Genomic DNA, 57,267 nt, shown 5'->3' with positions numbered 1-57,267 from the left:
CTAAGCCTTCCCCAACCCCATATTTTCGCAGGAGTCTAACGTGCGCGTTCTTCGCATCTCGCACAGTGCGGTGGTCAGCGAATGGCGGGCTCGGGATCGGTCGATCCGCGCACATGATGTCGACCTCCGGCTGCTGTCGGCGAAGGTGTGGAACGAGGGCGGCCGCGACGTCACACTGAGTCCCGAACCAGGCGAAGAGGTGATCGGGGTGGCCACTCGCGGCAAGCACCCCGCCCTCTTCGTCTACGACCCGCGGCCCATTTGGAGGGAGCTGCGTCGGCCGCTCGACGTGATCGACATCCACGAGGAACCGTTCGCGCTGGCGACGGCCGAGGTGCTGCTCCTACGGCGGCTGGCCCGCCAATCGGCGCCGTATGTGCTCTACTCCGCCCAGAATCTCGACAAGCGCTACGCCGTGCCGTTCCGTTGGCTCGAACGCTGGGCCTTGCGGCACGCGGCGGCCGTGCAAGTCTGCAACGCCGAGGCCGGGCGCATCGTGGAGCGCAAGGGATTCCCGGGCCGGTCGACGCTGCTCGGCCTCGGCATCGACACCGCCCAGTTCGCACCCGGCTCCGACCACCCAACGACGACGGGTGAGATTTGCGTCGGCTACGCCGGACGCTTCGAATCGCACAAGGGTGTGAGCGTGTTGCTCGATGCGCTCGCCCTCGAACCACGGCTGCATCTCCAACTCGCCGGCGCAGGTCCGTCCGAGGCACGGCTTCGAGCACAGGCTGCGGAACTGGGGCTCGAGCCGCGGGTCACGTGGCGTGGGTCGCTTTCCGGCTCGGCACTCGCCGACTTCTACCGTGAACTCGACGTGCTGGCGGTGCCGTCATTGACCACGCCCAACTGGATCGAACAGTTCGGCCGCGTCGTCGTCGAGGCGATGGCCTGCGGCACCCCCGTGGTCGCGTCCGCCAGCGGAGCCCTCCCGGAAGTGGTCGGTGAGGGCGGCCTGCTGGTGCCCGAGGCGCAGCCGCGTGCCCTGGCTGACGCACTCGTGCGAGCCGCCACCGAGCCGGAGCGAAGCCGTCTCTCGGCGGCCGCAACCGCACGGGGCGCAGACTACGACTGGCAGCAGATCGCTGCCGAGCAGGTGGACATGTACCGCCGGATGGTGCACGAGCCATTGGCGACCGGGGAGCGCCGAGTGCACGTCGTGCTCGTCGCGTATGGCGCCCCCGAACTTGTCGACCGCGCGCTCGCGCCGCTCACCGGCCTCGACATCACGGTGGTCGACAACAGTTCGCGCGCCGACATCGCCGACGTCGCGGCGCGCCACGGGGCCGCATACATCGATCCGGGCCGCAACGGCGGGTTCGGCGCGGGCGTCAACGTTGCGCTCGGGCGGCCCGAAGTGGCCGGCGCTGACGTGCTGTTGCTCAACCCCGATGCCGTGATCTCGCCGGCCGAAGTGCACATCCTGCACACCCGCCTCCTGGCCGAGCCCGACCTCGCGAGCGTCGCCCCGGCCCAACACGACGCCGATGGACGTCCCTCCCGGGTCGCGTGGCCGCTCCCCTCGCCGGGCCGGTCTGTGCTCGAAGCGGTCGGGCTGGGACGCCTCGGCCCGCAGAACACGTACGTCACCGGCGCAATCATGCTGCTGCGCGCCGAGGCGCTGGCCCAGGTGGGCGGCTTCGACCAGCGGTTCTTCCTCTACGCCGAGGAGACCGACTGGGCGGCTCGGTCCGCGCGCCTCGGGTGGCGGCACGCGCTGGTGCCGGAAGTCGAAGCCCTGCACATCGGCGCTGCGACGAGCAGCAACTCCGATGTCCGCGAGGCGCATTTCCACGCCTCGCAGGAGATCTACCACCGCAAGCACTTCGGGGCGGCCGGTTGGCAGGTTGTCCGCTGGGCACAGATCGCCGGCGCGGCCGCACGCAGTGTGGTCTTGAGCGGCGAGCGCGGCGCGCATGCTCGGGCCCGGGCCCGTCATTACCTGCAGGGGCCGTTGGCGGTGCGTGCCGCACTTGTGCGAACCTCTGACCAGTCCGAGTCGACGACCTGATCAGGGCAGGCGCACTTAGCAAGGTGAGAGCAGGAGGGGACGCGTGGCTGCACACAGCATCGTGCGACGCCTGCTGCGTTGGGGCGGCGTGGTGCTCATGGCAGCCACCGCCCTGGCCCTGCTGCTTGGCGCCGGCCAACAGATTCCGCATCGCCCCTTATTGGTGGTGATCGGGGCGGCGACCGTGCTGTTGTTCGCTCTGAGCCTCACTGAGCCGGCGCTGGTGCCGACCGCGTTTCTGCCGCTCTATCTCATCAGCACTCGGGCAGGGCTCGGTGGCATTGACCTGTCGGTGTCCGACCTCGCGCTCTTCGTCGCCTTCTGGCCGGCAGCGCTCCTCGCGCCCCGTCCGTTCTCCCCCGCGCTCCGCACACTGCTGTGGCTGTCGGCGACCTACCAGGCGTGCCTGCTCTTCACCCTCATCCAGAACCCCTACCGCGCCAACTACATCGAGTGGGCGCACGAATGGCTGCTGATCAGCGGCGCTCTGGTCGTCGGCTGGACCATCGGGAGGCGCGGCTACGCCGGGCTCGGCCTTAGCATCCTGCTCGCCTGCGCGAGCGTGCTCGCCGTGATTACCATCGTGACCGGCCTGCGCCAGTACGCCGGAGGCGACTTCGCGGCCGTCTACGTAACCTCGCCGATGCCCATGCACAAGAACTTCATCGGGGGGATCATGGGAGTCTGCGCGATCGTCGCGTGGCTCCGACCGCCCCAATTGAAGTTCGGCCGGTTCACGCCCGTCGTGCTCGTGCTGTTGCTGGCGGCGCTCGCCATGAGCCAATCGCGCCAAGCCATCGTCGGCCTAGCCGTCGCGATGGCTGTTGTCGCCGTGCGCCGGGGCGTGAAGCACCCGCGTCGCGTGCTCACGCTGGCGGCGATTCCTGCGCTCGGGTTCACAGCGCTCACCGTGCGGGACCAACTCGGCGAGACCTCCGCTTCTGCTCGGTTCAACTCGGCCAATCAGCGAGTCAGCTGGTTCGCCGACACGTTGGACATCTGGGCCCACCAGCCGTTCTTCGGTGTCGGCCTGCGTTGGTGGTACACCGACCGGTTTGCCAACCGTTTCCAACCGCCCAACGCTCTGCTCGAGGTGGGCTCGTCGGCTGGTCTGGTCGGCGTGCTGGGTTTTGTGATCTGGGCCATCGGCAGTGTGGTGGTCACCTCGCGCGACCGCTCCGTCTACGGGATGATCGCCTTCGGCGTGGTGGTCGATCGTCTGGTGCAGGGCCAACTCGACATCTTCTGGGTTGCGGTTGCCGCGTCACTGCCGTTCATCATCCTCGGTATCTGCCTCGGGGGCCGCGCAGCCGAACTCGACCGGGCTACAGAAGTCTCACACACGGGCACAGCTCCGGCCATCGACAACGGTTTTGGAGGCGGTCACCGCGTCAGCGTTAGTACGGCGGAGGCCGGCGCACGGTGAAGATCATCCACGCGATCCGGTCGGACAACTTCGCCGGTGTCGAACGCCACGTGCTCCGCTTGGCCATCGCCCAGCGGCTGCGCGGTGATGACGTAGCCGTCATCGGCGGGAATGTCGACCGGATGAACGGGCTGTTGACGGCCGCCGACATCGAGTTCATCCCGGCAACCACCACGGCCGAGGTCATGCGGGCATTGGTTCAGCTGCGCAAGTGGGGTCCCGACGTCGTCAACACACACATGGCGGCCGCAGAAGCCGCCGCGGTGATCACGGGACTCACCCCCGGCACAGCGCCGATCGTCGCCACCCGGCACTTCGCTGCGCATCGTGGCAGCCGGCCGGCGCTCCGACCGATCCTGCACCTCGGTGCACGCCGCTTGGCCGCACAGATCGCGGTGAGCGACTTCGTTGCAGCGCACATCGATGGGCCGTCCACCGTCGTCCACTCCGGCGTGCCGGTGCGACCGCACTCCGACGTGCCACGCGAACGCACCGTGCTCGTCGTGCAGCGGTTGGAGCCGGAGAAGCTCACCGACCTCACGTTGAGCGCTTTCTCGCGCTCGGGCCTTGCCGCCGAAGGCTGGCGGCTGGAGTTGGTGGGCGACGGCGCCTTGCGGAACGATCTGCAGGACAACGCTGTTCGGCTCGGTATCGCCGGAGCCACAACCTTCCTCGGGCACCGCTCCGACGTGCCCACCCGGATGGATGCGGCCTCGATCCTCGTAGCGCCCACCGCCTCCGAGGCGCTGGGCCTGACCGTCCTGGAAGCGATGGCCGGTGGCCTGCCGGTGGTCGCATCGGCCTCCGGCGGCCACCTCGAGACGGTCGGATCCGCCGACGGCGCCGCAATGTTTCCACCGGGCGACGTCGATAGCGCCGCCCGACTCCTGCGCGAGCTCGCCGCCGACGAGACCCGACGTGTTGCCTACGGCGCGGACCTCCGCGCGATCCAACGCGAGCGCTTCACCCTGGAAGCCCAGGCCGAGGCCACCGACGCCGTCTACCGGAGCGTGCTGTGACCGCACACGACCTCGTGGTGATCTCGTTGGAGGCATGGGACGAGGTCTGGCGTCGCAATCAACATCTCGTGCACCGACTGCTTCTCACCGACCCCGCGCTGCGCGTGCTCTGGGTCGAGCCGAGCGTCGACCCGCTCCACGCCGCCCGCTCGGGTCGACGTGCACGGCCTGGGCGTGGCCTGCGTCCCGGCCCGAGCCTGCCGGGCGAGAACGGCACCAGAATCCTCCTGCTCGAGCCCACCAAGCTCCTCCCCCGCAAGATCGATCGCGGACAGGATCTGCGGTGGGCCCGCCACATCGCGAAGACGGCGAGGCGCATCGGTTTCGAACGTCCTCTGCTGTGGGTGAACGACCCACGGGGCGCAGACGTGCTCGACGCGACGGGTTGGCCGGCGATCTACGACATCACCGACGACTGGCTGCAGGCGGATCGCACTACAGCGGAGTTGTCGCGATTGGAACGGGACGAGTCACTGTTGCTCGACAGGTGCGCGCAGATCGTCGTGTGCTCGCCCGCCTTGGAACGCACCAAGCAACGTGCCGGCCGCACCACACTCATCCCGAACGCCGTTGATCCGGACACCTACCGCCGACCGGCACCCCGCCCACATGATCTCCCGGTCGGCGCCAACGCCGTATACGTCGGGACCCTGCACACCGACCGCCTCGATGTGTCCCTGGCCATCAGGACAGCAGAGCGTCTCGCCGGCCGTGCGACGCTCACCCTCGTGGGACCGAACCTTCTTACGCCCGACGACCGCACCCGCCTCGAGCAGAGCGGAGTGGTGCTCCTCGGGCAAAAACCGGTGATGGATGTGCCCGCCTATCTCCAGCACGCTGACGTGCTCGTGGTGCCCCACCTGCTCAATGAATTCACCGACAGCCTTGACCCGATCAAGGTGTACGAATACGCGGCGGTCGGTCGACCGGTGGTGAGCACAAACGTCGCCGGCTTCCGGGACGCGCGTGACGATCGCGTGACGATCGCCGACGGCGAAGCATTCGCAGATGCTGTTGCCGAGGCGGTGCCCGGCCGGTGGCGGTTCCCCGATCGAGCCGACCGGCCGGTGCCGTCGTGGGACGACCGAGCACGCCAGATGGCGAGTATTATCTTCGCTGCCACGGGCTGGACGTAAGGGCGGAGACGATGGAGCCGGTCAGAAACGGTCACTGCCCTCGCGTCCAGGCTCCACCGCGACATCACCGCTCTCGCAAGATCCCCACCGCAAGCAGTTCCACGACGAATCGGTCGACCTCAGGCGCGAGTTCACTCGGTGGCATGTCGTAGTGAGCCGCCAGGTCACGGATCAGACCTTCGCGCGACGTCCCTGCCTGACATGCCCCCCAAATCGCCGCCGCGGTCTCGTTCATCGCCATCAACGGGCCGTCCGGCAGCTTCGCAACGTAAAGAGTGTCGTCGGTGCATACCCAGCCGACACGTTCACCAATCACAAGGTCAGCCACGTCGTGACCGCCCCCGCCACCATCTCCAACTCTCCTGCCCTGCTTTCGATGCGCGCCGGATGGTCTCCGCAACAATGTCCGACCGTGTCGGCTGCCGTCCCAACTTATGAGACAAATCATCGATATTGACGCGGGGCGCACGTGCGAGGATCCGAATCCGCTGCCGCCACGAGTGCGCTGCACGGTACCGTCCCAACCACTCGGCAGTGCGGCTCCCGCCCTGCGTCACCGCGCTCCAGAGGGTGTAGTCAGGCTCCCCGCTGAAATCAGCGAGATGTCCCGTGGCTGCTGCGAAGGCCACCTGAGCCTGAAGTTGCCCAACACAGCGGTCGATGACCGCCGGATCGATGCCCGGCTCTACGATCCAGCGCTGCACGGGGTCGGCGACGCCCGACCTGGCGGCATTCAGGATCAGAATCGTGGCCTGCATCGGCAAGGACGGAACAGAACCGGTCGCCCCCGCGAGTTGGCGGGGTTGCCGTTCCTTCCACAGCAGCTCGAACGCTTCGTCGGCGGGGAGGTTGATGCCGGGAAACCAGCGATGTAGATCGAAGTAACCCCACAAGTCGTGCACGTACGTCTGTGCATGCTCGAACGGCGACCCATTCGCGAAGGTGCTGTGGATCCGCCAGCCACGGGCACGTAGCGCCGTGTCGAGCCGGCTGACGTGGGCCGGGCGGACCAACGCATCGACGTCTGAGCCAGGTGCTTGTCTCGGGCTGAGGCGAGAATCGACAGCCTCGCCTTTGATGTGCAGCAAGTGAGCGCCGGCATCATCTGCGATGAGCTGCACCGCCGCTCTGCCGAGGACCACACGGACGCCGGAAGGCGCCTCCACCCGCTGTACACCGGTCCCACTCTGCATCGTCATCAGATGCAGCCTAACCCCGGTGGACAGCGACGCGTCTGGTTTCCGTTCTGCCCACTTCGTGCTGTTCCGTTGCCTAGTCCCTACCAGGGGTCTACTATCGGGCTCGGAGAGTCGAAGTCCCGGGGGGCCACCGATCCGACTCGGCACGACCAACGTCGACTCTGAAGGTGGGAATCATGAGTAGAAGCAAGACCGACGGCACCGTCACTCGGCGCAATGTAGCGACATCCGCAGCGTGGGCAGTGCCCGCCGTCGCGCTCGTGTCAGCTGCGCCCAATGCCGCCGCGTCGGTGCCGTGTGTGCCGACCTTCAGTTTCGGTGGCAACAGTTGTAAGTGCCCTGGGCAGTCGACCGACCAGTCGTGGGGGTATTACCTGCAGATCTGCGCGACCGTGAACGGGTGTACTGGTCCGGGCGGCGCGACCAAACTTTATATCTGGGACGTGACGAACAACGCTAAGAAGAAGCTGATACCGAGTGGGGCCAGTTTCCCGCTGGTTCTCGACATCGGAACCGGCAGTGCCTGCAGTACTGGATACCTCCTCTTCAACAGTGAGAGCAGCGCATCGAAGATCCGCTTTCAGTACAGCTTCGCTGCCAACGGAAGCGGCGCTCAATGGAGCAGCGACATCGATGCTCCGCCCAACTGCGGAACTAACGCCAGCGGCGGCTGCCTGCCGCCACGTTAGGTGAGTCGGCGCAGCGAGAGACGCGCCACAGCAGGTAAGCGGCCCCACCGACAGGTCGGGGCCGCTTACCTGTGTCAGCGAAATCAGGCTGCGCTCATCGCCTTCTGCAGGTTCTCGTCGATCGCCGCGAGGAACTCCTCGGTGGTGAGGAACGGCTGGTCCTTGCCGACGAGCAGCGCGAGGTCCTTGGTCATCTTGCCTTCCTCGACCGTCTCGATGCAGACGCGCTCGAGAGTCTCGGCGAACTTGGTGACCTCGGGGGTCTCGTCGAGTTCGCCGCGCTTGGCGATGCCGCGGGTCCACGCGAAGATCGAGGCGATCGGGTTGGTGGACGTCGCCTTGCCCTGCTGGTGCTGGCGGTAGTGACGGGTCACCGTGCCGTGTGCGGCCTCGGCCTCGACGGTCTTGCCGTCGGGCGTCATCAGCACGGAGGTCATCAGGCCGAGCGAGCCGAAGCCCTGGGCCACGATGTCCGACTGCACGTCGCCGTCGTAGTTCTTGCAGGCCCAGACGTAGCCGCCCTCCCACTTCAGCGCGGAGGCGACCATGTCGTCGATCAGACGGTGCTCGTAGGTGAGGCCGAGCTCGTCGAACTGCGCCTTGAACTCGGTGTCGAAGATGCGCTGGAAGATGTCCTTGAACGCACCGTCGTACGCTTTGAGGATGGTGTTCTTGGTCGACAGGTACACCGGCACCTGGCGCTGTAGGCCGTAGTTGAACGACGCGCGGGCGAAGTCCTCGATCGACTTGTTGTAGTTGTACATGCCCATCGCCACGCCGCCGTCTTCGCCGAACTCGGCGACTTCCAGCTCGGTCGGGGCGCTGCCGTCGGCCGGGGTGTAGGTGATCGTCACCTTGCCCTTACCAGGCACTTTGAAGTTCTGCGCCTTGTACTGGTCACCGTGGGCGTGGCGCCCGATGATGATCGGCTTGGTCCAGCCCGGCACCAGACGCGGGATGTTGCTGATGATGATCGGCTCGCGGAAGATCACGCCGCCGAGGATGTTGCGGATCGTGCCGTTGGGGCTCTTCCACATCTCCTTGAGGCCGAACTCCTCGACGCGGGCCTCGTCCGGGGTGATCGTCGCGCACTTGACGCCGACGCCGTACTGCTTGATCGCGTTGGCTGCGTCGACGGTGATCTGGTCGTCGGTCGCGTCGCGCGACTCCATGCCCAGGTCGTAGTACTTCAGATCGATGTCGAGGTACGGGTGGATCAGGCGGTCCTTGATGAACGCCCAGATGATGCGCGTCATCTCGTCACCGTCGAGTTCGACGATGGGGTTCTTGACCTTGATCTTCTCCATGCGGTGGCAGGCTCCTGAGTCGGCGTGGTGACGGCGTTGTTCGCTCGCAACAGGTTATCCCTGACCGGCAGCGAGCGAACAACCCGGCCGCTACCGGCCGGTCAGGTACGCAACGACAACGGCACTCCAAGCGCCTTGGAGTGCCGTTGTCGTTGTATACGTCGGTTAGGAGGCAGCGGCGCTGACGGCAGTGCCTGCCGTGCCCACACTGTCGCTGCCCGACGCACTCCGCGCCTGCGGCGCGCGGCTGCCGGTGTAAGGACCCAGCGTTCCATTGCGTCGCTCGAAGGTCAGGTCCGCAGCAGGCTGCGACCCAACGCCATCCTGGTCGATCGTGATTGACCGTTGCGTCCAATACGTGACGTTGTTACAGAGGTTGTCCGGTTGGGTGAAGGTTGCCGTCACGTTGAAACCACCCAGGCGAAGTCTGCCGTCGGCGCTGACACTCGCCGGGTTGATCGGGCACGTGTAGGTAAAAACATAGGGCGTGTACACGAGGCCGTCCGCCTTAGTCGCCGGAGTGCCGCGGACCGGGCCGGACCAACACGTCGAGTGCCCGCTGTTCGTGGCCCAGGTAGCGGTCTGGTTGCCGATAATCCAATATGTGAGGACCGCGTTCGAGATCACAGCGGACGACTGCACGTCGTACAGGTATAGGCCGAAGGGAGCACCATCTGGCCCGTTGCCGTTGACCGTTGAGTCCACCTTGAGGGTGTACTTGCAGCTACCTAGAGACGTGGGCGAATTCAGCACCCAGCCGTTGATTCCCGGATCCTTCCGGAGTGAGGCCGCTGCGGGGGGCGCGGCACTTGCGAGTGCCACAACTGGCGCAGCCCAACCCATCCCCTTGGCCACCGTCCGACGCTTCACACTGCTTTCCGAAGTCATACTTTCCCCACTAGGTCGTGCCCGCTACATCGTGCGCAGTCGCGCACTCCCGAATCTGCCAGGCGGCAGGTCCGACGCGATTATCGCACAAACATGGAAATGCGTCTCGCGGTCGATGAACTAACGGGCACTCTCCACACCCACGGATGGCGCCGCCGTCGTCGTCAGGCCCGGATCGGTCGAGGCCGACTCCTGTTCAGTGGTCGAGCTCGGCGTCCACTGGCGGCTCGAGCTCGGTGTCCATTGCCTGTTCGAGCTCGGTGTCCATTGCCTGGTCGAGCTCGGTGTCCATTGCCTGGTCGAGCTCGGTGTCCATTGCCTGGTCGAGCTCGGGGTCCATTGCTCGGTCGAGCTCGGCGCCACGTAGGGGTTGGAGGTCGAACTCGGCTCCGCTGCGGAGTTGCTCGCCGCGGCATCGGTCGAGTTCGCGGACTCCTGGGTCGAGCTCTGCGTGGTGGTCGACGAGTGTGCCGCAACGGGATTGGACATCGGAACGACCCACGCCTTGCTCTGGTCGGCCGCCCAGATGGTGCGACCCCAGATCGCGATGTCGGCCGCCTTGACGCCGGTGGTGCCCTCGACGCACCCGTCGGCGGAGCCGTTCGCCTCTTCGGCGAGCGCGGCCACCCGAATGCCGCAGTTCTGTCTGCTGGCGACGTAGACCCGGTAGCCCTGCCCCGAGCCGGCGGTCGAGATGCCGGTGGCGTTCTTCACCGTGCCGACCGTCGACCAGGTGGCGCCTGAGTCGGTGGTGCGGCGCACCACGCCGCCGTCGCACAACACATTGGCGCGTTCGGCGGTGTCGGTGGCGAGGTCCTTGATCGTGCCGGTCGCGCAGGCTTTCGCCGTCGCCTTGCCGGTGTGCAGCAGCGTCGACACGTCCGCCGGGTTGATCGCCCAGCCGGGCCGCGTCTCGGTCGCCTTCGCACCGGTGTCCTCGAGCACGAGGGTCGCCGGCTTGCAGGCCTCGTTGAGACCGGTCAGCACCGGCCGTCCGTTGTCGTCGGTGCTGACCGACGACACCATGCGCAGATCGACCTTCGGGCCGGCCTTCCAGGTGGCACCGGAGTCTTGACTGCTCGCCACGGTGACCGAGCCACCGCACGCGGAACCGGTGATCACCCGCCACGCGCTCGCCGCGCCGGTCGGCACCACGATCACCCGGTCGGGCGCGGCCGCAGCGGTCGAACTGCTCGCGGTCGTCGTCGCCGACGAGGGGGTCGATGACGTCGCCGTCACATCGGCGCCCGGCGCCGTCTGGTCACCGGGACGCAGCGCCCACGCGACGAGCGCAGCGTCGATGATGACAAGCAGCCCCAGAGCGAGCCCCCACAAGCTTCGACGCACGGCGACGTCCTTCCCAGAAGTCGAAATTCCTCGGACAGTATGCCCGTCTTGTCACATACGTCCCGCCCCTACCGCGTGTCAAGGCTGCCGCACGCGGCCTCGCGGGCCGCTGATACTTTCGACCGGTACCCACCCGTAGTCGTCCTGAGGGGATGAACGTGAGCAACACGCCTGTCAAGGTTGCCGTCACCGGCGCCGCCGGCCAGATCGGTTACAGCCTTCTTTTCCGCATCGCCAGCGGTGCGCTCCTGGGCCCGGAGACCCCGGTCGCCCTCCAGCTGCTCGAGGTCACCCCGGCGCTGAAGGCGCTCGAGGGCGTCGTCATGGAACTCGACGACTGTGCCTTCCCGCTGCTGCACTCCGTCGAGATCGGCGACGACGCCGAGAAGATGTTCGACGGCGCCAACGCGGCCCTGCTGGTCGGCGCCATGCCGCGCAAGGAGGGTATGGACCGCTCCGACCTGCTCTCCGCCAACGGCAAGATCTTCACCGGCCAGGGCGCCGCGCTGAACAAGGTCGCCGCCGACGACATCAAGATCCTCGTCACCGGCAACCCGGCCAACACCAACGCGCTCATCGCGAAGGAGAACGCTCCCGACATCCCGGCCGAGCGCTTCAACGCCCTCACCCGCCTCGACCACAACCGTGCGAAGGCGATGCTCGCCAAGAAGCTCGAGGTGTCGGTCAGCGAGATCAAGGACCTCGCGATCTGGGGTAACCACGACGACTCGATGTACCCCGACCTCTACAACACCAAGGTGGGCGACAACATCGCCGCCGACCTGGTCGACGAGGCCTGGATCAAGGACGAGTACATCCCGACCGTCGCCACCCGCGGCGGCGCGATCATCAAGGCCCGCGGCGCCTCCTCGGCCGCCTCGGCCGCGTCCGCGACCATCGACCACATGCACGACTGGCTGCTCGGCAGCGACGAGATCGTGTCGATGTCGGTGCCTTCCGACGGCTCGTACGGCGTCCCGGAGGGCATCATCTCCTCCTTCCCGTGCCGGGTGAAGGACGGCAAGTACGAGATCGTGCAGGGCCTGGAGCTGAACGAGTTCAGCAAGGAGCGCATCCTCGCCTCCGCCAAGCGCCTGCAGGACGAGCGCGCCGCAGTGGAGAAGCTCGGCCTCATCTGAGCCACCCCACGACGACGAAGGGCCCCGGGATCTCCCGGGGCCCTTCGTCGTCGATCTGTGCGGTCAGAGTTTGACCAGCGTGAACACCACGATCAGCGCGATGGTGACCAGGCCGTAGAGCACGACGTCGGTGCCCCTACGGCGCACCGCCACGGCGCCGGCGAATCGGTCCGGCGCGACCGCCCGCATCAGCGCACCCAGACCGGTGGTGGCGGCCAGCAGGTAGCCACCGGTGCGCACGTCGAGCACCATCGCGAACAGCGCGACGAGCGCTCCGGCGACCAGCACCCACCAGGCCGGCCCCAGTGGCGGACGCCTCACGAGGCCTGCTGCTCGGCGATCGCCACCAGGTTGCTCAGCAACATGGCGCGCGTCATCGGCCCCACGCCACCGGGGTTGGGGGTGATCCAGCCGGCCACCTCAACGACGTCGGCTGCGACGTCGCCGGCGATCTTGCCGTCGCGCCGGCTGACACCGACGTCCATCACCGCGGCCCCCGGCTTCACCATGTCCTTGGTCACCAGGTCGGGCACGCCGGCGGCGGCGATGACGATGTCGGCCTCACGCACCTGGTCGGCCAGGTTGCGGGTGCCGGTGTGGCACAAGGTGGTGGTGGCGTTCTCGGAGCGGCGGGTCAGCAGGAGTCCGAGGGGTCTGCCGACGGTGAGCCCACGGCCGATGACCACGACGTGGGCACCGTCGATCGGCACCTCGTAACGCCGCAGCAGTTCGATCGCGCCGAGCGGCGTGCACGGCAATGGACCGTCCTTGCCCAGCACCAGCTTGCCGAGGTTCATCGGGTGCAGACCGTCGATGTCCTTGTCCGGCGAAACCCTTGACAGCAACGCGAATTCGTCGAGTCCGGTCGGCTGCTGCACGATGAATCCGGTGCACTCGGGGTTGGCATTGAGGTTGTCGATCACCTGCTCGACCTCGGCTTGGCTCGCGGTGGCCGGCAGGTCGTGCCGGAAACCACGCACCCCGATCGAGGCGCAGTCCTTGTGCTTCGCGCCGACGTACCAGTGCGACGCCGGGTCGTCGCCGACGAGCACCGTGCCCAGGCCGGGAACGACACCCTTGTCGGCCAGTGCCGCGACGCGGGTGCGCAGTTCGTCCTTGATTGCTCGCAGGGTCGCCTTGCCGTCCATCACGATCGCCGTCACGGTGCCCCATCCTGCCAGGTCGGCCGTGCTTGCGTTCGACCCGATCGCCTACGGCGAACGGTTGCCCGCCACGCGGCCCTGGCGGCTGCGACGTGCCGTGATCATCGGCCCGACTCCTGCCGCGACGGCCGCCAGGAGGGTGATGGCGAGCCCGACGATCAACTGGGGTCCGACGAGGTCGCGGGACGACGCGAGATCGAGCACGAGGGCGGCAAGGAGTTGCCCGGCGATCGACAGCAGCCCGAACACCAGGACGCCGGTGACCCGCACACCCCACGCGGTGAGCGCGATGAAGACGATGCCCAGGAGGCCGCCCGGCAGCGCCCAGAGCGGCACGTCGTGCGGGATGCTCCAGTCGTCGGTGCCGTTGCGCGCCACCGACACGATGCTCACGACGACAAGGGTGATCGTTCCGACCAGGAAGTTCTGCCAGGTGGTCGCCATCGGGCTGCCGTTGGCGACCGAGACCCGGCCGTTGAGTGCTTGCTGGACGGCGAGCCCGATGCCGACCGCGAAGGTTGCGAGCGCCGGCAGCAGGTGCAGTTCGCCGCCGCCACGTCCGGTCGCCGACACGACCACGCCGGCCACCGCGACCAACGCCGCGACCACCCGCAACCCGGTCACCGTCTGGACACCCACCGGGCCGAGGCCGAACCGGTCGACGGCGAGCGCGCTGAGAGTCTGCCCGCCGACGACGGCAACACTGAAGATGGTCACGCCGATCAGCGGCACCGACCAGGCCTGCACGGCCACCAGCGTGCCGCCGACGACACCGCCCAGACACTGCCACCAGGCCAACCTCCGCTCGCGCAGCGCCCGACCGATGCCCGCGACGCCGCGACGCACACTCGGCACGAATAGCACGGCGAGACAGAGCACTACGAGGCCCGACGCGAAGCTCCACAGAGCAGCGATCAGGGGCTGAGAGGTGTGCTCGCTGATGGCGCCGTTCATCCGCGACTGCACCGCCAGCAGCGCCCCCGACACAACTACGGCGGCAAGGGCGAGCGGTCGCGCGGCGATGGTCGAACGGGTGGAAGTCATCGAAGCCATCATTGCGTCATCCGTCCGACCTGCGGACAACCGGTCCATGAGCTGAGCCGGACTGGGGTCTTGTCAGCGCAGTTGACTCACCAGTAGAGTCGCCGGCCGTGTGACTTCGGACACATGAAATGCGTTATCCCCCACCGTTTCTCGGACCCCCGAAGGATCCTCATGCGACGTCTCCCCCTGATCACGGCGGCAGCGCTCGCGGTCACCGCAGCCCTCGGTGCCGCGCCGTCCGCGACCGCTGCCCAGCTCGACTACGTCGCCATGGGCGACAGCTACAGCGCAGGCTCCGGCATCCTGCCCTTGGCCTCCGGATCCAACCCGTTGTGCACCCAGAGTGCGGTCAATGCCGCCCACGTGATCAGCTCGGCGAAGGGGTTCACCCTCAAGGACGTCACGTGCGGCGGCGCGCAGACGAAGGACTTCGCGGGCAACCAGTTCGGTGTCGTCGCTCCGCAGTACAACGCCCTGTCGGCCGACACCGACCTGGTGACGCTGACCATCGGCGGCAACGACGGCAACGTCTTCGTCAACAACGTGCTGACCTGCGGCACGCTCGGCACTCTCACCCTCGGCATCGGCAAGCCCTGCACGAACCACTTCGGTAGCTCGCAGTTCGATCTCATCAACAACGAGACCTACCCCGCGATCGTCCAGACGTTGCAGGGCATCAAGGCGCGGGCACCGAAGGCGCGCATCGCGATTGCCGGTTACCCGCAGATCATGCCGCAGGACGGCACGAGCTGCTTCTTCACCATGCCGATCGCGAAGGGCGACGTCCCCTACCTCAACCAGTTGGAGAAGACGCTCAACTCGGCCGTCTCCCGGGCAGCGGCGGCGATGGGCGTGACGTACGTCGACATGTGGACGGCGAGCACCGGCCGCGACGCGTGCAAGCCCGCGGGCACCCGCTGGGTCGAGCCCGCACTCTGGGGCACCAACTACGTGCCGGTTCACCCGAACGCCGCAGGCGAGCGCGCCTACGCCAATCAGTACATCGTGACGCTGGGTCTGTAAACCCAACTGGCGCGGACACGGTGAACCCCCGGCGAATGCCGGGGGTTCACCTGCTTCGTCCACGGCCTCAGCAGAACGGGAAGCCCTCAGACCTGCAAAGCAAGTGGTGGCACCCAACGGTGACCACGATGGAAGGCTCACGGCGTCGGGACGGCTCGTCCGGGTAGCGACAAAGGAGCCCCCGGACGAACGCCGAAGGAGGCGCCAAAAGGCAGCGCCGTAGGAGGCGCCAAAGGCATCGCCGAAGGAAACGCCAGAAGGAATCAGTGTGCGAAATGCCTCGTGCCAGTGAAGTACATCGTCACGCCGGCCGCCTCCGCAGCATCGACGACTTCCTGGTCACGCATCGAACCGCCCGGTGCGACAACGGCTTTCACGCCGGCGTCGATGAGCACCTGCAGTCCGTCGGCGAACGGGAAGAACGCATCCGAGGCGCCGACGGCTCCCTGCGCACGCTCCGCCCCGGCGCGGTTGACCGCGAGGTGGGAGGAGTCGACCCGGTTGACCTGACCCATGCCGACCCCGACGGACGCGCCGTCCTTGGCGAGCAGGATCGCGTTCGACTTCACGGCGCGCACGGCACGCCAGGCGAAGTGCAGGTCGGCCAGCGTGGCCGCGTCGGCGGCGGCACCGGACACCAGCTTCCAGTCGGCGACGTCGTCACCACCGGTGATGTTGCCGTCGGCGTCCTTCACCTGGGCCTTGAGGTCGTCGGCGTCCTGCAGCAGCATGCCGCCGAAGATGTGCCGCATGTCGCCGCCCTGACGGCGGGCGGGCACCTTCAGCAGCCGAATGTTCTTCTTGCCCTGGAGAATTCGCAGCGCTTCCGGTTCGAAGTCGGGGGCGATGACGACCTCGGTGAAGATGTCCTTGACGGTGTCGGCCATCTGGGCGGTGACGGTGCGGTTGGCCGCGATGACGCCGCCGAACGCGGAGACCGGGTCGCAGGCGTGCGCCTTGCGGTGGGCGTCGGCGATGTCGGTACCGACGGCGATGCCGCAGGGGTTGGCGTGCTTGATGATCGCGACGGTCGGCTGGTCACCGTGGTCGTACGCGGCGCGGTGCGCGGCGTCGGCGTCGGTGTAGTTGTTGAAACTCATCGGCTTGCCGTGCAGCAGCTCGCCTTGAGCAAGGCCGGGTCCGCCGGGCCGGAAACCGTCGTCGTACAACGCAGCCGTCTGGTGCGGGTTCTCGCCGTAGCGCAGCGTCTGCGACTTGGTCCAGGTGGCGCCGATCCACGCCGGGTAACCGTCGCCGTCCGAACTGTCGGTGAGCACATTGCCCATCCACGACGCGACGTGCACGTCGTAGGTGGCGGTGCGCACGAACGCCTGTGCCGCCAGGGCCTTGCGCTGCTCGAGGGTGAAGCCTCCGGAGCGCACCGCGTCGAGCACCTCGGCGTAGGTCGCCGGGTCGGTGACGATCGCGACACTCGGGTGGTTCTTGGCGGCGGCGCGCACCATCGACGGGCCGCCGATGTCGATCTGCTCGACGCACTCGTCGGGCGAGGCGCCCGAGGCGACGGTCTGGGTGAACGGGTAGAGGTTGCTGACGACGAGGTCGAAGGGTTCGACACCGAGTTCGCCAAGTTGCGCGAGGTGCTCGGGCTTCCGCGTGTCGGCGAGGATTCCGGCGTGCACTCGCGGGTGCAGGGTCTTCACCCGTCCGTCGAGGCATTCGGGGAAACCGGTGAGGTCTTCGACCTTGGTGACCGGCAGACCGAGCGAGGTGATGAGCGCGGCCGAGCCACCGGTGGACACCAACTCGACCCCGGCGTCAGCCAGGCCCCGGGCGAGATCCTCGAGCCCGGTCTTGTCGTAGACGGAGATGAGGGCGCGCTTGATCGGGCGCTGATCGACGGACATGACACTCCTACGGTCGCAAGGTTCCGCGTGGACCCAGGCGATCGATCCACGCACTGTCACTCCCTGGTGGTCACCCACCTGCGCCAGTCGTGTGCCACCAGCGTACCGATTCGCGCGAGTGGTGCCGACCGGTAGCCTTCCGACGTGAACTCCCCCGCCCGTGTTGTCGTGCTCCTGTCCGGTTCCGGTTCGCTGCTCCAGGCGTTGCTCGACGCGTGTGCCGACGAGGCGTACGGCGTGCAGATCGTGGCCGTCGGCGCCGACCGGCCAGGCGTGGTCGGCCTCGAACGGGCCGAGCAGGCGGGCGTGCCGACGTTCGTGCTGCGCACCAAGGACTTCCCCGACCGGCAGGCATGGGACCGGGCGCTCGGCGAGGAGGTCGCCACCCACCGGCCCGACCTGGTGGTCTCGGCCGGCTTCCTGAAGCTGGTCGGCCCCGATTTCCTGGCCCGCTTCGGCGGCCGCTACCTGAACAGCCACAACGCGCTGTTGCCCTCCTTCCCGGGCATCCACGGCCCGGCCGACGCGCTGGCGTACGGCGTGAAGGTCACGGGGGCAACGCTGTTCGTCGTCGACGAAGGCGTCGACACCGGTGTGATCGTTGCCCAGTGCGTCGTGCCGGTGGAAAATGGCGACGATGTCGACACGCTCACCGAGCGGATCAAGCAGGCGGAGCGCCCACAACTCGTCGAGTACGTCGGTCGGATGGCCCGCGAGGGTTACCGGATCGACGGGCGCCGAGTGCTTCTGGGTGACGAACCACAGGGCCGCTGACCCCGGTCGACCCCTCGAATTTCGTAGGCTCACCACGGAGTCCCGCCGGTCCCGAACGGCGGGCACGTCGCACAGCGGGGAGGGACGATGACCAACCGGCACCGATCGGCGGACAGCGACCCCGTCGAGCTGCGCGCCCAGGCCGTGATCCTGGAGCATTCCGCATCGGTGCTCTCCGCGACCGCCGAGACCTTCACCCGGTCGCGCCCCCACCTGAACGACAGCGCGTTGGAGGATTCCACCCGGCGCACCTTCACCGTCTACGGCGCTGCAACCGCGGGCCTCGGGGACGCGGTCGGTGAACTCGGCGAGTTCGTGCGGCTGATCGCCGATCGCGCCGACCCCGCCGGGGTCACCGGCTCGGAGGACGCCGAGGCGACCCACCCGCGGCGAGACCCGACGCCGCCGAGCGTGCCGTCGACCGCGCTGAGCGAGTTGCACGAGCTCGCGACCGTGATGTCCGAAGCCGTCACTCCGATCTCGCGTCAGCGGGTCAACCTCCTGTCGGCGGCGGCCGCGCTCGTCACCCAACTGCCTGCCGAGCAGCTACCCCGGTTCGTCTACCTGAGTTCCAGCCTGGCTACCCGGATGCTGCAGTTGACCGAGGGCCTCACGGCGTCCGGTCGGGCGTTGCTCGACTACTCCGCGGCGCTGGAACGTCAGGCCGAGGCCTCGGACGACAAGCCCGAGACCGATCAGGGCGGTCCGCGCACCTTCGACGGCGGCGCGCATCCGCACACCCCGCTTCCCGGTGAAGCAGTGCGTGATCAGTTGGTCGGCGCCCCGAGCCGCGACCTCGACGGCACGACGTCCGTCGACCACGAGGTCGACTTCCTGCGTGCCCGCAATCTGGAGTTGCTCGACGACCAGGTCTTGCGGTGGTTGCCGTCGCAGGCCCAGCATTCGGACGACGTCGCGGCCGCCGTGCGTGCCCACGTGTCCCGCCCCGAACACACCGGCGCGCACCACCCGGGCACCATCAACGTGCTCGACACCGTGGTGCCGGTGGAACTCCCGTCCGACCGCTGACCGCCGCGCGGGCTCAGCGGAAGCGTCGCCAGAAGTGCAGCGCGGTCGCCGCCAGGCAGGCGCCCAACGCCAGTTCGACCGCCCCGTAGACCACTGACGTCCAGGCCGGACCGATCAGGTCGAGCTGCCCCGGGCTCATTCCGGCGCGGCTGAACCACAGCAGCACCGCCAACCCGATCGTGGCCACGCCGGCCGCCGATGCGGCAACCTGCACCTTGCGGCCGATGTGGGTCAGCGTCGGCATTGACGCGGTCGCGCGCCAGCCGATGAAGGCACCCACGAGCACCGGGACGAGCAGCACGGCGTGGAAGAACGCGGCCAGCGGTCCGGGCTCCGGCAACGCGCCGAGCAGCGGCACACTCGGCAGGATCGTTGCTTCGGCCGAGCCCGTCGACAGGTTGCCGGCGCCCAGCGCGAGTGGTGCGCCGGTCATCCAACCCACGCCGAAGAGAATCAGGTTCGGCACGATGAGCAGTTGCGCGAACCACAGCAGGGCGACCCCGCTGCCGCTGACGTCGAGCAGCGCGGCGACCTTGCCGACACGGTCGAGACGCATCATGACCAGCAGGAAGACGAGCAGGGCGCCGGTCGTGAACAGCACACCGAGACCCTCGGCGGCCGGACGGACCGCGCGGCGGACATTCAGGTGCAGTCGCTCGGCGGCCGCTTCCAGCCACGGCAGCCGGACGCCTTCGCCGTCCCGGCGGATCGACCAGGCGACGCCGGCGAGCACCACCACGACCACTCCCGGCAGCAGCGTCCAGAGCCGCACCGGGGCGGGCCCGATGTGCGACACCGCGCCCGCCGCCAACGTGGAGACGAGGAAGCCGAGCCCGAAGGCGATCGAGGTGCGTTGCTGCTCCTCGCCGGCTGCGTCGCTGTCGTCGAGGGCGTGCTGCACGGGCCGATACGCGAACCGGGTGATCACCACCAACAGCGCGGTGGCCACCATCGGCGCGAAGTGAAGTGCTTCGATGCCGTTGTGCGGCACCGAGATCGAGCCGCGCAGACTCAGCCCGAAGGCGCTCGACGCGATGGCCAGAGCGTTCGACCATTCGGTCGAGGTCCGCGGGTCGAGCGTCCACGACGCCAGCACCGGCACGAACAGCACGAGCGTGAACGCGACAGGAGCCAACGCACCCGACCCGAAGGCGATCGCGTACGGCGGGGTGCCGCGATCGTCGGAGGTGCGTTGGCTGGTGGGGGCGATCCGATCGAGCAGGCTCATTGCCCAGTCATGGTGACCCGAACGGGCGTCGACATGCGGCAGGCGCGCCGTCGCCCGGGCAATCCCCGGCAATCCTCACGAAGGACGAAGGCCCCCGAGCATTGCTCGGGGGCCTTCGTCAGAACCTGCTGCTCAGAGCGACTGCATGATCTCGCGCATCAGAGCGGCGGTCTCGGACGGCGTCTTGCCGACCTTCACACCGGCGGCCTCGAGGGCCTCCTTCTTCGCCGCCGCGGTGCCGGACGAACCCGACACGATCGCACCGGCGTGGCCCATCGTCTTGCCCTCGGGGGCGGTGAAGCCCGCGACGTAGCCGACGACCGGCTTGGTGACGTGCTCCTTGATGTAGGCCGCGGCGCGCTCCTCCGCGTCGCCACCGATCTCGCCGATCATCACGATCGCGGCGGTCTCGGGGTCGGCCTCGAAGGCCTCGAGCGCGTCGATGTGGGTGGTGCCGATGATCGGGTCACCACCGATACCGATGGCGGTCGAGAAGCCGAAGTCCTTCAGCTCGTACATCATCTGGTAAGTCAGCGTGCCCGACTTCGACACCAGACCGACCTTGCCCGGGCCGGCGATGTCGGCCGGGATGATGCCGGCGTTCGACTGTCCGGGGCTGATGATTCCCGGGCAGTTCGGACCGATGATCCGAGTGGTGCCCTTGTCCTTGCTGTAGTTGTAGAACTCGGCGGAGTCCTTGACCGCGATGCCCTCGGTGATGACGACCACCAGCGGCATCTCGGCGTCGACGGCCTCGATGACGGCGGCCTTGGAGAAAGCCGGCGGCACGAAGACGACCGACACGTCGGCACCGGTCTCGTCCATCGCTTCCTTGACGGAACCGAAGACCTTGACCTGCTTGCCCTCGGGGAAGTCGACCGTCTGGCCGGCCTTCTTCGGGTTGACACCGCCGACGATGTTGGTGCCGGAGGCGAGCATGCGCGTGGTGTGCTTCATGCCCTCCGAGCCGGTCATGCCCTGGACGATGACCTTGGAGTCAGCGTTGAGAAAAATCGACACGAGTCTTCTGTCCTTTTCAGTTCGCGGCGGCGGCCAGCTCAGCGGCCTTGCGCGCGGCGCCGTCCATGGTCTCTTCGATGGTGACCAGCGGGTGGTTGAAGTCGGCGAGGATCTGACGGCCCTCCACGACGTTGTTGCCGTCGAGGCGGACGACCAGCGGTTTGGTGGCCGAGTCGCCGAGGGTCTTGAGCGCACCGACGATGCCGTTGGCGACCGCGTCACACGCGGTGATGCCACCGAAGACGTTCACGAAGACCGACTTGACCTGCTCGTCGTTCAGGATGACGTCGAGGCCGTTGGCCATGACCTCGGCGGAGGCTCCACCACCGATGTCGAGGAAGTTGGCCGGCTTCGCCTTGCCGCCGGTGTGGTCTTCGCCGGCGTAGGCGACGACGTCGAGGGTCGACATGACCAGGCCCGCGCCGTTGCCGATGATGCCGACGTTGCCGTCGAGCTTGACGTAGTTGAGGTTCATCGCCTTGGCCTTGGCCTCGAGCGGGTCGGCAGCGGCCTTGTCCTCCAGCGCCTCGTGGGCCGGCTGGCGGAAGGCGGCGTTCTCGTCGAGCGAGACCTTGCCGTCGAGCGCGACGATGTCGCCGTCCTCGGTCTTCACCAGCGGGTTGACCTCGACCAGCGTCGCGTCCTCGTCGCGGTAGACCTCCCACAGCTTCTGCAGAACCGGGATGATCTTGGCGCCGGTCTCGTCGTCGAAGCCGGCCTCGGCGACTATCTCCTTGGCCTTGGCCTCGTCGATGCCGACGTTCGGGTCGACGGCCACGCGAGCCAGAGCCTCCGGGCGCTCCACGGCGAGCTGCTCGATCTCCATGCCGCCCTCCTTGGAGCACATGGCGAGGTAGCTGCGGTTGGCGCGGTCGAGCAGGATCGAGAAGTAGTACTCCTCGGCGATTTTCGCCCCCTGCGCGATCATGACGGTGCCGACGGTGTGGCCCTTGATGTCCATGCCGAGGATCTGCTCGGCGAACTGCTCGGCCTCGTCGGCGGTCTTGGCGACCTTGACGCCGCCGGCCTTGCCGCGGCCACCGGTCTTGACCTGCGCCTTGACGACGGTCACACCGCCGGACTTGGGGCCGATCTCCTCGGCGGCGGCCTTGGCTTCGGCGGGCGTCGTGGCGGTCTTACCGGCCAAAACGGGAACGCCGTGCGCTTCGAACATGTCGCGCGCTTGGTACTCGAAAAGATCCACGCGGAATCCATCCTCTTCTTGTGGTCAAAGGGATTGTCCGCCTCGGAGCCTAGCCCTCCGCAGTGACCGCCTCGGCTCCGGTCCCCACATGGGTGTGCACCCACTCGACGACGCTGGTGGTCCTTGTGCCGGGAGTGAAAATCGTGGCGACGCCGAGCTGAAGCAACTGCGGAATGTCCTCCTCCGGGATGATTCCGCCACCGAACACCACGATGTCCTCGGCGTCCTTCTCCCCCAGAAGCTTCATGACATCGGCGAACAACGTCATGTGCGCACCGGACAGCACGGACATGCCGATCGCGTCGGCGTCCTCCTGGATCGCGACCTCGACGATCTGCGCCGGGGTCTGGTGCAACCCGGTGTAGATGACCTCGAAACCGGCATCGCGCAACGCGCGGGCGATGACCTTCGCACCCCGGTCGTGTCCGTCGAGGCCCGGCTTGGCGACAACGACGCGCAAGGGGGCGGCAGACCCGGAGGTCTCGGGCGTCTCGGCGTTGGGTGCACCAGCGGGATCACTCATGGTCCCAAGGGTAGACCGGCCCGTTCAGTACTGGCGGCTGTGGTGTTGTTCACAGGTTCCCACGATCGAGTCGCAGGTCACGGGAAGGTCACGGTAGGGTTTGTCGCGCTCTGCCCCCCGAACAAAGACAAGTTGGTTCCCCCTGTGACTCGATACAAAGGCCGCCATCGGCATGCACCGTCACCCTCGCTGCTCAAGCGGGGCAAGGTGATCCTGCCGACGACCGCGGTCGTTGCCGGCGCGGTGGCTGTGGGGGCAGTCTCCACCGCGAACGGCGCGACGCTCGGCTCGGCGTCGATGCTGCTGCAGACGACCGACGCCAAGACTGCCTGGGCTGTCGCCGGCACCGCCACCAGGGCCGACACCCAGGCGTCCCGGTCGCAGACCCGCGCTTCGGCCGCCGTCGACGCCAAGGTGAAGGCGGCTGTCGACGCCCGCGCCAAGGCGCGCACCGCCGCGATCTCGCGCGCCGACACGTTGCGTGCTGCCGCCAAGAAGAAGGCCGTGCTGGCCGCGATCAACACCGCGACCCCGGCCCAGGACCACGTCGAGGCCACCGACGCCTCGTCGACCTCGTCTAGCAGCACCCAGTCGCTGCCCACCCAGGGCGGCATGTCGGCGTCGACGCGCACTCCGGCAGCCCAGACCGGCACCCAGGGCGGTGGCGGCTACCTCTGCCCGATCGCCGGCTGCGGCGGTCACTTCACCTCCGGCTACGGCTTCCGCTCCTCCCCCGGCGGTATCGGCTCCACCAACCACGGCGGCATCGACCTGTCCATCCCGGTCGGCACGCCCCTGCGGGCGATGCGTGCCGGCACCGTCACCGACGCCGGCTGGTACGGCGGGTGTGGCATGCGCATCGTCGTCGACTACGGCAACGGTGTGAGCTCCTGGTACTGCCACCTCAGCGGCTTCGCCGCCAGCCCCGGCCAGCAGGTCGGCGCCGGCGAGGTCGTCGCGTGGTCGGGCAACACCGGCAACTCCACCGGCCCGCACCTGCACCTCGAGATCCACCTCGGTGGCGTGCGCGTCAACCCCTACCCCTGGCTCGCTGCCCGCGGACTTGTTTAGCGTGAGCCTTCCAGCGTGGTCGCCCAGGAGCCACCACCGGCATTGACAAACCCGACAGGGAAGCCCGCCGCAACGTGCGGCGGGCTTCCTTGTTGCTCAAAGCTTTTCGACCTTTCCGTAGCGCAGCGCGAGGCGCTTGACGCCGTAGTCGCCACCGAAGTCGATGTGCGCGATGGTGCGGTCGCCGGTGCCTTCCAACCGGACGACGGTGCCGAGACCGAACGAGTCGCTGGTGACCCGGTCGCCCGCGTCGAGCGAGGGAATCGGGTGGTTGCCCGGGCTCTTGACTCCCGGTCGCGCCGCCAGCCGCGCCACCGCAGGAGTCGACGACGGCCGCATGCTCGTGGTCGTCACCCGCTGCCAGTCGATCAAGTGACTCGGGATCTCGTCGAGGAATCGTGACGGCGGGTTGTACTGCGGCGCGCCCCAGGCAGATCGCACCTCGGCCCGGGAGATGTGCAGCCGCTCGCGGGCGCGCGTGATGCCGACGTACGCCAGCCGGCGCTCCTCCTCCAACTCCTTCGGATCCCCGAGCGCACGCACGTGCGGGAAGGTGCCGTCCTCCAGACCGGTGAGGAAGACGACCGGGAACTCCAGCCCCTTCGCCGTGTGCAAGGTCATCAGCGTGACGACGCCCCGGTCGTTCTCGTCGCCGTCGGGGATCTGGTCAGCGTCGGCGACCAGCGAGACCTGCTCGAGGAAGTCCTCGAGCGAACCCTCCGGGTATGCCTCATCGAATTCCCTTGCCACTGCGACGAGTTCAGCGAGGTTCTCGATGCGGGTCTCGTCCTGCGGGTCGTGGCTGGCACGCAACTCGGTGAGGTAACCCGACCGGTCGAGGATGACCTCGAGCAGCCCACCGACTCCACTGCCTTCCTCCTCACGGGCGACGCGGAACGACTCGAGCATCGAGGTGAACCCCTCGATGGCCGCGACGGAGCGGGTGGCGATGCCCGGAGCATCGGCCGCCTGCCCGAGCGCGGCGACGAACGGGATCCGCTCGCGCTCGGCGAGCGCCGACACGCAGGCCTCGGCGCGGTCGCCGATGCCTCGCTTCGGGGTGTTGAGGATGCGCCGCAGGTTCACGGTGTCGAGCGGGTTGGAGACGACGCGCAGGTAGGCGAGCGCGTCCTTCACTTCCTTGCGCTCGTAGAACCGGGTGCCGCCGACCACCTTGTAGGGCAGACCGACGCGCACGAAGACCTCTTCCAGTGCTCGCGACTGCGCGTTGGTGCGGTAGAAGACCGCGACGTCGCCGGGTTTGACGCCGTGCTCGTCGCCAAGTTGGTCGATCGCGCGGGCGACGAACGCCGCCTCGTCGTGTTCGGAGTCGCCGACATAGCCCACGATCGGCGCGCCGTCGCCGGAGTCGGTCCAGAGGTTCTTCGGACGCCGGTCGGGGTTGCGCTCGATCACCGCGTTCGCGGCCTGCAGGATCGTCTGGGTCGAGCGATAGTTCTGTTCGAGCAGGATGGTGCGAGCGTTCGGGTAGTCCTGCTCGAACTCGATGATGTTGCGGATCGTGGCGCCGCGGAAGGCGTAGATCGACTGGTCGGCGTCACCCACCACACACAGTTCGGCCGGCGGCACCTGCCCGACGGCCGGGTCGTCGGTGCCGCTGCCGACGAGTTCCTTCACCAGTTGGTACTGCGCGTGGTTGGTGTCCTGGTACTCGTCGACCAGCACATGCCGGAACCTGCGGTGGTAGTACTCCGCAACGTCCGGGAACGCCTGCAGGATGTTGACGGTCGTCATGATGAGGTCGTCGAAGTCGAGCGCGTTGGCCTGGCGCAGACGGCGCTGGTATCCGGTGTAGGCCTCGGCGAGCATCCGCTCCTGGTCGGTGCCCTCGACGACCCTGCTGGCGTAGGTCTCCTCGTCGACGAGTTCGTTCTTGAGGTTGCTCACCTGGTGGCTGAACGATCGCGGCGGGTAGCGCTTCGGGTCGAGGTCGAGGTCGCGCATCACCATCGCCATGAGCCGCTGACTGTCGGCGGCGTCGTAGATCGAGAAGGTCGACTTCAGCCCGACCTTCGTGGCCTCGCGGCGCAGGATGCGCACGCACGCCGAGTGGAAGGTCGACACCCACATCGCCCGGGCGGGAGGCCCGACGAGTGCCTCGACCCGCTCGCGCATCTCGGCGGCGGCCTTGTTGGTGAAGGTGATCGCGAGGATCTGACCGGGCTGCACCCCGCGGGCACCCATCAGATAGGCGATGCGGTGGGTCAGCACGCGGGTCTTGCCCGAGCCGGCGCCGGCCACGATGAGCAGGGGTGCCCCCTGGTGCAGCACGGCTTCCTTCTGCTGCGGGTTGAGCCCTTCGAGCAACGACTCCGGGTCGCGCATCGACGGCCGGCGCGGCCCGTCGCCCGCGGCGGCCCCGCCAGGTGCGTCGTGGCCGAGGCTCGCCCAGGTGGGGACGCCGTGTTCGTCGACCTCGGTGGAGGCGGACGGCGTGCTGGGCGCACGGTGCGGGGACGCCGATTCAGGGCTCAGGCCGGGCAGGGGAAGGTCGTCGAACAGGCTGCTCATCTCGCCCACCAGGGTACGTCGGGGCACCGACAACGCCCCTCCCGCGCCTCGCACCACCGACCGACGGAATATTCCGGACCGTTCGGAGTTGTTGTTGATGAGTCAACTACAAAGGAGAGCTCATGAAGATCCTCGTTCTCGGCGGCACCGGCATGGTCGGATCGGACATCGCCAAGGAGGCCGCGCGCCGCGGCCACGACGTCACGATCGCCTCGCGCTCGGGCAGCACCGTCGGCGACCTCCCGTCCGCAACGATCGACCTCCAGGACACCGACGCCCTGGTCAGCGCCGCTACCGCCTACGACGCACTCGTCCTTGCCGTGCCGTCCGACCGCACCGGCGGTGACACGGCCCCGACGATCGAGGCGCACCGCCGCCTGATCGCTGCCGCACCGCAGACCCGCCTGTTCGTCGTCGGTGGTGCCGGCGCCCTGTCCGTCGGTGACGTCCTGCTCAAGGACACGCCTGAGTTCCCCGCCGCCTACAAGCCCGAGTCCGACGCCTTCGCAGCGGTGCTCGACCTCTACCGCGCCGCCGAGGGGCTCGACTGGACGATGCTCGCGCCGTCGCCGATGATCGCGCCCGGCCCGGCCGGCGAGCCCGTGCTCGGCACCGACAGCCCGGTCGGCGACTCGGTCACCACCGGCACCTTCGCGGTCGCCGCGCTCGACGAGCTGGAGCAGCCGGCCCACCGCGGCACCCGCTTCACCGTCGCCGACACGGCCTGACGCGGCACGACACAGAGCAGTTTCCAACGCTGCCCGACGTCGACGGGCCACGACCTGAACCGGTCGTGGCCCGTCGCCGCATCCGCACTAACGTGCGGAGGATGATCACCCTCGTCGAACCGTCCGAACAACTGCGCGACTCCTGGCGGGAGTCGCGAGATGAGTTCCGCGACAGCCACATTCACGGCTACTCGATCTTCGGGTTCACCGAGGAGGAGCTCGCGACAGATGACGGCTTCGACCGCTGGCTCGCCCAGCAACGCCGCAACCTCACCGACCCGCCGGAGGGCTACGTGCCGTCGGCGCTGTACTGGATCGTCGACGACGAGGAGCCGGCGCGGGTGCTCGGCTCGCTCAACCTGCGGTTCGCGCTCAACGACTTCCTGCGTGAGCAGGGCGGTCACATCGGCTACGGCGTGCGCGCCTCGGCCCGCCGGCGCGGGGTGGCGACGGCGGCGCTGATGGCGTCGCTCGACAAGGCCCGCGAGCGCGGCATGGATCGGGTGCTCGTCACCTGCGAGACGACCAATCTGGCGTCCGCTCGCACCATCGAGCGCTGCGGCGGCGTGCTGGAGGACGTGCGCGGCGACAAACGCCGTTACTGGATCACCCTCTGACGTATCACTTCCGATACGCAGGGATGGGGAGATTCGACACTGCGAGCACGCGCAGCAGCGGCTGGTTGGATGGCCCGATGGACGTCTCGCAACGACTTCACGCCGCGCTCCTGCAGCAGCAACGCGAACACCGGGCGCCGTCGGTCTCGTGCGCACTGCTGCGCGACGGCGACGTCGCGTGGTCTGACGCCGTCGGGCACCTCGACGGCCGCCCGGGCTCGGCACTCGCCACGACCGACACGCCGTACCGGATCGGATCGCTGACCAAGACCTTCGTCGCCGTCGCCGTGCTGCAACTCGTCGCCGAAGGACTCATCGACCTCGACGACCCGGTGACCGACCACCTGCCCGAGCTCGGCGACTCCATGCGCCGCGTGCCGGTGGCCGCGCTGCTCAACCACTCCAGCGGCCTGCACGCCGAGACCGAAGGGCCGTGGTGGGAACGCAGCGACGGCGTCACCTGGGAGGAAGTGCTGCCCAGCATCCGGCGGGCGCACCGCATCGGCGCGCGCTTCCACTACTCCAACGTGGGCTACGCAGTTGCCGGGGAAGTCGTTGCCCGCCAACGAAATTGTTCGTGGTTCGAGACGGTGCAGCAACGCATTCTCGCACCGCTCGGCATGACTCGCACCAGCTACGACCGGCCCGACGACGCCGCTCCCGGCTGGGCCGTGCACCCGCACACCGACCTCCTGCACGCCGAACCCACCCACGACTCACGGGCGATGGCACCCGCCGGACAGCTCTGGTCGACGGTGCTCGACCTGGCCGTCTGGGCGCGCTTCCTGGCCCGCGGCGACGCCCGCGTGCTGCCCGACGACCTGCGCCTCGACATGCAGGTGCCCGGCGCCATCGACGACACCGCCGGCGGACGGTGGGTGCGCGCCTACGGGCTCGGGCTCGACATCTTCAACATCGACCGGCGCCGATTCATCGGTCATGGCGGCTCGATGCCCGGTTACCTCGCCGCGCTCCGCATCGACCCGACGAACGGCGACGGTTTCGTCGTGCAGGCGAACACCACCGGCAACTTCGACCTCGACCTCGGCTACGACCTGTTGGAGATGCTCGACGAGTCGCTCCCCCGCGACGTACAGCCTTGGACGGCAACGGGTTCGGCCACCGAACTCGACGTCACCGGCACGTGGTTCTGGGGCCCGCGGGAGCATGTCGCGACCGTGCACGAGGGCGTGCTCGACCTGCGTCCGACGAGGTCGGGGCGCGGGTCGCGCTTCGTCACCCATCCGGACGGTGGCTGGGTCGGCCTCGACGAGTACTACGCCGGCGAGCGACTGCACCTGCACGAGGTCGAGGGCACGCAGTACCTCGATCTCGGCAGCTTCCGCTTCAGTCGCACGCCGTACCATCCGGAGTCGGACATTCCCGGCGGCACCGACCCCGCCGGTTGGCACTGACGAAGTAGAGGCACCACCGGATGATCAACTCGATCGAGCACCTGCTGCTCGGGGTGCCGCTGTTGCTGGTCTACCTCGGCGTGACCCTGGTGGTCGGCGTCGAAAGTCTGGGCATCCCGCTGCCCGGCGAGGTCGTGCTCGTCGCCGCCGCGATGCTGTCGGCCCACTCCGGCTCCGACCTGAGCCCGCACTTCGTCGCGCTGGCCGTGGTGCTCGGAGCAACCACCGGTGACTCGATCGGCTACGGCATCGGCCGGCGATACGGCGATCGGATGTTCCGCAAGCTGTCGACGAAGTTCCCGAAACACATCAACGACGACGTCACGGCGAACTCACCATCGTCGCCGACGACGACGCGATCGTCGGGGCCTACTTCCCCGGACACTGGGTCAAACCGGCGCAGGACGACTTCGGACCGCAGGTCGAGCCGACCTCGGATGATGTGCTCGGGCTCGCCACGACGCAATTCGCGCAGTACTTCCGCCGCGAGCGCACCACCTTCGACCTGCCGCTGCGCACCCACGGCGATCCGCTGTCGGAGCGGGTCTGGGATCTGCTGATGGCGATCCCGTACGGTGCGAAGACCACCTACGGCGCGATCGCGCGCGAACTCGGCAACCCGAACATGGCGCAGGCCGTGGGGCGCAGCGTCGGACACAACCCGATCAGCATCGTCATCCCCTGCCACCGCGTCGTCGGGTCGGACGGTTCGCTCACCGGTTACGCCGGGGGGCTCGACCGCAAACGGTTCCTGCTCGACCCCAAGGAACCGGCAGAGGCCAAGGCGGCCCGGCTGTTCTGACTCAGCTCTCGCGCATCTGGTCGATGGCGCGGGCGTACTCCGCCTCGACCATCAGCACGACGCTGTCCCACGACTCCTTGGGCAGCACCTCGGTGTTGTGTCGGATCATCCCCTCGCGCAGTTCGCGATCGGACGCCAATCGGGCGAGCGCATCGGCCATGCCGGCGTCGTCGCCGGCGAGCAGTCCGTTGACGCGGTGCTCGATGAACTCCGACACACCGCTCTTACGCGGCGCCACCACCGGCAACCCGGTCGTCCGCGCCTCCAGCGCCGCGATGCCGAACGCCTCCAGCTCGGCCGGCGCGATGTAGATGTCGCTCAGCCGGTAACGCTCCTGCACCTGGGTGCGGGTCATCCGCCCCGGAGCGCTGAACCACTCCTGCGCGCCCAGTTCACGGGCGCGATGCTCGACCTTCGGTCGCAGCGGCCCCTCTCCCAGCACCTCCAGCCGCAGGTCGATGTCAGGCACCTGGCGGCGCGCCTCGTGCACGATGTCGAGCAGTTCCAGCGGCCGTTTGCGCCCCATCAACCGCATGGCCGAGACGATCCGCACCGGTTCGCCGTCCGCCTTGGGTGCGCGCGCGAGCGGCGCCCACTGCTCGGTGTCGATGCCGTTCGGCAGGATCGCCACCTTGTGCTGCAGACCGGCGAGCGACATCACCGATTGCGCCGCGACACCTGACACCGCCGACAACGCCGCGCCCGACTTCGCCCAGCGCGCCACATAGCCGGCGAGGCGGATCGGGCCCTCCATCCGGGCGTGCAGCGAGTGCCAGGTGACGGCGGTCGGCAGATCGAGACCGAGCGCGACCCGGGCACAGTCCATCGAGAACGGCGCCACCACACCCATGTGCACGTGCGCGACGTCGAACTCACCGGCCCGCAGCAAGCGGCGCAGCGTGGGCGGGGCGAGGGGGTTGATCGGTAGGCCGTGCGGCATCGGGATCGCGAGACGGTGCACCGGGATGCCGTCGATGATCTCGACCTCGTTGCGCTGCTGACCCGGTTCGCGGGTGGCGGTGAAGGCGACGACCTCGTGACCTGCCCTGCGTAGGTTGCGGGCCAGGTCGTGCACCTGGACCTCGATACCGCCCAGCCTGGGCAGGTAGCAGTCCGACAAAAGGGCCACCTTCACGGGCGTAAGCATGTCATGCGCGAGAATGTCGGCGATGTCGCACACACTGGTCGCGTTCCATGCGCACCCCGACGACGAAGCCCTGCTCACCAGCGGAACGATGGCCAAGGCCGCGGCGGCGGGGCATCGTGTGGTGCTCGTGACGGCGACCGACGGGGGTTTGGGTTTGGCAGCGGGTGAGTTCCGGGACGACGGCGGGCTGGGTGCGCGTCGCCTCGGTGAGTTGCGTCGCAGCGCGGACGCGCTGGGCGTCGCCCGCGTGGTGCACCTCGGCTATGCCGACTCCGGCATGGACGGTGACCCTCCCACGAACTCGCTGGTGGCCGCGTCGGTCGAGGATGCCGCCGACAGGCTCGCTGCGGTGCTCGACGAGGAACACGCCGAGGTGCTCACCAGCTACGACCCACAAGGGGGCTACGGCCACCGCGACCACGTGCGGGTGCACCACGTCGCGGCCCGCGCCGCCGAACTCGCCGGCACCCGACGGGTACTGCAGGCGACGGTGCCGCGCGACCTGCTCGTCAATGCCCTAAAAGCCACCTCGAAGGTGTACAAGTTCCCCGACGCGTTCGACATGGAGGTCTACGAGCGCGCGTTCAGCGCCCGCGCACAGATCACCCACCGCATCGACGTCCATCGCCACATCGCGGCCAAGCGGGCGTCGATGGCGGCACACGCTTCGCAGGCGACGGCCGACGACGGCGACCGCACGCTGGCCGCGTTCCTGCGCATCCCGCGTCCGCTCTACGACCTCGTCTTCGGTCGCGAGTGGTTCGTCGACCCGCAGCACGACGGCCCGGTCGCGCGTGACATCTTCGCGGGACTGCCATGACCGAACCCACTGGCGACGCATCCGTCGACATCGAACTCGCGGAGGACACCCAGGACCTCCAGCCCGAGATGCCCAAGCTCACCTGGAAGAGCGTGCTCAACGTGGTGCTCGGCATGGCGCTGGCCGCCGCCCTGATCATCTGGGGTCTGCCGTGGCTGGCGAAGACCACTTGGACAGACATCGGCCACCACCTGCGGTCGGTCGGTGTTCTCTCGTCGCTCGGCTTCGCCGGCCTGATGCTGCTGGGCCTGTGGATCTACACGTTCACCCTCACCGCAGCCTGGCCCGGCATCAGCCACACTAAGGCCGCGATCGTCAACGTCACCGGATCGGCCGTGGCCAACACGATGCCCGGGGGCGGCGCCACCGCGCTCGCCGCGAGTTGGATGATCCTGCGTTCGTGGGGGTTCAAGCGGCGCGCCATCTCCACCGGCCTGATCGTCAGCGGCATCTGGAACGTCCTCGCCCGAATCGCCTTGCCGCTCATCGGCATCGCAATGGTCTCGCGAAACTCACAGGCGCTGCCGTCGGCCGTCAGCACCGGCGCGTGGTGGGGCGCCGTGCTCGGCCTCATCCTGCTCATCGCCTTCGTCGTCGCGCTCACCAGCCCCGTGCGCACCGCCACACTCGGCGCATGGCTCGACCTGCGGGTCAGCCCCTTGCTCGGCCGCCTGTGCAAGGGACGCCGTCCGCGCCTGGAGCACCTGCTCATCGACCAGCAATCGCGGATGTCGGCGCTCACCCGGCGCGGCTGGTTCCCGCTGACGATCGGTGTCATCGGGCAGCTCTTGGTGTGGTTCGTGTTGTTCTGGCAGATCATGCGGGCCGTCGGCGTCGACCTGCCGGTGAGCGACCTGTTCGCCGCATACGCCATCGGCAGCCTGTTGCGCGCCGTCGGCATCACCCCGGGCGGCCTCGGCGTCGCCGAAGCCGGAATCATCCTGGTGCTGTCCAGTTGGGGCGCCGATCAACCGGCGGCCGCCGCCGGAGCGTTGTTGTTCGCGATCTTCACCCACGTGGCCGAGATCCCGCTCGGCGCGATCGGCTGGTTCGCCTGGTGGGTCGGGCCGAAGGTGCCGCACGCCGCGTCCGACTGACCGCGTCCGACCGACTCCTACCACCCGGGCTCAGCGCAATTCGCGTTCGGCGTACCACGCCGTCCAGGCCACGGTGCCGGCGCAGGCACCCGCCACCGTCGCGAGCACCACGAACGCGCCGATCCGTTCGATCCCCTGCCCGGCAAGGGTGAAACCCAGCGCGAAGAAGACGGCGCACGACAGCGCCGTGCCAAGCACCGCAAGGCCAAGGTAGAGACCCCCGCGGCTGCGCGTCGGGCGGGGGCCGCGTTGTTGCAGCGCGGCCAACAACACCGCACCCGCGGCCCAGCCGAGACACACGCAGGCCGCCGCCACCACGTCGGACGGGCGGTGCCAGCGTCCGGCGATGGTGCCGACGCCGATCGTGCACGCGACGACCATGCCCACCAGGGTGACGGCCGGACGCCACGCGCGCGGCGCCACCAGCACAGCACCCAACGCCCACAGCAACGCTGCCGTGCTGTGGCCGCTCGGGAGGGCGTTCTGCATCGTGCCCACCCGGTCGAGCACCTGATACTTCAGCACCTGCGTCGTGAGCGTCGCGCCCACCACCAGCACGCCGGTCGCCGCCGCGATCGCGTACCTCCGCCTGGCCAGCGCGACCCCCATGCTCACCAGCAGCGTCACGGCCACCGTCATCGGTGACACCGTCTGCACGAACCGCATGATCCGGCCAAATGCCTCCGGCGGGCCGCCGAGGATCCCCATCAGCCGGGTGTCCCAGTCGGCGCCGGTCCAGGTGTGCAGGAAGATCCGCACCAACATCACGCCGACACCGAGAGCGAAGGTGATCGCGCCACCGGCCCACAGCGCGGACGACAACGGCACACGCCGCGCGTTGTGCTCCCGCTGCGGCGTGACGTGGATGGGTCGGGTCGTCATGGACATCGGTGGGTACAACGAACGACGGACCTTTTCCTATCCGGGCCTCGCGTCGGCCCGGCGTCGGCCCTGCGTCGGCCCGGCGAAGCCGACCCGGTGATTCGGCCCGCGAGCGACCCCGAAGGCGTAGCGTCGTGCCTTGCCTCAGCGGCACCATCGCCACCACGAGACACAACGTGGTCACCACGGATACCTCAGAACACCGGCGCGGGTCGCCCGCCCCGTCCGCACCCCAGGAGGCTCATCGATGAGCGAGCACGCACCCGTCCCTGACGGCGAATCCATCTACGACGACAGCGATACCAGCAGCGGTCGCAGCGCCGTCCGCATCGCCTCGGTCGCTGCTCTCGGCGGTTTCCTCTTCGGTTACGACAGCGCGGTGATCAACGGCGCGGTGTCGGCGATCGAGACGAGGTTCGAGGTCGGCTCCGCCTCCCTCGGGTTCGCCGTCGCGTCCGCGCTGCTCGGTGCGGCCGCAGGAGCGATCTACGCCGGCCGCCTCGCCGACCGGGTCGGCCGACTCGCCGTCATGAAGCTCGCCGCCGTCCTGTTCTTCGTCAGCGCCCTCGGCGCCGGTTTCGCCCAGTCGCTCTGGATGCTCGTGGTGTTCCGGATCGTCGGCGGCCTCGGCGTCGGCGCCGCCTCGGTGATCGCACCCGCGTACATCGCCGAGATCGCGCCCTCCGCCATCCGCGGCCGGCTCGGATCGCTCCAACAACTCGCGATCGTCACCGGCATCTTCTGTTCGCTGCTGGTCGACTACCTCTTCGCCAACGCCGCCGGATCGTCGCACGACACCCTGTGGTTCGGGCTCGAGGCATGGCGCTGGATGTTCCTCGCCATGGCAGTGCCTGCCGTCGCCTACGGTGTGCTGTCGCTCACCATCCCCGAGTCGCCGCGCTACCTGATCGCCACCCACAAGATCCCCGAGGCGCGCAGGGTGCTCTCGACCCTGCTCGGACAGCGCAACCTCGAAGTGCGGATCGACCGCATCCAGCGGTCGCTGCACAGCGAGAAGAAGCCGTCGATGGCCGATCTGAAGGGGCCGGCGCTCGGACTCATGCCGATCGTCTGGGTCGGCATCCTGCTGTCGGTCTTCCAACAGTTCGTCGGCATCAACGTGATCTTCTACTACTCGAACGTGCTGTGGGAGGCCGTCGGGTTCAGCGAGAGCGACTCGTTCAAGATCACCGTCATCACCTCGGTGGTCAACATCCTCACCACGCTCATCGCCATCGCGACCGTCGACAAGGTCGGTCGCAAACCGTTGCTGCTCATCGGTTCAGTGGGCATGACCATTTCGCTGGCCGTCATGGCGTTCGTGTTCCAGACCGCCGACGTCGTCACCGTCGACGGGGTCGCCACCCCGCAACTCGGCGACGCGGCGGGTGTCGCGGCGCTGATCGCCGCCAATGTGTTCGTCATCGCTTTCGGGATGTCCTGGGGTCCCATCGTCTGGGTGCTGCTCGGCGAGACATTCCCCAACCGGTTGCGTGCCGCCGCGCTGGCCCTCGCCGCCGGCGCCCAGTGGGTCGCCAACTGGATCGTCACCGTGACGTTCCCGTCGCTGCGCGACGTCTCGCTCGGCATGACCTACGGCATCTACGCGGTCTTCGCCGCCCTGTCGTTCGTGTTCGTGCTGAAGTGGGTGCGCGAGACCAAGGGCGTGGAACTGGAGGACATGCCCGAGTGACAGCCACACCCGTAGTAAAGGGATCCGGTCGCAATTGCGACCGGATCCCTTTACTACGGGTGTAGTTGTCTACTCCCACTCGATGGTGCCCGGCGGCTTTCACCCCACGAAGTTCTCCGCTCCTGCGTCGCTCCGATACTTCGCGGGGACCCCGAAAGGCTCGAGACCTACTCCCACTCAATAGTGCCCGGCGGCTTCGAGGTGACGTCGAGCACGACGCGGTTGACCTCGGACACCTCGTTGGTGATGCGGCCCGAGATCTTCGCGAGCACGTCGTAGGGCACGCGGGTCCAGTCGGCCGTCATCGCGTCCTCCGACGACACCGGACGCAGCACGATCGGGTGACCGTAGGTGCGGCCGTCGCCCTGCACGCCCACCGAGCGGACGTCGGCGAGCAGCACGACCGGGCACTGCCAGATGTCGCGGTCGAGACCGGCCGCGGTGAGTTCCTCGCGGGCGATCTTGTCGGCGCGGCGCAGGATGTCGAGGCGTTCGGCGTCGACCGACCCGACGATGCGGATGCCGAGTCCGGGGCCCGGGAACGGCTGGCGCCAGACGATCTCCTCGGGTACCCCGAGTTCGAGACCGACCTTGCGCACCTCGTCCTTGAACAGCGCGCGCAGCGGTTCGACCAGCTTGAACTGCATGTCGTCGGGCAACCCGCCCACGTTGTGGTGCGACTTGATGTTGGCGGCGCCGGTGCCTCCACCCGACTCGACCACGTCGGGGTAGAGCGTGCCCTGCACGAGCCACTTCACCGGGTGCTGTTCGTCGCCGCGGTCGGCCACGATGTCACGGGCGGCCTGCTCGAAGACGCGAATGAACTCGCGGCCGATGATCTTGCGCTTCTCCTCCGGGTCGCTGACCCCGGCGAGCGCCTCGAGGTAACGGTCCTTCGCGTCGACGACGACCAGGTCGACGCCGGTGGCGGCCACGAAGTCCTTCTCGACCTGCTCGGCTTCGCCCTCGCGCAGCAACCCGTGGTCGACGAACACGCAGGTGAGCTGGTCACCGATCGCCTTTTGCACCAACGCCGCTGCCACCGAGGAGTCGACGCCACCGGACAGCGCGCAGATCGCGCGATCGGAACCGATCGTTTCCTTCACCTGGGCGGCGAGTTCGTCGACCATCGCGCCCGGCGTCCAGTCGGCGTCGAGGCCGGCGCCGCGCCACAGGAAGTTCTCCAACACCCGCTGGCCGAAGGTCGAGTGCATCACCTCGGGGTGCCACTGCACTCCGTATAGCTTGCGCTCGTCGTCCTCGAAGGCGGCCACTGCGGCACCGGGCGTGGTCGCGGTGACGCGCACGCCGTCCGGCGCCTTGGACGCGGAGTCGCCGTGGCTCATCCACACCGACTGCTGGTCGGGCTGTCCGTTGAACAGGGTGGAGTTGGTGTCGGTGATGGTGGCCTCGGTCGCGCCGTACTCGCGCAGGCCGGTGTGTTCGACGGTGCCACCCATCGCCCCGACCATCGCCTGGAAGCCGTAGCAGATGCCGAAGACCGGAACACCGGCATCGAGCAGAGCCGGGTCGAGCGAGGGCGCGCCCTCGGCGTAGACCGACGAGGGGCCGCCGGACAGCACGATCGCCGACGGCTGCTTCGCCAACATCTCCTCGGCCGTCATGGTGTGGGGCACGACCTCGCTGTAGAGGCTGGCCTCGCGCACGCGGCGGGCGATGAGTTGTGCGTATTGGGCGCCGAAGTCGACGACGAGGACGGGGTGTTCCTGGAGCGGGGCAGTCACCCGGGGAGTCTATCGAGCGGCCGGTGCGGCGACTGCGAGCTGCCCCTGCACCTCACGGGTCACCTTGTGCTCGAGCCAGAACGACAGCAGCGGCACGAACGCGGTGAGCACGTAACCGACCATCCGGCCCATCGGCCAACGCAGCTTCGTGCCCAGGTTGTAGACCGACGCGACGAACCCCATGAACAGCAGACCGTGCACCGGCGACCACCACGACAGCGCGTCGTTGCCCATGCCGCGCTTCAGCACCATCTCCAGCACCAGCACCAGCAGCGCGACACCGGCGATGAGCGCCATGATGCGGAAGAACTTCAACGCGCCACGCACACGGGCGGGGTCTTCGATGGGCTGCTCGGACGGGTACTGCTCAGACATGGGTCTCCTCGGACGGTGCGGTGCTGCCATTGTCGTCCGGGCGCGCGGCGCCCCGACGGGCGGGTGGGCCGTAGACCTCGTCGCGCAGCATCCGCCAGAAGACGTACACGGCGAAGATCGCGAACGCCCACCACTGAAAGGCGTACATCAGGTTGACGAACCGGAAGCCGTGGCCCGGGTTGGGCGGTGGCGGCGGCACCCGGGTGATCGACTGGTCGGTGGCGTTCGGCTGCTCCGAGATCGCGAACAGGAACGCGTTGTAGAGGTCGCCGTCCCACTCGTTCAGCAGCCGGGAGAGATCGATCGACCCCAGTTGACCCGCCGGATAGGTTCCGGTGGACGGCGATTCGCCGGGGGCGAGGCTGCCGACGACGCTCACCCGGGTTGCGGTCGGCTTCGTCGCCTGCGCCGGATCGGTGACGAAGCCGCGCAGGATGACCAGCCGCGCGCCGGTGCTCTGCTCGATCATCGGGGTGACGACCCAGTAGCCGGTCTTGCCGTCGAGGCGGCGGTCTGCGACGAGGAACTGCTTGTCGGGTTCGTAGGTGCCGGTCGCCGTGACCCGGCGCGACGACTCGACGCCGGGGAACTCCTGGTGCGGCTTGATCAGCGTTGTGATCGGCACGACCGGCTTCGTCGGCGCCTTCGCGACCTCCTGGTTGACGCCGCGGTCCTTCGCGACGTTCAGCTGCCAGAGGCCGGCCACACCCATCGCCGCCATCGCCACGACCAACACGACCAACAGTGCGATCCAACGAGGAGTGAACAACCGACGTAGCACCCCGTCAGCCTATGTCTCTACATCCGTAGTAAGCGAAAGTGGTCACAACTGGAACCACTTTCACGCAGCGCCCAGCACCGCCAGGCCCTGCCGAACCTGGGCGATGAACCGCTCCGGATACAACCGCAGCCCCAACAAGGGCACCCGAAGCACCTTGTCGCTGCCGAGCGTGACCGCATTCTGGCGGAGTGCGTCGTCGACCGGCCCCATACCTTCGTGGTGCTGCACACCGTCGATCTCGACCACCAGCCCGCACGGCCAGCGCACGTCGAGGTAAACGCGTCCGGATGAACCCGTACGGACCACCTGCTGGCTCGGAAGCGGTAACCCCTCCTGCCGACACAACCCGATGAAGTCGAGTTCACCGAGCGATTCGGACCCCGCCCCGATGTCGAGCGCCGTCCGTCGGATGAACTCGCGACGCTCGCGCACCCCGACCCACAGCGATGCTGCGATCAAGGTCTCCCCACTGAGGAGTCGTTGTTGCACGGCCATCGTCATGATCAGCGCGGCCTGCCGGTCGGTGCGGGCCCACGCAGCCGCCCGGATCGTCGCCACGTCGGGCCGCACGCACCGAAGACAGCCGCCGTCCAGCTCGCCGTCGAGGCGCTTGTTGATGTTGTGGACGACGACCCCGGACTGTTGCCTGCGATGGTCGAAGCGCGGCACCGAGACGTGCACCGAGTCGTCGGTGAAGTTGCGCAGACCGGCGTGCTCGAGAGCGGAGGTGCCGTCGAGTGCTGACACTCGGCCGGTCTCGAGCACCGCCGTCCACCAGTCGGTCTCCGCGCAGACTGCGAACGGCGCGACGACCAGGGTGCGTGTGCCGCGCCGGTGCCAGCGGCCGGCAGCAATTTCTGCCCGCATCGCCGCTCGTGACACCCCGAGTGCGCCCAGCTGGGAAACCGACACGACGCCCGCTTGGCGCAGGGCAACCTCATGGACTCCGGCGCGTCGCTCGCGACGCTCGCTCGACAGGGTCATCGGCACAGCGTCGTCCAGATCGGCGGGCGACGCAGAGCGCCTTGTGGACAACAGGAAAGTGGTCGCTATAGCGACCACTTTCCTTTACTACGGGTGTAGTCAGGCCGAGCGGACGGCGGGCAGGCCCAAATCGACGCCCGGCACCCGGGCAGCGGCGACGTCGAGGCGGCGGTACGGCTCGTCCTGCGTCGGACGCTCGTCGCGCTCCCCCGCGCCCGGCCAGCAGGCCATCGCCCGCTCCGCCTGGGCGGTGATCGTCAGCGACGGGTTCGCCCCGAGGTTCGCCGAGATCGCCGAACCGTCGACGACGTGCAGGTCGGGGTGACCCCAGAGCCGGTGGTAGGCGTCGATGACCCCGCGCTCCGCAGAATCGCCGATGACCACCCCACCGAGGAAGTGCGCGGTCAACGGGATGCCGAAGACCTCTCCCCAGGTGCCGCCGGCCATCGTCTTCGCACCGGTGACCTCGGACAATCGAGCTGCCATGGCGCGAATCGACTTGTGCCCCTGCGGAATCCACTTCGGGTTGGGCTCGCCGTGACCCTGCGAACTGGTCAGTCGCACCTTGCCGAACCGACGCCGTCCGGACACCGTGATCGAGTTGTCGAGCGTCTGCATCACCAGTGCGATGACGGTGCGTTCGGACCAGCGCGGGCCCCACGCGGTGCGCGATGCGTTCAGCGGCTGCCGCAGGAACAGGCCGAGGAACTCCTTCGCCTTGCCCGCCGCACTGTTGTCGCCGTTGACCAGCAGGGTGGTGAGCAGACCCATCGCGTTCGACCCGGCGCCGTAGCGCACATTCTCGACGTGGGTCGTCTCGTCGACGTGGAACGACGTCGTGATCGCGACGCCCTTCGACAGGTCGACGTTGTCAGGTGCCTTCACGGTCGCGGCGCCGCCGAGTTCCTCGGAGTTGGTGCGGGTCAGCACCCCGAGCGTGTCCGACATCCGCGGCAGGCGACCGGCGGCCTTCACCCGGTGCAACAGCGTCTGGGTGCCCCAGGTGCCGGCGGCGAGCACGACCTGAGCGGCGGTCGCCGTGCGGCGGTCCTTCTTCACCCACGCACCCGAGCGCTCTGTCGTGACCCGATATCCACCGTCCGGCAGTTGCTCGAGGTCGACCACGGTGCGCAACGGCTCGAAGACCACGCCGAGCTTCTCGGCGAACGCGATGTAGTTCTTCATCAGGGTGTTCTTGGCCCCCACCCGGCAGCCGACCATGCAGTTGCCGCACTCGGTGCACCCCGTGCGGGCGGGGCCCTCGCCGCCGAAGTACGGGTCGTCGACGGTCTTGCCCGACTCCCCGAAGAACACCCCGACCGGGGTCTTGCGGAAGCTCGCACCGACGCCCAGGTCGTTCGCGACGTCTCGCATCAACTGCTCGACGGGGCCTTCGCAGGGGTTCTCCTCGACGACACCGAGCATCCGCTTCGCGGTCTCGTAGTGCGGGCTGAGTTCGGCGTCCCAATCGGTGATGCCGGCCCACTGGGTGTCACCGAAGAAGGCCGGCCCGGGCTTGTACAGCGTGTTCGCGTAGTTGAGCGAGCCGCCGCCGACGCCCGCCCCCGCGAGGATCATCACGTCGGGCAGCTTGTGGATGCGCTGCACCCCGAAGCACTTGAGCGCGGGCGCCCAGATGTAGCGGCGGGCGTCCCAGGACGTCTTGGCGAAGTCGTCGTCCTCGAACCGGCGGCCCGCCTCGAAGACGTGCACCCGGTAACCCTTCTCGGCCAGCCGCAGGGCGCTCACCGAGCCGCCGAAACCGGAGCCGACGACGATCACGTCGTGGTCGAACCGCGTCATGACAGACCCGCCTTCTTCATCACCTTCAGGCCGGCGGTCATCGCCCGCGCCCAGGTCTTCTGCGAGATGCCCTTCGGGATCGCGAAGCCGGGGCCGTGCTGGACGGTGACGTTCTGCGACTCGGTGTACTTCTGGATGCCCTCGGCGCCGTGCCGGCGGCCCAGGCCCGACTGCTTCATGCCGCCCATTGGGGCACCGTTGCTGGCCCACGCGGCGGCGTAACCTTCGTTGACATTGACTGTGCCGCAACGAATCCGGTTGCCGATGCGGCGGCCGCGGGCCGTGTCGCGAGTCCAGACGGACGCGTTGAGGCCGTATTCGGTGTCGTTCGCCATCGCGATCGCCTCGGCGTCGGACGACACCCGGTAGACCGACACGACCGGACCGAAGGTCTCGTTGCGGCAGACCTGCATCGACTCCTGCACACCGTCGAGCACGGTGGGTTCGTAGAAGTACGGCCCGAGGTCGGGCCGGGCCTTGCCACCGGCCAGCACGGTGGCGCCGTGTGCGACAGCGTCGTCGACATGCTCGGTCACCTTGGCGAGTTGCTCGGCCGAGATCAGCGAGCCCATGTCGTTGCCCCAGTCGAGGTCGGCGCCGAGCTTCATCGCCTTGACCCGCGGCACGAAGACCTTCAGGAACTCATCGGCCACGCGCTCGTGCAGGATCAGCCGCTCGATCGAGATGCACAGCTGCCCCGCCGAGGAGAACATCGCCCGCACCGCACACTCGGCCGCGGCCTCGACGTCGGCGTCGTCGGCGACGTACATCGGGTTCTTGCCACCCAACTCCAGCGATGCGCCCACCAGCCGCTCGCCGGCCCGTGCCGCGACGGTGCGGCCGGTCGCGGTCGACCCGGTGAACATCACGTAGTCGGCGCGTTCGAGCACGGCGTTGCCGACCGCCGGTCCGTCGCCGAGCACCACCTGAAGCACACCCTCGGGCAGCCCGGCACGGTCGATGAGTTCGATCGCCCGCAAGGCGGTCAGGGCGCTGCGGTTGTCGGGTCGCAACACCACTGCGTTGCCGGCGACCAACGCCGGCAGGGCGTCGGTGATCGACATCGACAGCGGGTAGTTCCACGGCGCCACGATCCCGACGACACCCTTCGGGTGGCGCAGTTCGCGCGACTGGCTCAGCAGCGGCAGTGCGCCCAGGCGACGGTGGGTGGCGAGGTAGGACGGCCCCTTACGGGCGTAGTGCCGGCTCACCCCGGCGACGTCGAGCACCTCCTCGAAGGCCTGGACGCGGGTCTTGCCCGACTCGAGCTGGATGAGGTCCATGAGTTCGGTTTGCTGGTCGAGCACGAGGTCGTGCAACCGGCGCAGGAACACCACGCGTCGCTCCGGCGGCAGGCCCGCCCACCGCGACTGCGCGATGCGCGCCGCCTTGTACGCCGTCTCGACGTCGCTGACCGTGCTCTGGGGCAGGCTGCCCAGCACTCCCCCGGTCAGTGGCGTGACGCAGTCGTACGTCTGCGCGCCCGGCGAGGTGATCGCCCGGCGGGCCAGGCGTCCGGCGAGCCCGGGAGCGATGACGTGCGGAGGCGTGCTCTGCGGCAGGGCGCTCGAAGACGTGTCGGACGGCAGCAGATCGGTCATTACTCCACAGTAGGCATTGAACGTGTCCTACGTCACGCGAGACCGCCGAATGAAATCGGCGTGACTCCCACGGCTTCGCCGGATGCGGCGAAACGCGCGGCATCACGCCGATTCTCCGGTGGTCAGCTCTTCTGGTGCGGTGCCACGACGACCTCGACCCGCTGGAACTCCTTGAGGTCGAGGTAGCCGGTGGTGGCCATCGCCCGCTTGAGCGCGCCGATCACATTGGTGGTGCCGTCGGCGCCCAGGCCGGGGCCGACCAGGATCTCCTCGAGCGAACCGACCGTGCCGACCTCGACCCGCTCACCGCGCGGGAGGTCGGAGTGGTGCGCCTCCGAACCCCAGTGGAACCCGCGTCCGGGCGCCTCGGTGGCGCGGGCCAGGGCCGCGCCGAGCATCACGGCGTCGGCGCCGCAGGCGACCGCCTTCACGATGTCGCCGCTGGTGCCCATGCCGCCGTCGGCGATGACGTGCACATAGCGTCCGCCGGTCTCGTCCATGTAGTCGCGGCGCGCGGCGGCGACATCGGCGATGGCCGACGGCAACGGCACCTGGATGCCGAGGGTCTGGCGGGTCGTGTGCGCGGCGCCACCACCGAAACCGACGAGCACGCCCGCCGCGCCGGTGCGCATGAGGTGCAACGTGGCGGTGTAGGTCGCGACGCCGCCGACGATCACCGGCACGTCGAGTTCGTAGATGAACCGCTTGAGGTTGAGCGGTTCGGCCCGCCCGCTGACGTGCTCGGCCGACACGGTCGTGCCGCGGATGACGAACAGGTCGACGCCCGCGTCGACGACCGCCTTCCAGAACTCCTGCGTGCGCTGCGGCGAGAGCGCCCCGGCGACCGTGCACCCGGAGTCGCGGATCTGCTTCAGTCGCAGGCGGATCAGGTCTTCGCGGATCGGCTCGCTGTAGATCTCACGCATCCGCGCGGTGGCGTTGGCCGGGTCGAGCGCAGCGATCTCGGCGAGCAGGGGTTCGGGCGACTCGTACCTGGTCCAGAGGCCCTCGAGGTCGAGCACCGGAAGGCCGCCGAGCTTACCGAAGGCGATCGCGGAGTCTGGCGACATGACGGAGTCCATCGGCGCCGCCATCACCGGCAGGTCGAAGTGGTAGGCGTCGATCTGCCACCCGACCGACACCTCGTGCGGGTCGCGGGTTCGCCGCGAAGGCACCACGGCGATGTCGTCGAAGGAGTATGCGCGGCGTCCGCGCTTTCCACGGCCGATCTCGATCTCAGTCACCGGGCGAGCTTATCGGGGCGGCCCCTCGTCCCGGCTGCACACCACGGTCACACCACGGGTCAGGCTCCGCACTCACCCACGGCTGCGCGCGGTCCGCAATAGTTCGTGCCCCCGGTCGGGCCGCTGAACACCTGGTTGCCGCTCATCCGCAGCATGCCGCGTTGGCCGACACGCACGTTGCCGACGGTGACCGCCGTGACCTCCAGCGAAATGCTGCGGCCGCCGGCGGTGACCCTCTCGGTCGTCGGCAGGAGGCGGTAGCGCACGTCGGCGTAGAGCTGACAGCAACCGGACGAGATGAGCTCGTGCACGCGACCGTCGGCGGTGATCGTCAGGCGCCTGGTGTGGCCGTACCAGTCGCCGACCCAGACGGAGGCGAGTCTCGCGCCGGCGGTGCTGGCGGTGCTGGTCGCTGTTCGGGTTGTCGTCGAGGTCGTCGTTCGGGTTGTCGAGGTCTCGGACGGTTGGGTGCGCGTCGTCGTTGACCCAGTGGCCACGGGCGGGACCGACGTGGTCGTCACCTCGCCCGTTGCCGAACTGGTCACAGAACTGGTTTCCCAACTCGCGACAGAACTCGTCGTGGACGTGGTGTCAGCCGGACTCGTTGTCGGTGCGGTTGTATCGGACACAACCGACGATGTCGCCGACACGCCGGCCGCCGTGGAAGATCCGGTAGCCGGAACGTCACCGGAATTGCAGGCACTCAGCGCGAATGCTGCCGAAATTGCAACGATCAGTCCCCCGCGATGGCTCATGTGACGACGGTACGCCCGCGACCGCAATGAAGGGCATTGTTCGGCGGACAATGCTGCGCCGTAACGGATTTCGCTGGGATGATTCACTACTGGATATTTCTTGTACCTATCAGTAGTTCCAATCGGTGACCAATCCCGGCAAAAGTGCGACACGGCACTCCCGATTGCGCCATCATCGACGCGGTATGGCCGACAGATATCGGTCGTCGAACCACCTAGCCTCGATCTTTCATCGGGCGGACGTGTGCCGTCGTTGACGGCGTGATCGCCGGTTCTGGTGTCGGTTCTGCCTGATGGGTGTGACAAGTCCCCGCGATGTCGTTCGCGGTGGGCGCCGGTTTCCACGTGGCCGGTAGTCGTGCGGGGTCGTCGGGACGGGTGCCGGTGGTCACCCCGGCGCGGTCGCTGCCGGCGCGGGGTCGTGTAGTCGTTTCCAGGCAGTGATCACGAGGTCGGCGTTTGCTGCGGTTTCCTTGATGTGCAACAGGATTCGGCGACTGTGCCGAGCGATAGCGGCCGGGATCGTGAAGACCCGTAACCGTAGTTTCTTTGGTTCCCAGCGGCGTGCCTCGTGCTCGGCGTCGAACCCGATCAGCTGGGTCCAGGCGATCAGGTCGGCCGCGAGCATCACGATGGCGCACCAAATCTGGTTGGCGGTGAACCCTTTCAGCGGCAAGTTCCGCAGCCCGGTGTCCTTCGCGATCCGGATCCGGTCCTCACACCGCGCCCGCCGCCGGTGCCGCAACTCCAGGTTCGCCAGTTGCCCGCGGGTGGTGTTGGTCGCGAACGCGGTCAACCGGTACCCGTCGACGTCGTCGAACCGCAACTGCGCTCCGGGGTGGGGTCGTTCCCGGCGCACGATGACCCGCATCCCTGCCGGCCAGCCGGACAACAGACCGCGGAACGTGAGCAGGCCGGTCAGTTCGACCACGTCCGCGCCTTCGCGGACCTCGCCATCGGCGTTCAGTGCTGCCTGCCACGCCTTGGCCGGGATCAGCCGGTACAGCTCGGGCAGGCACGCGGGCAGGGTGAACCCGACCGAGTACGAAACACCCCGGCGGGCAAGCCACCTGGTGTACTCCTGGGTTCCGCCGCCGCCGTCGGTGCGGATCAGCACCTTGCGGCCCGGCCGGGCCGGGTTGATCCCGGGCAGCTGTTTGAGCGCGTCCCGGGTGACCTGGATGTGGTCGGCGGCGGTGTTGGAGCCGGCGTTACCCGGCCGCAACTGCATCGCCAATGGTTCACCGGTCCCGTCCGGGCCGTGGTCCACGAACGCACACAACGGGTGGAACCCGAAGCCTTTCTTGAACGTGGGCTTGGCTTCTTCCTTGTCCGAGTGCGCGGTGATCAGCGTGGCGTCCAGGTCCACGATCAACGGATCGGTGGCGGTCACACCGTGGGTCGGTGCGCGCTCACCGGCCAGCGCCCACGCGCGGGCACGGGCGGCACGTCGTGCGGCCGCCACCTGCTTCAACACGCGGTGGGCGTCCGCGGCCAACGCGGTAATCGTGCGAGAGATCGTTGCCTCGGATCCAACCGGTCCGTACACGTCGGCCTCGGACCGGATCACTGCCGCGTCCGCCAGGCAGTCACCGCCGAGCGCCAGCGTCACGGCCAGGTCGGTGAGCACCTTGGCCGGGTGATGCACCGCCGCCGGCTTGCGCCACCCATCCAGAGCCCGCGCCATCGCCGGGGACAGACCCGTCACCTCCGCGGCCGTGGTCAGCAACACCCCGCCCGCCGAACCAGCCGCCGACACCGGTGCCGTGTCGACCTGAACAGACGGGTAGAACCCGGTAGTCTTCTTCACCTGGAAGGTGCTCCTCGAACTGGTTCCGATAGTTGCTTCGCAACACCTATCGTCCCAGGTCAGGAGCACTTTTCAGTTCACAACACGGCCGTCGACACCGACACCCGATGAAATCTCGAGGCTAGGGGAAATCTTCATGCGCCGCTCCATGGCTCTGCTCGCCGTCACGACACTCACCGCACTCACTGGCACGGGCCTCGCCGGCCAGGCCACTGCCGACCCCGGCGGCGGCAAGGCGCCTTCGGTGCCGCATCGCGTCGCCGTTTCCGGTGGCAACTCGCTGCTGGGCATCAACACCGGCAGCGACGGGTTCTTCAACCTGGGCGCCAACCCCGGCTCGAGCAACGCCTACCGCCTGAGCTTCGCCTGGCCGAGTTCGCCGTGGTCGAGCCCGACAACGATCCGGGTCGACGGTGTGAACACGCGGTTCCAGGCAGCCTCCGTCGTCACCTCCGCAGTCGGCGGCGGCAGCCAGTCGGTCGCCACGATCAACGGCATCGAGGTCACCCAGCGCGTTACACCGATGGTGAGCCCGACGACGGGTCGTGCCAACACGGCGCTGATCAGCTACACCTTGAAGAACGTCAGCACCACCACGAAGTCTGTCGGCGCCCGCGCGCTGATGGACACGATGATCGGCGACAACGACGGCGCTCCGTTCCGGGTGCCGGGCGTCGGCCCGGTGACCAACGAGAACACCTGGTCTGGCGCCGCTGTGCCCTCCTCGTTCACCGTCTTCCGAAATCTTGCGAGCACCGACCAGGTCGGTGAGGCGCGTTTCTCCGGTGCCGGCCTCACCCGTCCGAATGTCGTCAAGAGTGCCGAATGGTCCTCCGCGGTCAACAGCGCCTGGGACTACACGACGTCCACCTCACGGCAGATGAACGACACCTCGTTCCTCGTCTACTTCGACCCGACGTCCCTTGCTCCGGGCGCCTCGCGCACCGTCGCCTACGCGTACGGCGTCGGCGATGCCACCGCCAACACCCAGGGCGCCTTGAACGTCGGCCTCACCGGCCCGACCCAGCTGTCGCTCCAGGATTCGAACTACACCCCGAACCCGTTCGATGTGGTGGGCACCATCGCCAACGCCGGCAGCACCAACCTGTCCAACGTGCGGGTGACACTCAATCTGCCGCCTGAGCTCACCTCGAGCTCACCCAACCCGGTCACGGTCGGCACCATCGCCTCCGGAGCCGCCGACCGGCAGGTCACCTGGAACGTGACCGCCGCACCGCAGGCGACGGCCCGCACCGTCACGTACTCGATCACCGTCACCGCCGACGGGGTGGCGGCCAAGACCGTGACCCGCACGGTCCTGCTTCCTGCTGTTCCGGGGGCCACCCAGTCGCCGACGAGCTCCCCGACGAGTTCCCCGACGAGCTCCCCGACGAGCTCCCCGACGAGTTCGACCACGGCAACCTCGACCAGCACGACCACCGGTGGCGTGACCAGCACCGTCACCGGTCCTCCTGTCGTGACGGACGGCCCGTCCGGTGACAACGGCTCGGCCCTCGGGCTGCTCGGTGGTGGCGCCGCCGCGCTGGCACTGGGTGCCGCATACGTCGCCGGACGACTGCGCCGCCGCGACTGAGCGAGGAACCCAGGCGAAGCCGGCCGGCGACCACTTGGTCACCGGCCGGCTTCGTGCGTGAGTCGGACGAACTCAGCGTCCGGCGTAGTTGGGGGCCTCGACGATGCCCTGCACGTCGTGCGGGTGCGATTCCTTCAGACCGGCCGCGGTGATCCGCACGAACCGGCCGCGCTCCTGCAGTTCGGGCACGGTGTTGGCGCCGACGTAGAACATCGACTGGTGCAGACCGCCGATCAGCTGGTGCACGACGGAGCCGAGCGGGCCGCGGTAGGGCACCCGTCCCTCGATGCCTTCGGGCACGAGCTCGTCGTCGGAGGCCACGTCGGCCTGGAAGTAGCGGTCCTTGGAGAACGACTTCTTGCCACGCGAGGCCATCGCGCCGAGCGAACCCATGCCGCGGTAGGTCTTGAACTGCTTGCCGTTGAGGAGCACGAGGTCGCCCGGCGACTCCTCACAACCGGCGAACAGCGAACCGATCATCACCGAGGACGCGCCTGCGACCAGCGCCTTGGCGATGTCGCCGGAGTACTGCAGCCCACCGTCGGCGATGATCGGCACGCCCGCCGCCTTGCCGGCCAGCGCCGCGTCGTAGATCGCGGTCACCTGCGGCACCCCGACCCCGGCGACCACACGGGTCGTGCAGATCGAACCCGGGCCGACACCGACCTTCACCGCGTCGACCCCGGCGTCGATGAGCGCCTGCGCGCCGGCGCGGGTGGCCACGTTGCCGCCGATGATCTGCACGTGTTTGGTGGCCGGGTCGGACTTCAGCTTGCGGATCATGTCGAGCATCAACCGGGCGTGGCCGTTGGCCACGTCGGGCACGAGCACGTCGACGCCGGCCTCGACCAGGCGGGTCGCGCGGTCCCAGGCGTCACCGAAGTAGCCGATCGCCGCGGCCACGAGCAGGCGGCCTTGGTCGTCCTTCGAGGCGTGCGGGAACTGCTCGGACTTCACGAAGTCCTTGACCGTGATCAGACCGGCCAGCCGACCCTCGTCGTCGAGCAACGGCAACCGCTCGCGCTTGTGCTGACGCAGCAACAAGGTGGCGTCCTCACGGCTGATGCCGACCGGGCCGGTGACCAACGGCATCGGCGTCATCATCTCGTGCACCCGCGTGGTCGCCCACAACGCGACGGGCGTGAACCGCAGGTCGCGGTTGGTGATGATGCCGACGAGCTTCTGGTCCTTCTCGACGACGGGCAGACCCGAGACGCGGTACCTGCCGCAGATCTGGTCGAGTTCCTCGAGGGTTGCGTCGGGGCCGATGGTGACCGGGTTGGTGATGATGCCGGTCTGGGTGCGCTTGACCAGGTCAACCTGCTCGGCCTGGTCGCCGATCGACAGGTTGCGGTGCAACACACCGATGCCGCCTTGTCGGGCCATCGCGATCGCCATCCGCGACTCGGTCACGGTGTCCATCGCGGCCGACACCAGCGGCGTGCGCAGACTGATCTCGCGGGTCAGGGCGGAGGTGGTGTCGACCTCGGACGGGATGACGTCGGTCTCGCCCGGCAGCAGGAGAACGTCGTCGTAGGTGAGGCCGAGTTGGCCGAATATCGCAGGTACTTCGTGAACGGTCGGCTCAGCAGGCGTCATTGCCCAATTCTAAAGCCGCCGAGGCAGTGCCTCAGCCCTGGTCCGTTTGGGTGGCCTCGGTGGTGCCGGGCAGGCTCGCGCCGGGGGGCAGCGGCAGCGTGGGCGCCGCAGAAGCAGTGCTGTCGGTGCTGGTGATGCCACTGCTCACGCTGCCGGTCACGCTGCCGACGCCGAGGGTGCTCGACGAGGGCTCGCCGGTGCGCGACGGCGTCTGCGTCGGGCGGTTGGTGTTCGTCGGGCGGTTGGTGTTCGTCGGGCGCGCACGGTGCGTCGTGGTGCTGGTCGACGCGTCCGTCGTCGCACGGGGCGTCGCCGTCGTCGGCTTGGTCGACGACGGATCGGACGTCGTCGGGGTCGTCGTGCGGGTGGTCGTCGTGGCGGACGGCGTCTTGGTCGTCTTCGTGCTCGACGCGTTGTCCTTGGTCGTGCCCGTGGCGGCGGGCGGCGTTGCCGACCGGGTGCTTGAGGGCACCGACCCGGTGCCGCGGGTCGTGGCGTCCGACGTGCTGTGCGGCGCCGGCACCCAACGGGTGCCGGTCCAGAGCCACTGGTTCGTGCTGCGCGTGGAGACCCGGGTCGGGTCGTCGCTGCGCGACGCCGAGCCGTCCCGCTCACGCGACGTCCGGTCGGGCCGCTCCGACAACCCCTCGGTGGAATCGGAGGAGTTCGCGGACGAGAAGGGCCGGTCGCCGGACGAGGTCGATCCGACACGGCTCGTGCTGCTGCTGGTGGCAATCTCGCCGGCGAGTCCGGACGCGGTGGTCGACTGCGGCAGGCCGCTGTTGCCGACGAGCCCCCGGGTGACAGTGCCGAGTTCGCGGAATCCCGGCACCGAGGTGCCGCTCACCGCGGCGGCGACGGAGCTGACCGAGATCGCGGCGATCGCGATACCCGACACGGAGGCGACGCGACGGACGCCCTTCAGCGACAGGCCGCGGCGGGCGTAGCGACCGGTTTGCGCGGCCGAGGGATGGGTCTGCGCCGACGCAGGCACGTGGTCGATCGCGTCGACCCACTGCGCGAGGAGCTTGATCGCCTCGTCGCCGTCGACATCTCGGCGGGAGCCGAGCCCATCGAGCCAGTCGTCGTCGCGTCGGATGTCATCGAGTCGAGGGGTCACGAGTCACGACCGTCCTCGCTCATGAGTTTGCGGAGTTTGGCGAGTGCGCGGTGCTGGGCGACCCGCACCGCGCCGGGAGTCATGTCGAGCGCCGCCGCGGTCTCCTCGGCCGACATGCCGACGGCCACACGCAGGGTGATGATCTCGCGCTGCTGGTCGTTGAGCCGGTCGAGGTAACTGTTGATCTCGGCGCTGCTGTGGGCCTCGAGCGCATGCTGCTCCGGGGTGAGGCCGGTGTCTTCCTGCTCAGGCACCTCGTCGGTCGGAACGGCTCCGCGCATCACGCCGCGCTGGGCGTCGGCGACCTTGTGGGAGGCGATGCGGTAGACGAACGCCTCGAACGGCGCACCCCTGTCGACATAGCGGGGTAGGGCGGCGAGAACGGCCACACACACCTCCTGGGCTACGTCGGCGGCGGCGTCCGAGGTCGCAGAGAATCGCCCGAGCCGCGCTCGGGCATATCGCAGTGCGATCTGATGGACACCGGCCATCAAGGTGGCTGCAGCCGCGTCGTTCCCGGCGCGTGCTTCGGCAGCCAGATCACGCAGGGGGATCTGCGCGTCCGATGGAGACATCGGGCGCTCAGCCCAATTCGTTACAGGTACATGGGCGGCGTTCGAGGAATCTCGCAAGTCGCCCTCCCCCGTATCGATCGTCGGATTTCGTGTCGTTCGTCGCGCTGGTTGCGCCACCGGACGCTCGCTCGCGAGCGCTCACCAGGTTCGTCCGGTGCGCTGTCCAGAGTAAGCACCCGCCCACCCCGACGGTCAAATGCGGCCGGAGCACCTTGTCGGACAGGCTGCCGGAAAGCTGCCGGAAACGCGCGGTGCCCCGGCTCCAGGAGGAACCGGGGCACCGTGCCATCTGGTGATGGTTCGGACGAGAACTCAGTGGGCGTGTCCGTGACCGGCGGCCGCGGGCTCTTCCTCTTCCTTCTTCTCCACTACGAGGGTGTCGGTGGTGAGCACCATCGACGCGATCGAGGCGGCGTTGCGCAGCGCCGAGCGGGTGACCTTGACCGGGTCGATGACACCGGCCTTGATCAGGTCGCCGTACTCACCGGTGGCGGCGTTGAGACCGTTGCCGGCCTCCAGCTCACCGACCTTCGACACCGCGACGTAGCCCTCGAGACCGGCGTTCTCGGCGATCCACCGCAGCGGCTCGGCAGCGGCCTTGCGCACGACGTTGGCACCGGTGGCCTCGTCACCGTCGAGCTCGAGCTTGTCGAGCACGGAGACGGCATGCACCAGCGCGGAACCACCGCCGGCGACGATGCCCTCCTCGATGGCGGCGCGGGTGGCGGAGATGGCGTCCTCGATGCGGTGCTTCTTCTCCTTCAGCTCCACCTCGGTGTGCGCGCCGACCTTGATCACGCAGACACCGCCGGCGAGCTTGGCGAGACGCTCCTGCAGCTTCTCGCGGTCCCAGTCGGACTCGGTGCGCTCGATCTCGGCCTTGAGCTCCTTGACGCGGCCCTCGACGTCGGCGGCCTCACCCTGACCGTCGATGATCGTGGTGTTGTCCTTGGTGACGACGACGCGGCGCGCCTGGCCGAGCACGTCGAGGTCGGCCTGGTCGAGCTTGAGGCCGACCTCCTCGGCGATGACCTGACCGCCGGTGAGGATCGCCATGTCCTGCAGCATCGCCTTGCGACGGTCGCCGAAGCCCGGCGCCTTCACGGCGACGACGTTGAAGGTGCCACGGATCTTGTTGACGACCAGCGTCGACAGGGCCTCACCGTCGATGTCCTCGGCGATGATGACCAGCGGCTTGCCGGCCTGCACGACCTTCTCCAGCAGCGGCAGCACGTCGGCGATGGCCGAGATCTTGCCCTGGTTGATGAGGATGTAGGCGTCCTCCAGGACGGCCTCCATGCGCTCGGGGTCGGTGACGAAGTAGGGCGAGATGTAGCCCTTGTCGAACTGCATGCCTTCGGTGAAGTCGAGCTCGGTGACCGCGGTCGACGACTCCTCGACCGTGATGACGCCGTCCTTGCCGACCTTGTCGAAGGCGTCGGCGATGAGGCCACCGATGGTCGTGTCCTGCGCCGAGAGGGAGGCGACCTGAGCGATCTCGTCCTTGCCGTCGACCTCGCGTGCGTTGGCCAGCAGCTGCTCGTTGACGGCCTCGACGGCCTTGTCCATGCCGCGCTTCACGCCGGCCGGGGAGGCGCCGGCGGCCACGTTGCGCAGGCCTTCCTTGACCATCGCCTGGGCGAGCACGGTCGCGGTGGTGGTGCCGTCACCGGCGATGTCGTTGGTCTTGGTGGCGACCTCCTTGGCGAGCTGCGCGCCGAGGTTCTCGTACGGGTCTTCCAGCTCGACCTCGCGGGCGATCGTCACACCGTCGTTGGTGATCGTGGGGGCGCCCCACTTCTTGTCGATGACGACGTTGCGGCCCTTCGGACCGAGCGTCACCTTGACGGCGTTCGCCAGCGCGTCGACACCGCGCTCGAGCGACTTACGCGCGTCGTCGTTGAACTCCAGGGTCTTTGCCATGGTGTGTGCGATTCCTTACGTCGGAATGTTCGTGAGATTGAACAAGTGCGCCCCGGACGCGGCCCGCGAGGGCGGCGAGCCGGGGCGCCTTGAAGTGGTGCGAGCGATCAGCGCTCGACGATGGCGAGCACGTCGCGCGCCGAGAGGATCAGCAGCTCCTGGCCGCCGTGCTTCACCTCGGTGCCGCCGTACTTGGAGTAGATGACCTTGTCACCGACCTTGATGTCCATGGGGACGCGCTCGTCGCCGTCCTCGTTGAAGCGGCCCGGACCGACGGCGATGACTTCGCCCTCCTGCGGCTTCTCCTTGGCGGTGTCCGGAATGACCAGACCCGAAGCGGTGGTCTGCTCGGCCTCGACGGCCTTCACCACGATGCGGTCCTCGAGCGGCTTGATGTTCACCGACACGGCGGATCCTTTCTTTTCGCCCGCCACCTTCGTGGGTGACGGAAAGTTCGACCCCGTGGCCGCCGGCGCCCTCGGTCTCGGCCGCCGTCGCGGGGGTCGACCAGACTTTCAGGAACCGGCACTGCCACAGGCTGAGTGCCACTGGCGAATCTAGCACTCGATGCGGGCGAGTGCTAACGGGTGTCCGGACCGGGTCTCGCACGCGCGTCGGATGCCGCGAGGTGTCACCCGGTGGGGCGCGCGGCAGGATGGTGTCATGCGCTTCGGACCCGAGCCGACCCACACCATCGCCCACCTCAGCGACCCGCACCTGTTGGCCGACGGACGCCTGCTGCACGCGGCCGTCGACGTCACCGACAACCTGCGCCGCACCCTCGCCCAGGTGGAGTGCACCGGACGTCGGATCGACGCGTTGGTGTTCACCGGCGACCTCACCGATCTGGGCGAACCCGAGGCCTACGCGGTGTTGCGCGACGTCGTCGGTGAGTGCGCCGCGCGCTTGGGTTGCGAGGTGGTCTGGGTGATGGGCAACCACGACGAGCGCGCGCCGTACGCCCGCGGGCTGTTCGACGTCGAGACCGCCGGCCAACCGCAGCCGCCACAAGACCGCGTGTACGACCTTCGGGGCCTGCGCGTGATCGCGCTCGACAGCACGGTCGACGGCTACCACCACGGCGGGCTCGACCCCGACCAGATCGCCTGGCTGCGCAACGAATTGGCGCAGTCGGCCGAGCACGGCTCCCTGCTCGCACTGCACCACCCGCCGCTGGTGAGCGCGGTCGACCTGATGAACGTCATCGGTCTGGACGACCAGGACGAGTTCGCCGACGCGATCGCCGGCACCGACGTGCGCGGCATCCTCGCCGGGCACCTGCACCACAGCAGCCACGGCACGTTCGCCGGCGTGCCGGTCTCGGTGGCTGCCGCGTCGTGCTACTCCCTCGACGGCGGTGCGCCCGACGGCACACTGATCGGCGTCGACGGCCGGCAGGGATTCGACCTGGTCGACGTGTACCCCCACGGCCTGGTGCACACGCACATCCCGCTCGGGTCTCCCCCGACGATCAGCGGGTTCGGCGTCGAGGTGGAGGACGCGCTGGCCGCGCTCGACCCGGTCGCGCGCCGGGAGGCGTTCTCCAGCAAGAGTTCCACCTGGAAGCCGCCCGCACAGTGAGAGGCGCCGAGACGAACGCCGAGACGAACGCCGGAGCCCCCGGAGCCGACAGCGTCCGTCGTCTGCTGTCCGACGACGGACGCCGGTTGCTCGCCCAGCTGCCGCCGTACGACCCCGATCGCGTGCTTTCGGTGACCGACAGACTCCGCGCGGACGGTCACGCCCCCGACCTCGTCGCCGCCGCACTCACCCAGTCGGCGCTGCGGGCGAAGGCCACCGCGAAGTTCGGTGCCGCTGCGGCCGGGATGTTCTTCACCGCCGACGGCCTGGAGCAGGCCACCCGTCCGCAGATCGCGGCCGGCCATGCGCAGCGGTTCGTCGACGCCGAGGTCGACACGGTCTTCGACCTGGGGTGCGGAATCGGTTCGGACGCCGAGGCGTTCGCGGCCGCCGGACTGCGAGTGCATGCGGTCGACCTCGACCCGGCGACCGCGGCGATCGCCGCCGCGAACGCGCCGTCCGCGGTGGTGGAGGTCGCCGATGCCACGACCGTTTCGATCCCGTCCGATGCTGCGGTGTGGCTCGATCCGGCGCGCCGCACCCGGGGTGTCGCCGATGTCACCGGCCGCACCCGGCGCACCTTCCGACTCGACGAACTGCTTCCTTCGTGGGAGTTCGTCACCGCGCTCGGTGCTTCCGGACGCGCGGTCGGCACCAAGCTCAGCCCGTCGTTCCCGCTGTCGGCGTTGCCGCCGGAGGCCAGCGCGCAGTGGGTGTCGTACGGCGGGGAGGTGTTGGAGTGCGCGGTGTGGTTCGGCCCGCTCGCCGACGCACACCGGGTCAGCGCGAGGCTCGTCGATGCCTCTTCTGCGAGCAATGACGTTGTCGTGCACACCGATTCCGTTGCGCCGTCGGCCGATTCGATCGACGACGTCGACACCTACCTCTACGAGGCCGACCGCGCCGTCGTGCGCGCCGGGGTCACCGCCGCGCTGACCGACGCGGTCGGTGGGGTCGAGTTGTCGCCCGGGTTGGGGCACGTCAGCACCGACCAGCGGATCGACGTCGGGTTCGCGCGGCGGTTCCGGGTGCTCGAAACCATGCCGTTCAACCAGAAGGCACTGCGGAGTTGGTTGCGGCTCAGGCGCATCGGACGGGTCACCGTCAAGAAGCGCGGCGTCACCTTCGACGATGCCACCTTCCGCCGCGACCTGAAGCTCAAGGGGTCAGACCACGCGCTGCTCCTGGTCACCCGTCTCGCCGAAACGCAGGTGGTGCTGGTGCTCGACCCCGACGACTGACCTGTCCCGAGTGTTCGGGACCGCCGCCCGGGCCGACGACGCCGCGGTGGCCGGCCGCGAGCGCTTAGCCTTGGTCGCGATGCGATTCCGTGCCGCTGCAGTCATGCTCACCGTCACCACCCTCGTCGGGTGCTCCGGCGGGTCCTCGTCGACCTCACAGACCTCCGGCCGTGCCGGAACGTCGGCGAGCTCGGCGAGCTCGGGAACGACCGGCGCGAGCCCGTCGGGCGGCACCAGCACCACCGGAGCGTCCTCGACGGCCTCGCCGAGCGGCTCCAGCGGGTCGAGCGGGTCCAACTCAGCCACCGGCACAACCTCCTCCACCGGCACAGATCCGACGACCGCCTCGTGCATCGATGCCCTGGCCGCCCGGATGACGCCTGCCCAGCGCGCCGGACAGTTGATCATGGTCGGTCTCGATCGCAGCATGTCGGCGTCGTCGCTCGACGCGATGATCGCGCAGCACCACATCGGCAACATGTTCTTCATCGGCGGCTGGCGCGATGCCGCGACGGTGCGGCAGGCCACCGCCCACGTGCAAGCGCAGGTGTCGCCCACCAGCACCGCCGGGGTGCGTTTCCTCGTCGCCGCCGACCAGGAGGGAGGGCAGGTGCAGCAACTGAAGGGGGCCGGGTTCACCCCGCTCCCGTCGGCCCTGCAGCAGGGTTCGATGTCTGCCGCCGACCGTGCCCGCA

At 68.5% G+C, this 57,267-nt stretch carries 53 protein-coding genes and 1 riboswitch (1 of these 54 cut by a window edge); of the genes, 22 read left to right on the top strand and 31 right to left on the bottom strand.

Annotated elements, in window-relative coordinates:
* The first annotated feature begins 40 nt into the window (after positions 1–40).
* Genes DFJ65_RS06765 through DFJ65_RS06750 form a run of 4 tightly spaced genes read left to right on the top strand, consistent with a single transcriptional unit; the run spans position 41 to position 5,595 of the window.
* The gene (locus tag DFJ65_RS06765) at positions 41–2,014 is read left to right on the top strand and encodes a glycosyltransferase (RefSeq protein WP_245950065.1); all 1,974 of its coding nucleotides are present in this window, start codon (positions 41–43) and stop codon (positions 2,012–2,014) included.
* A 43-nt stretch (positions 2,015–2,057) separates the two neighbouring features.
* The gene (locus DFJ65_RS06760; RefSeq protein ID WP_147301341.1) at positions 2,058–3,440 is read left to right on the top strand and encodes an O-antigen ligase family protein; all 1,383 of its coding nucleotides are present in this window, start codon (positions 2,058–2,060) and stop codon (positions 3,438–3,440) included.
* Entirely contained in the window at positions 3,437–4,459 is a 1,023-nt protein-coding gene (locus DFJ65_RS06755) for a glycosyltransferase (RefSeq protein ID WP_115922369.1), read from the top strand. Before DFJ65_RS06760 ends, DFJ65_RS06755 begins: the two co-directional genes overlap by 4 nt.
* Complete coding sequence (locus tag DFJ65_RS06750; RefSeq protein WP_115922368.1) at positions 4,456–5,595, top strand: glycosyltransferase; 1,140 nt, start codon at positions 4,456–4,458, stop codon at positions 5,593–5,595. Before DFJ65_RS06755 ends, DFJ65_RS06750 begins: the two co-directional genes overlap by 4 nt.
* Before the next feature lie 64 nt (positions 5,596–5,659).
* Here the strand turns inward: DFJ65_RS06750 and DFJ65_RS17405 are convergent, their stop codons facing one another.
* Together DFJ65_RS17405 and DFJ65_RS17400 are read right to left on the bottom strand one after the other, a co-directional pair.
* On the bottom strand, positions 5,660–5,923 hold the full coding sequence (locus DFJ65_RS17405) for a PqqD family protein (RefSeq protein ID WP_170144014.1): 264 nt from the start codon (positions 5,921–5,923) through the stop codon (positions 5,660–5,662).
* Complete coding sequence (locus DFJ65_RS17400; RefSeq protein WP_170144013.1) at positions 5,916–6,794, bottom strand: nucleotidyltransferase family protein; 879 nt, start codon at positions 6,792–6,794, stop codon at positions 5,916–5,918. Before DFJ65_RS17400 ends, DFJ65_RS17405 begins: the two co-directional genes overlap by 8 nt.
* A 176-nt stretch (positions 6,795–6,970) precedes the next feature.
* On the opposite strand from DFJ65_RS17400, the gene DFJ65_RS17170 reads away from it, so the two are divergent.
* Positions 6,971–7,483, top strand: coding sequence for a hypothetical protein (locus tag DFJ65_RS17170; RefSeq protein ID WP_141929120.1), 513 nt, complete (start codon positions 6,971–6,973; stop codon positions 7,481–7,483).
* An 83-nt stretch (positions 7,484–7,566) separates the two neighbouring features.
* Here the strand turns inward: DFJ65_RS17170 and DFJ65_RS06740 are convergent, their stop codons facing one another.
* From DFJ65_RS06740 to DFJ65_RS06730, 3 genes are all read right to left on the bottom strand, one after another.
* Positions 7,567–8,790 (bottom strand): NADP-dependent isocitrate dehydrogenase, encoded by a 1,224-nt coding sequence (locus DFJ65_RS06740; protein ID WP_115922366.1) that lies wholly within the window; start codon positions 8,788–8,790, stop codon positions 7,567–7,569.
* 165 nt (positions 8,791–8,955) lie between these two features.
* Positions 8,956–9,495 (bottom strand): hypothetical protein, encoded by a 540-nt coding sequence (locus DFJ65_RS06735; RefSeq protein WP_147301339.1) that lies wholly within the window; start codon positions 9,493–9,495, stop codon positions 8,956–8,958.
* 303 nt (positions 9,496–9,798) lie between these two features.
* Positions 9,799–11,025 (bottom strand): superantigen-like protein SSL4, encoded by a 1,227-nt coding sequence (locus DFJ65_RS06730; RefSeq protein WP_147301338.1) that lies wholly within the window; start codon positions 11,023–11,025, stop codon positions 9,799–9,801.
* A gap of 158 nt (positions 11,026–11,183) precedes the next feature.
* On the opposite strand from DFJ65_RS06730, the gene DFJ65_RS06725 reads away from it, so the two are divergent.
* The gene (locus tag DFJ65_RS06725; protein ID WP_170144012.1) at positions 11,184–12,164 is read left to right on the top strand and encodes a malate dehydrogenase; all 981 of its coding nucleotides are present in this window, start codon (positions 11,184–11,186) and stop codon (positions 12,162–12,164) included.
* Between the two features lie 63 nt (positions 12,165–12,227).
* Here the strand turns inward: DFJ65_RS06725 and DFJ65_RS06720 are convergent, their stop codons facing one another.
* The 3 genes from DFJ65_RS06720 to DFJ65_RS06710 are packed head-to-tail and all read right to left on the bottom strand — an operon-like array spanning position 12,228 to position 14,371.
* Entirely contained in the window at positions 12,228–12,485 is a 258-nt protein-coding gene (locus tag DFJ65_RS06720) for a DUF3017 domain-containing protein (protein WP_147301337.1), read from the bottom strand.
* Positions 12,482–13,327, bottom strand: a complete 846-nt coding sequence (locus DFJ65_RS06715; RefSeq protein WP_115922361.1) for a bifunctional methylenetetrahydrofolate dehydrogenase/methenyltetrahydrofolate cyclohydrolase — start codon at positions 13,325–13,327, stop codon at positions 12,482–12,484. The genes DFJ65_RS06720 and DFJ65_RS06715 overlap by 4 nt, the downstream gene beginning before the upstream one ends.
* A gap of 48 nt (positions 13,328–13,375) precedes the next feature.
* Positions 13,376–14,371, bottom strand: coding sequence for a DMT family transporter (locus DFJ65_RS06710; RefSeq protein ID WP_170144011.1), 996 nt, complete (start codon positions 14,369–14,371; stop codon positions 13,376–13,378).
* Between the two features lie 171 nt (positions 14,372–14,542).
* Between DFJ65_RS06710 and DFJ65_RS06705 the strand changes: the two genes are divergently transcribed.
* Entirely contained in the window at positions 14,543–15,394 is an 852-nt protein-coding gene (locus DFJ65_RS06705; protein WP_115922359.1) for an SGNH/GDSL hydrolase family protein, read from the top strand.
* A 263-nt stretch (positions 15,395–15,657) separates the two neighbouring features.
* Here DFJ65_RS06705 and purH read toward each other — a convergent pair whose 3' ends face one another.
* Positions 15,658–17,259, bottom strand: coding sequence for a bifunctional phosphoribosylaminoimidazolecarboxamide formyltransferase/IMP cyclohydrolase (purH, locus tag DFJ65_RS06700; protein WP_115922358.1), 1,602 nt, complete (start codon positions 17,257–17,259; stop codon positions 15,658–15,660).
* Between the two features lie 24 nt (positions 17,260–17,283).
* A riboswitch (ZMP/ZTP riboswitch) is annotated at positions 17,284–17,360 on the bottom strand.
* 43 nt (positions 17,361–17,403) lie between these two features.
* On the opposite strand from purH, the gene purN reads away from it, so the two are divergent.
* Positions 17,404–18,033, top strand: coding sequence for a phosphoribosylglycinamide formyltransferase (purN, locus tag DFJ65_RS06695; RefSeq protein WP_115922357.1), 630 nt, complete (start codon positions 17,404–17,406; stop codon positions 18,031–18,033).
* Between the two features lie 87 nt (positions 18,034–18,120).
* Positions 18,121–19,062: a hypothetical protein gene (locus DFJ65_RS06690; protein ID WP_115922356.1), complete on the top strand. Its 942-nt coding sequence runs from the start codon at positions 18,121–18,123 to the stop codon at positions 19,060–19,062.
* Positions 19,063–19,075: 13 nt separating this feature from the next.
* Here the strand turns inward: DFJ65_RS06690 and DFJ65_RS06685 are convergent, their stop codons facing one another.
* The 4 genes from DFJ65_RS06685 to DFJ65_RS06670 all read right to left on the bottom strand — a co-directional run bounded on the left by DFJ65_RS06685 (position 19,076) and on the right by DFJ65_RS06670 (position 23,037).
* Complete coding sequence (locus tag DFJ65_RS06685; protein ID WP_115922355.1) at positions 19,076–20,290, bottom strand: cell division protein PerM; 1,215 nt, start codon at positions 20,288–20,290, stop codon at positions 19,076–19,078.
* A gap of 132 nt (positions 20,291–20,422) precedes the next feature.
* Positions 20,423–21,310 carry a succinate--CoA ligase subunit alpha gene (sucD, locus tag DFJ65_RS06680; RefSeq protein ID WP_115922354.1) on the bottom strand — a complete coding sequence of 296 codons (888 nt, stop codon included), beginning with the start codon at positions 21,308–21,310 and terminating at the stop codon, positions 20,423–20,425.
* A gap of 16 nt (positions 21,311–21,326) precedes the next feature.
* Positions 21,327–22,514, bottom strand: a complete 1,188-nt coding sequence (gene sucC / locus DFJ65_RS06675) for an ADP-forming succinate--CoA ligase subunit beta (protein WP_115922353.1) — start codon at positions 22,512–22,514, stop codon at positions 21,327–21,329.
* 49 nt (positions 22,515–22,563) lie between these two features.
* Complete coding sequence (locus DFJ65_RS06670) at positions 22,564–23,037, bottom strand: cobalamin B12-binding domain-containing protein (RefSeq protein WP_115922352.1); 474 nt, start codon at positions 23,035–23,037, stop codon at positions 22,564–22,566.
* 144 nt (positions 23,038–23,181) lie between these two features.
* On the opposite strand from DFJ65_RS06670, the gene DFJ65_RS06665 reads away from it, so the two are divergent.
* Positions 23,182–24,108 (top strand): M23 family metallopeptidase, encoded by a 927-nt coding sequence (locus tag DFJ65_RS06665; protein WP_147301336.1) that lies wholly within the window; start codon positions 23,182–23,184, stop codon positions 24,106–24,108.
* A 96-nt stretch (positions 24,109–24,204) separates the two neighbouring features.
* On the opposite strand, the gene pcrA is transcribed toward DFJ65_RS06665, so the two are convergent.
* On the bottom strand, positions 24,205–26,640 hold the full coding sequence (gene pcrA / locus DFJ65_RS06660) for a DNA helicase PcrA (protein WP_115924152.1): 2,436 nt from the start codon (positions 26,638–26,640) through the stop codon (positions 24,205–24,207).
* A 122-nt stretch (positions 26,641–26,762) separates the two neighbouring features.
* Between pcrA and DFJ65_RS06655 the strand changes: the two genes are divergently transcribed.
* The 4 genes from DFJ65_RS06655 (at position 26,763) to DFJ65_RS06640 (ending at position 30,202) form a co-directional block, all read left to right on the top strand.
* A complete protein-coding gene (locus DFJ65_RS06655; protein ID WP_115922350.1) occupies positions 26,763–27,368 on the top strand; it encodes an NAD(P)-dependent oxidoreductase in 606 nt (201 codons plus the stop codon).
* 101 nt (positions 27,369–27,469) lie between these two features.
* Positions 27,470–27,985, top strand: a complete 516-nt coding sequence (locus DFJ65_RS06650; protein ID WP_115922349.1) for a GNAT family N-acetyltransferase — start codon at positions 27,470–27,472, stop codon at positions 27,983–27,985.
* A 77-nt stretch (positions 27,986–28,062) separates the two neighbouring features.
* On the top strand, positions 28,063–29,400 hold the full coding sequence (locus DFJ65_RS06645) for a serine hydrolase domain-containing protein (protein ID WP_115924151.1): 1,338 nt from the start codon (positions 28,063–28,065) through the stop codon (positions 29,398–29,400).
* Between the two features lie 259 nt (positions 29,401–29,659).
* A complete protein-coding gene (locus DFJ65_RS06640; RefSeq protein WP_115922348.1) occupies positions 29,660–30,202 on the top strand; it encodes a methylated-DNA--[protein]-cysteine S-methyltransferase in 543 nt (180 codons plus the stop codon).
* Between the two features lies 1 nt (position 30,203).
* On the opposite strand, the gene DFJ65_RS06635 is transcribed toward DFJ65_RS06640, so the two are convergent.
* Entirely contained in the window at positions 30,204–31,337 is a 1,134-nt protein-coding gene (locus DFJ65_RS06635; protein ID WP_245950061.1) for a glycosyltransferase family 4 protein, read from the bottom strand.
* Between the two features lie 34 nt (positions 31,338–31,371).
* On the opposite strand from DFJ65_RS06635, the gene DFJ65_RS06630 reads away from it, so the two are divergent.
* Together DFJ65_RS06630 and DFJ65_RS06625 are read left to right on the top strand one after the other, a co-directional pair.
* The gene (locus tag DFJ65_RS06630) at positions 31,372–32,169 is read left to right on the top strand and encodes a PIG-L deacetylase family protein (protein WP_425452961.1); all 798 of its coding nucleotides are present in this window, start codon (positions 31,372–31,374) and stop codon (positions 32,167–32,169) included.
* On the top strand, positions 32,166–33,266 hold the full coding sequence (locus DFJ65_RS06625; protein WP_115922345.1) for a lysylphosphatidylglycerol synthase transmembrane domain-containing protein: 1,101 nt from the start codon (positions 32,166–32,168) through the stop codon (positions 33,264–33,266). Before DFJ65_RS06630 ends, DFJ65_RS06625 begins: the two co-directional genes overlap by 4 nt.
* 30 nt (positions 33,267–33,296) lie before the next feature.
* Here the strand turns inward: DFJ65_RS06625 and DFJ65_RS06620 are convergent, their stop codons facing one another.
* Entirely contained in the window at positions 33,297–34,148 is an 852-nt protein-coding gene (locus tag DFJ65_RS06620; RefSeq protein ID WP_147301335.1) for a phosphatase PAP2 family protein, read from the bottom strand.
* Between the two features lie 247 nt (positions 34,149–34,395).
* On the opposite strand from DFJ65_RS06620, the gene DFJ65_RS06615 reads away from it, so the two are divergent.
* Positions 34,396–35,841: a sugar porter family MFS transporter gene (locus DFJ65_RS06615; protein WP_115922343.1), complete on the top strand. Its 1,446-nt coding sequence runs from the start codon at positions 34,396–34,398 to the stop codon at positions 35,839–35,841.
* 167 nt (positions 35,842–36,008) lie between these two features.
* Here DFJ65_RS06615 and guaA read toward each other — a convergent pair whose 3' ends face one another.
* The 8 genes from guaA to DFJ65_RS06575 all read right to left on the bottom strand — a co-directional run bounded on the left by guaA (position 36,009) and on the right by DFJ65_RS06575 (position 44,685).
* Positions 36,009–37,586, bottom strand: coding sequence for a glutamine-hydrolyzing GMP synthase (guaA, locus tag DFJ65_RS06610; RefSeq protein ID WP_115922342.1), 1,578 nt, complete (start codon positions 37,584–37,586; stop codon positions 36,009–36,011).
* Between the two features lie 9 nt (positions 37,587–37,595).
* A complete protein-coding gene (locus DFJ65_RS06605; protein ID WP_115922341.1) occupies positions 37,596–37,961 on the bottom strand; it encodes a DUF3817 domain-containing protein in 366 nt (121 codons plus the stop codon).
* The gene (locus DFJ65_RS06600) at positions 37,954–38,742 is read right to left on the bottom strand and encodes an SURF1 family protein (protein WP_147301334.1); all 789 of its coding nucleotides are present in this window, start codon (positions 38,740–38,742) and stop codon (positions 37,954–37,956) included. The genes DFJ65_RS06605 and DFJ65_RS06600 overlap by 8 nt, the downstream gene beginning before the upstream one ends.
* Before the next feature lie 60 nt (positions 38,743–38,802).
* On the bottom strand, positions 38,803–39,726 hold the full coding sequence (locus tag DFJ65_RS06595) for a PDDEXK family nuclease (RefSeq protein WP_115922339.1): 924 nt from the start codon (positions 39,724–39,726) through the stop codon (positions 38,803–38,805).
* A 99-nt stretch (positions 39,727–39,825) separates the two neighbouring features.
* Positions 39,826–41,529, bottom strand: a complete 1,704-nt coding sequence (locus DFJ65_RS06590; RefSeq protein WP_115922338.1) for a GMC oxidoreductase — start codon at positions 41,527–41,529, stop codon at positions 39,826–39,828.
* Positions 41,526–43,130, bottom strand: coding sequence for a succinic semialdehyde dehydrogenase (locus DFJ65_RS06585; RefSeq protein ID WP_115922337.1), 1,605 nt, complete (start codon positions 43,128–43,130; stop codon positions 41,526–41,528). The genes DFJ65_RS06590 and DFJ65_RS06585 overlap by 4 nt, the downstream gene beginning before the upstream one ends.
* Positions 43,131–43,252: 122 nt before the next feature.
* Positions 43,253–44,374, bottom strand: a complete 1,122-nt coding sequence (locus DFJ65_RS06580; protein ID WP_115922336.1) for a GuaB3 family IMP dehydrogenase-related protein — start codon at positions 44,372–44,374, stop codon at positions 43,253–43,255.
* Between the two features lie 59 nt (positions 44,375–44,433).
* Positions 44,434–44,685, bottom strand: a complete 252-nt coding sequence (locus DFJ65_RS06575; protein ID WP_115922335.1) for a hypothetical protein — start codon at positions 44,683–44,685, stop codon at positions 44,434–44,436.
* Positions 44,686–44,698: 13 nt separating this feature from the next.
* Between DFJ65_RS06575 and DFJ65_RS06570 the strand changes: the two genes are divergently transcribed.
* Entirely contained in the window at positions 44,699–45,133 is a 435-nt protein-coding gene (locus DFJ65_RS06570) for a hypothetical protein (RefSeq protein WP_170144010.1), read from the top strand.
* Positions 45,134–45,517: 384 nt separating this feature from the next.
* On the opposite strand, the gene DFJ65_RS06565 is transcribed toward DFJ65_RS06570, so the two are convergent.
* Complete coding sequence (locus tag DFJ65_RS06565) at positions 45,518–46,939, bottom strand: IS1380 family transposase (RefSeq protein ID WP_115921782.1); 1,422 nt, start codon at positions 46,937–46,939, stop codon at positions 45,518–45,520.
* Positions 46,940–47,075: 136 nt separating this feature from the next.
* On the opposite strand from DFJ65_RS06565, the gene DFJ65_RS06560 reads away from it, so the two are divergent.
* Entirely contained in the window at positions 47,076–48,533 is a 1,458-nt protein-coding gene (locus DFJ65_RS06560; protein WP_115922333.1) for a COG1361 family protein, read from the top strand.
* A 72-nt stretch (positions 48,534–48,605) separates the two neighbouring features.
* Here the strand turns inward: DFJ65_RS06560 and guaB are convergent, their stop codons facing one another.
* The 5 genes from guaB to groES form a co-directional block, all read right to left on the bottom strand.
* Positions 48,606–50,132 carry an IMP dehydrogenase gene (gene guaB / locus DFJ65_RS06555; RefSeq protein WP_115922332.1) on the bottom strand — a complete coding sequence of 509 codons (1,527 nt, stop codon included), beginning with the start codon at positions 50,130–50,132 and terminating at the stop codon, positions 48,606–48,608.
* Positions 50,133–50,163: 31 nt separating this feature from the next.
* Positions 50,164–51,252 (bottom strand): hypothetical protein, encoded by a 1,089-nt coding sequence (locus DFJ65_RS17395; RefSeq protein ID WP_170144009.1) that lies wholly within the window; start codon positions 51,250–51,252, stop codon positions 50,164–50,166.
* Positions 51,249–51,827, bottom strand: a complete 579-nt coding sequence (gene shbA, locus DFJ65_RS06540; protein ID WP_115922329.1) for an RNA polymerase sigma factor ShbA — start codon at positions 51,825–51,827, stop codon at positions 51,249–51,251. The genes DFJ65_RS17395 and shbA overlap by 4 nt, the downstream gene beginning before the upstream one ends.
* A gap of 312 nt (positions 51,828–52,139) precedes the next feature.
* Positions 52,140–53,750, bottom strand: coding sequence for a chaperonin GroEL (gene groL / locus DFJ65_RS06535; RefSeq protein WP_115922328.1), 1,611 nt, complete (start codon positions 53,748–53,750; stop codon positions 52,140–52,142).
* A 107-nt stretch (positions 53,751–53,857) separates the two neighbouring features.
* Positions 53,858–54,157 carry a co-chaperone GroES gene (gene groES / locus DFJ65_RS06530; protein WP_115924150.1) on the bottom strand — a complete coding sequence of 100 codons (300 nt, stop codon included), beginning with the start codon at positions 54,155–54,157 and terminating at the stop codon, positions 53,858–53,860.
* Positions 54,158–54,413: 256 nt separating this feature from the next.
* On the opposite strand from groES, the gene DFJ65_RS06525 reads away from it, so the two are divergent.
* Both DFJ65_RS06525 and DFJ65_RS06520 read left to right on the top strand, forming a co-directional pair.
* Complete coding sequence (locus DFJ65_RS06525; RefSeq protein WP_115924149.1) at positions 54,414–55,331, top strand: metallophosphoesterase; 918 nt, start codon at positions 54,414–54,416, stop codon at positions 55,329–55,331.
* On the top strand, positions 55,328–56,572 hold the full coding sequence (locus DFJ65_RS06520) for a THUMP-like domain-containing protein (protein ID WP_115922327.1): 1,245 nt from the start codon (positions 55,328–55,330) through the stop codon (positions 56,570–56,572). The genes DFJ65_RS06525 and DFJ65_RS06520 overlap by 4 nt, the downstream gene beginning before the upstream one ends.
* On the opposite strand, the gene DFJ65_RS06515 is transcribed toward DFJ65_RS06520, so the two are convergent.
* Positions 56,498–56,878: a hypothetical protein gene (locus DFJ65_RS06515; protein WP_147301331.1), complete on the bottom strand. Its 381-nt coding sequence runs from the start codon at positions 56,876–56,878 to the stop codon at positions 56,498–56,500. The two genes, DFJ65_RS06520 and DFJ65_RS06515, sit on opposite strands and share 75 nt — an antisense overlap.
* A gap of 67 nt (positions 56,879–56,945) precedes the next feature.
* Between DFJ65_RS06515 and DFJ65_RS06510 the strand changes: the two genes are divergently transcribed.
* Positions 56,946–57,267: the 5' portion of a glycoside hydrolase family 3 N-terminal domain-containing protein gene (locus tag DFJ65_RS06510; protein WP_245950059.1), read on the top strand. 704 nt of this gene lie beyond the right edge of the window; only the first 322 of its 1,026 coding nucleotides appear in the window; it begins with the start codon at positions 56,946–56,948; the stop codon falls past the right edge of the window.

It is taken from the genome of Calidifontibacter indicus, from assembly GCF_003386865.1.
In the GTDB taxonomy this organism is placed as follows: domain Bacteria; phylum Actinomycetota; class Actinomycetes; order Actinomycetales; family Dermatophilaceae; genus Yimella; species Yimella indica.
Note: the sequence above shows the minus strand (reverse complement) of the source record. Positions and strands in the feature narration are given on the sequence as shown.

Coding starts and splice junctions, on each gene's coding strand:
- DFJ65_RS06605 (WP_115922341.1), bottom strand. CDS start 37,961: ATGTCTGAGCAGTACCCGTCCGAGCAGCCCATCGAAGACCCCGCCCGT.
- DFJ65_RS17170 (WP_141929120.1), top strand. CDS start 6,971: ATGAGTAGAAGCAAGACCGACGGCACCGTCACTCGGCGCAATGTAGCG.
- DFJ65_RS06615 (WP_115922343.1), top strand. CDS start 34,396: ATGAGCGAGCACGCACCCGTCCCTGACGGCGAATCCATCTACGACGAC.
- DFJ65_RS06560 (WP_115922333.1), top strand. CDS start 47,076: ATGCGCCGCTCCATGGCTCTGCTCGCCGTCACGACACTCACCGCACTC.
- guaB (WP_115922332.1), bottom strand. CDS start 50,132: ATGACGCCTGCTGAGCCGACCGTTCACGAAGTACCTGCGATATTCGGC.
- DFJ65_RS06650 (WP_115922349.1), top strand. CDS start 27,470: ATGATCACCCTCGTCGAACCGTCCGAACAACTGCGCGACTCCTGGCGG.
- DFJ65_RS06710 (WP_170144011.1), bottom strand. CDS start 14,371: ATGACTTCCACCCGTTCGACCATCGCCGCGCGACCGCTCGCCCTTGCC.
- DFJ65_RS06655 (WP_115922350.1), top strand. CDS start 26,763: ATGAAGATCCTCGTTCTCGGCGGCACCGGCATGGTCGGATCGGACATC.
- DFJ65_RS06705 (WP_115922359.1), top strand. CDS start 14,543: ATGCGACGTCTCCCCCTGATCACGGCGGCAGCGCTCGCGGTCACCGCA.
- DFJ65_RS06690 (WP_115922356.1), top strand. CDS start 18,121: ATGACCAACCGGCACCGATCGGCGGACAGCGACCCCGTCGAGCTGCGC.
- purH (WP_115922358.1), bottom strand. CDS start 17,259: ATGTCCGTCGATCAGCGCCCGATCAAGCGCGCCCTCATCTCCGTCTAC.
- DFJ65_RS06595 (WP_115922339.1), bottom strand. CDS start 39,726: ATGACCCTGTCGAGCGAGCGTCGCGAGCGACGCGCCGGAGTCCATGAG.
- DFJ65_RS06590 (WP_115922338.1), bottom strand. CDS start 41,529: ATGACGCGGTTCGACCACGACGTGATCGTCGTCGGCTCCGGTTTCGGC.
- DFJ65_RS06625 (WP_115922345.1), top strand. CDS start 32,166: ATGACCGAACCCACTGGCGACGCATCCGTCGACATCGAACTCGCGGAG.
- DFJ65_RS06630 (WP_425452961.1), top strand. CDS start 31,372: ATGTCGCACACACTGGTCGCGTTCCATGCGCACCCCGACGACGAAGCC.
- DFJ65_RS06620 (WP_147301335.1), bottom strand. CDS start 34,148: ATGACGACCCGACCCATCCACGTCACGCCGCAGCGGGAGCACAACGCG.
- DFJ65_RS17400 (WP_170144013.1), bottom strand. CDS start 6,794: ATGACGATGCAGAGTGGGACCGGTGTACAGCGGGTGGAGGCGCCTTCC.
- DFJ65_RS06585 (WP_115922337.1), bottom strand. CDS start 43,130: ATGACCGATCTGCTGCCGTCCGACACGTCTTCGAGCGCCCTGCCGCAG.
- DFJ65_RS06525 (WP_115924149.1), top strand. CDS start 54,414: ATGCGCTTCGGACCCGAGCCGACCCACACCATCGCCCACCTCAGCGAC.
- DFJ65_RS06670 (WP_115922352.1), bottom strand. CDS start 23,037: ATGAGTGATCCCGCTGGTGCACCCAACGCCGAGACGCCCGAGACCTCC.
- DFJ65_RS06685 (WP_115922355.1), bottom strand. CDS start 20,290: ATGAGCCTGCTCGATCGGATCGCCCCCACCAGCCAACGCACCTCCGAC.
- DFJ65_RS06740 (WP_115922366.1), bottom strand. CDS start 8,790: ATGGAGAAGATCAAGGTCAAGAACCCCATCGTCGAACTCGACGGTGAC.
- groL (WP_115922328.1), bottom strand. CDS start 53,750: ATGGCAAAGACCCTGGAGTTCAACGACGACGCGCGTAAGTCGCTCGAG.
- shbA (WP_115922329.1), bottom strand. CDS start 51,827: ATGTCTCCATCGGACGCGCAGATCCCCCTGCGTGATCTGGCTGCCGAA.
- pcrA (WP_115924152.1), bottom strand. CDS start 26,640: ATGAGCAGCCTGTTCGACGACCTTCCCCTGCCCGGCCTGAGCCCTGAA.
- DFJ65_RS06645 (WP_115924151.1), top strand. CDS start 28,063: ATGGACGTCTCGCAACGACTTCACGCCGCGCTCCTGCAGCAGCAACGC.